This is a genomic window from Acidovorax sp. 93 (genome assembly GCF_003633835.1).
GTDB classification, from domain to species: Bacteria; Pseudomonadota; Gammaproteobacteria; order Burkholderiales; family Burkholderiaceae_C; genus Acidovorax; species Acidovorax facilis.
Genome location: NZ_RBIT01000001.1, coordinates 1,225,554 through 1,283,224, shown reverse-complemented (window position 1 = coordinate 1,283,224; position 57,671 = coordinate 1,225,554). Strand labels below are relative to the sequence as shown.

The 57,671-nt window shown below is 64.0% G+C and carries 46 protein-coding genes, 1 tRNA gene and 1 pseudogene (2 of these 48 cut by a window edge); 17 read left to right on the top strand and 31 right to left on the bottom strand.

Translation table 11 applies throughout. The features are described 5' to 3' along the window. The 8 genes from upp to C8C93_RS05750 all read left to right on the top strand — a co-directional run. Nucleotides 1-530, top strand: the 3' portion of a protein-coding gene (upp, locus tag C8C93_RS05785) for a uracil phosphoribosyltransferase (protein ID WP_121420316.1). The gene continues 118 nt to the left of window position 1, outside the view; 530 of the gene's 648 nt are visible here — the last part of the coding sequence; its start codon lies beyond the left edge, outside the window; the stop codon is at nucleotides 528-530. A gap of 299 nt (nucleotides 531-829) precedes the next feature. Next, nucleotides 830-1,840, top strand: a complete 1,011-nt coding sequence (locus C8C93_RS05780) for a BMP family protein (RefSeq protein ID WP_121506209.1) — start codon at nucleotides 830-832, stop codon at nucleotides 1,838-1,840. 139 nt (nucleotides 1,841-1,979) lie between these two features. Beyond that, nucleotides 1,980-2,945 carry a 5'-methylthioadenosine/S-adenosylhomocysteine nucleosidase gene (locus C8C93_RS05775; RefSeq protein WP_121506208.1) on the top strand — a complete coding sequence of 322 codons (966 nt, stop codon included), beginning with the start codon at nucleotides 1,980-1,982 and terminating at the stop codon, nucleotides 2,943-2,945. Continuing rightward, a complete protein-coding gene (locus tag C8C93_RS05770) occupies nucleotides 2,946-4,502 on the top strand; it encodes an ABC transporter ATP-binding protein (RefSeq protein WP_121506207.1) in 1,557 nt (518 codons plus the stop codon). Between the two features lie 19 nt (nucleotides 4,503-4,521). After that, nucleotides 4,522-5,583 carry an ABC transporter permease gene (locus C8C93_RS05765; RefSeq protein ID WP_121506206.1) on the top strand — a complete coding sequence of 354 codons (1,062 nt, stop codon included), beginning with the start codon at nucleotides 4,522-4,524 and terminating at the stop codon, nucleotides 5,581-5,583. A 114-nt stretch (nucleotides 5,584-5,697) separates the two neighbouring features. After that, nucleotides 5,698-6,621 (top strand): ABC transporter permease, encoded by a 924-nt coding sequence (locus C8C93_RS05760; RefSeq protein ID WP_121506205.1) that lies wholly within the window; start codon nucleotides 5,698-5,700, stop codon nucleotides 6,619-6,621. Next, the gene (locus C8C93_RS05755; protein ID WP_121506204.1) at nucleotides 6,618-7,091 is read left to right on the top strand and encodes a hypothetical protein; all 474 of its coding nucleotides are present in this window, start codon (nucleotides 6,618-6,620) and stop codon (nucleotides 7,089-7,091) included. Before C8C93_RS05760 ends, C8C93_RS05755 begins: the two co-directional genes overlap by 4 nt. An 11-nt stretch (nucleotides 7,092-7,102) precedes the next feature. Then, on the top strand, nucleotides 7,103-7,840 hold the full coding sequence (locus tag C8C93_RS05750) for an AraC family transcriptional regulator (protein ID WP_121506203.1): 738 nt from the start codon (nucleotides 7,103-7,105) through the stop codon (nucleotides 7,838-7,840). A 64-nt stretch (nucleotides 7,841-7,904) separates the two neighbouring features. Here the strand turns inward: C8C93_RS05750 and C8C93_RS05745 are convergent, their stop codons facing one another. After that, the gene (locus C8C93_RS05745; RefSeq protein ID WP_121506202.1) at nucleotides 7,905-8,297 is read right to left on the bottom strand and encodes a VOC family protein; all 393 of its coding nucleotides are present in this window, start codon (nucleotides 8,295-8,297) and stop codon (nucleotides 7,905-7,907) included. A gap of 125 nt (nucleotides 8,298-8,422) precedes the next feature. On the opposite strand from C8C93_RS05745, the gene C8C93_RS05740 reads away from it, so the two are divergent. After that, on the top strand, nucleotides 8,423-9,697 hold the full coding sequence (locus tag C8C93_RS05740; RefSeq protein WP_121506201.1) for an amidohydrolase family protein: 1,275 nt from the start codon (nucleotides 8,423-8,425) through the stop codon (nucleotides 9,695-9,697). A 58-nt stretch (nucleotides 9,698-9,755) separates the two neighbouring features. On the opposite strand, the gene C8C93_RS05735 is transcribed toward C8C93_RS05740, so the two are convergent. Genes C8C93_RS05735 through C8C93_RS05725 form a run of 3 tightly spaced genes read right to left on the bottom strand, consistent with a single transcriptional unit; the run spans nucleotide 9,756 to nucleotide 14,726 of the window. Beyond that, nucleotides 9,756-10,889 carry an ABC transporter permease gene (locus C8C93_RS05735; RefSeq protein ID WP_121506200.1) on the bottom strand — a complete coding sequence of 378 codons (1,134 nt, stop codon included), beginning with the start codon at nucleotides 10,887-10,889 and terminating at the stop codon, nucleotides 9,756-9,758. Nucleotide 10,890: 1 nt separating this feature from the next. After that, nucleotides 10,891-13,662 (bottom strand): ribosome-associated ATPase/putative transporter RbbA, encoded by a 2,772-nt coding sequence (rbbA, locus tag C8C93_RS05730; RefSeq protein WP_121506199.1) that lies wholly within the window; start codon nucleotides 13,660-13,662, stop codon nucleotides 10,891-10,893. Next, on the bottom strand, nucleotides 13,659-14,726 hold the full coding sequence (locus tag C8C93_RS05725; protein WP_121506198.1) for an HlyD family secretion protein: 1,068 nt from the start codon (nucleotides 14,724-14,726) through the stop codon (nucleotides 13,659-13,661). Before C8C93_RS05725 ends, rbbA begins: the two co-directional genes overlap by 4 nt. A gap of 154 nt (nucleotides 14,727-14,880) precedes the next feature. Between C8C93_RS05725 and C8C93_RS05720 the strand changes: the two genes are divergently transcribed. After that, nucleotides 14,881-15,537, top strand: coding sequence for a hypothetical protein (locus C8C93_RS05720; RefSeq protein WP_121506197.1), 657 nt, complete (start codon nucleotides 14,881-14,883; stop codon nucleotides 15,535-15,537). 140 nt (nucleotides 15,538-15,677) lie between these two features. On the opposite strand, the gene C8C93_RS05715 is transcribed toward C8C93_RS05720, so the two are convergent. The 7 genes from C8C93_RS05715 to C8C93_RS05685 all read right to left on the bottom strand — a co-directional run bounded on the left by C8C93_RS05715 (nucleotide 15,678) and on the right by C8C93_RS05685 (nucleotide 21,806). Next, nucleotides 15,678-16,307, bottom strand: a complete 630-nt coding sequence (locus tag C8C93_RS05715; protein ID WP_121506196.1) for a DUF1569 domain-containing protein — start codon at nucleotides 16,305-16,307, stop codon at nucleotides 15,678-15,680. Nucleotides 16,308-16,422: 115 nt separating this feature from the next. Next, complete coding sequence (locus C8C93_RS05710; protein WP_121508663.1) at nucleotides 16,423-17,622, bottom strand: GGDEF domain-containing protein; 1,200 nt, start codon at nucleotides 17,620-17,622, stop codon at nucleotides 16,423-16,425. A 324-nt stretch (nucleotides 17,623-17,946) separates the two neighbouring features. Then, entirely contained in the window at nucleotides 17,947-19,230 is a 1,284-nt protein-coding gene (locus C8C93_RS05705) for a hypothetical protein (RefSeq protein WP_121506195.1), read from the bottom strand. Nucleotides 19,231-19,386: 156 nt separating this feature from the next. Continuing rightward, a complete protein-coding gene (locus C8C93_RS05700) occupies nucleotides 19,387-20,151 on the bottom strand; it encodes a hypothetical protein (RefSeq protein ID WP_121420331.1) in 765 nt (254 codons plus the stop codon). A gap of 5 nt (nucleotides 20,152-20,156) precedes the next feature. Continuing rightward, nucleotides 20,157-20,735, bottom strand: coding sequence for a hypothetical protein (locus tag C8C93_RS05695; protein WP_121420332.1), 579 nt, complete (start codon nucleotides 20,733-20,735; stop codon nucleotides 20,157-20,159). Beyond that, nucleotides 20,732-21,025 carry a J domain-containing protein gene (locus C8C93_RS05690; RefSeq protein WP_121506194.1) on the bottom strand — a complete coding sequence of 98 codons (294 nt, stop codon included), beginning with the start codon at nucleotides 21,023-21,025 and terminating at the stop codon, nucleotides 20,732-20,734. The genes C8C93_RS05695 and C8C93_RS05690 overlap by 4 nt, the downstream gene beginning before the upstream one ends. A 67-nt stretch (nucleotides 21,026-21,092) precedes the next feature. Then, the gene (locus tag C8C93_RS05685) at nucleotides 21,093-21,806 is read right to left on the bottom strand and encodes a YebC/PmpR family DNA-binding transcriptional regulator (RefSeq protein WP_055396756.1); all 714 of its coding nucleotides are present in this window, start codon (nucleotides 21,804-21,806) and stop codon (nucleotides 21,093-21,095) included. Nucleotides 21,807-22,038: 232 nt separating this feature from the next. On the opposite strand from C8C93_RS05685, the gene C8C93_RS05680 reads away from it, so the two are divergent. Together C8C93_RS05680 and C8C93_RS05675 are read left to right on the top strand one after the other, a co-directional pair. Then, nucleotides 22,039-23,268, top strand: a complete 1,230-nt coding sequence (locus tag C8C93_RS05680; RefSeq protein ID WP_121506193.1) for a nucleoside recognition domain-containing protein — start codon at nucleotides 22,039-22,041, stop codon at nucleotides 23,266-23,268. 325 nt (nucleotides 23,269-23,593) lie between these two features. Further along, entirely contained in the window at nucleotides 23,594-25,873 is a 2,280-nt protein-coding gene (locus C8C93_RS05675) for an EAL domain-containing protein (RefSeq protein WP_121506192.1), read from the top strand. 42 nt (nucleotides 25,874-25,915) lie between these two features. Here the strand turns inward: C8C93_RS05675 and C8C93_RS25550 are convergent, their stop codons facing one another. The 4 genes and pseudogenes from C8C93_RS25550 to sbcB form a co-directional block, all read right to left on the bottom strand. Beyond that, entirely contained in the window at nucleotides 25,916-26,989 is a 1,074-nt protein-coding gene (locus C8C93_RS25550) for a protein kinase (RefSeq protein WP_255424278.1), read from the bottom strand. A gap of 80 nt (nucleotides 26,990-27,069) precedes the next feature. Beyond that, nucleotides 27,070-27,270, bottom strand: a pseudogene (locus C8C93_RS25545) (cyclic nucleotide-binding protein); the annotation flags it as partial. A gap of 29 nt (nucleotides 27,271-27,299) precedes the next feature. Next, nucleotides 27,300-28,547 carry a cystathionine gamma-synthase family protein gene (locus C8C93_RS05665; protein WP_121506191.1) on the bottom strand — a complete coding sequence of 416 codons (1,248 nt, stop codon included), beginning with the start codon at nucleotides 28,545-28,547 and terminating at the stop codon, nucleotides 27,300-27,302. A 154-nt stretch (nucleotides 28,548-28,701) separates the two neighbouring features. Next, nucleotides 28,702-30,150, bottom strand: coding sequence for an exodeoxyribonuclease I (gene sbcB / locus C8C93_RS05660; RefSeq protein ID WP_121506190.1), 1,449 nt, complete (start codon nucleotides 30,148-30,150; stop codon nucleotides 28,702-28,704). Nucleotides 30,151-30,363: 213 nt separating this feature from the next. On the opposite strand from sbcB, the gene C8C93_RS05655 reads away from it, so the two are divergent. Next, nucleotides 30,364-31,737 (top strand): lytic murein transglycosylase, encoded by a 1,374-nt coding sequence (locus C8C93_RS05655; protein ID WP_233559242.1) that lies wholly within the window; start codon nucleotides 30,364-30,366, stop codon nucleotides 31,735-31,737. Between the two features lie 40 nt (nucleotides 31,738-31,777). Here the strand turns inward: C8C93_RS05655 and C8C93_RS05650 are convergent, their stop codons facing one another. The 4 genes from C8C93_RS05650 to dnaE form a co-directional block, all read right to left on the bottom strand. Then, nucleotides 31,778-32,911 (bottom strand): hypothetical protein, encoded by a 1,134-nt coding sequence (locus C8C93_RS05650; protein WP_121506189.1) that lies wholly within the window; start codon nucleotides 32,909-32,911, stop codon nucleotides 31,778-31,780. A 263-nt stretch (nucleotides 32,912-33,174) separates the two neighbouring features. Then, nucleotides 33,175-35,523 (bottom strand): ATP-dependent Clp protease ATP-binding subunit ClpA, encoded by a 2,349-nt coding sequence (clpA, locus tag C8C93_RS05645; RefSeq protein WP_055396695.1) that lies wholly within the window; start codon nucleotides 35,521-35,523, stop codon nucleotides 33,175-33,177. Between the two features lie 57 nt (nucleotides 35,524-35,580). Beyond that, nucleotides 35,581-35,949, bottom strand: a complete 369-nt coding sequence (gene clpS / locus C8C93_RS05640) for an ATP-dependent Clp protease adapter ClpS (RefSeq protein WP_055396693.1) — start codon at nucleotides 35,947-35,949, stop codon at nucleotides 35,581-35,583. A 107-nt stretch (nucleotides 35,950-36,056) separates the two neighbouring features. Beyond that, the gene (gene dnaE, locus C8C93_RS05635) at nucleotides 36,057-39,590 is read right to left on the bottom strand and encodes a DNA polymerase III subunit alpha (protein WP_121508661.1); all 3,534 of its coding nucleotides are present in this window, start codon (nucleotides 39,588-39,590) and stop codon (nucleotides 36,057-36,059) included. Nucleotides 39,591-39,772: 182 nt separating this feature from the next. Between dnaE and C8C93_RS05630 the strand changes: the two genes are divergently transcribed. Then, a complete protein-coding gene (locus C8C93_RS05630; protein WP_055396690.1) occupies nucleotides 39,773-40,570 on the top strand; it encodes an outer membrane protein assembly factor BamD in 798 nt (265 codons plus the stop codon). Here the strand turns inward: C8C93_RS05630 and C8C93_RS05625 are convergent. Beyond that, entirely contained in the window at nucleotides 40,533-42,581 is a 2,049-nt protein-coding gene (locus C8C93_RS05625) for an ATP-dependent DNA helicase (protein WP_121506188.1), read from the bottom strand. The two genes, C8C93_RS05630 and C8C93_RS05625, sit on opposite strands and share 38 nt — an antisense overlap. Beyond that, on the bottom strand, nucleotides 42,581-42,784 hold the full coding sequence (locus C8C93_RS05620; protein WP_055396751.1) for a YdcH family protein: 204 nt from the start codon (nucleotides 42,782-42,784) through the stop codon (nucleotides 42,581-42,583). Before C8C93_RS05620 ends, C8C93_RS05625 begins: the two co-directional genes overlap by 1 nt. A gap of 106 nt (nucleotides 42,785-42,890) precedes the next feature. Between C8C93_RS05620 and C8C93_RS05615 the strand changes: the two genes are divergently transcribed. Next, nucleotides 42,891-43,697, top strand: coding sequence for a PP2C family serine/threonine-protein phosphatase (locus tag C8C93_RS05615; RefSeq protein WP_121506187.1), 807 nt, complete (start codon nucleotides 42,891-42,893; stop codon nucleotides 43,695-43,697). A gap of 180 nt (nucleotides 43,698-43,877) precedes the next feature. On the opposite strand, the gene C8C93_RS05610 is transcribed toward C8C93_RS05615, so the two are convergent. From C8C93_RS05610 to C8C93_RS05590, 5 genes are all read right to left on the bottom strand, one after another. Next, the gene (locus C8C93_RS05610) at nucleotides 43,878-44,576 is read right to left on the bottom strand and encodes a hypothetical protein (RefSeq protein ID WP_121506186.1); all 699 of its coding nucleotides are present in this window, start codon (nucleotides 44,574-44,576) and stop codon (nucleotides 43,878-43,880) included. Then, nucleotides 44,573-45,670 (bottom strand): cell division protein ZapE, encoded by a 1,098-nt coding sequence (zapE, locus tag C8C93_RS05605; RefSeq protein ID WP_055396683.1) that lies wholly within the window; start codon nucleotides 45,668-45,670, stop codon nucleotides 44,573-44,575. Before zapE ends, C8C93_RS05610 begins: the two co-directional genes overlap by 4 nt. Before the next feature lie 81 nt (nucleotides 45,671-45,751). Beyond that, nucleotides 45,752-47,179, bottom strand: coding sequence for a dihydrolipoyl dehydrogenase (lpdA, locus tag C8C93_RS05600; protein WP_121506185.1), 1,428 nt, complete (start codon nucleotides 47,177-47,179; stop codon nucleotides 45,752-45,754). An 89-nt stretch (nucleotides 47,180-47,268) separates the two neighbouring features. Further along, nucleotides 47,269-48,543: a 2-oxoglutarate dehydrogenase complex dihydrolipoyllysine-residue succinyltransferase gene (gene odhB, locus C8C93_RS05595; protein ID WP_121506184.1), complete on the bottom strand. Its 1,275-nt coding sequence runs from the start codon at nucleotides 48,541-48,543 to the stop codon at nucleotides 47,269-47,271. A gap of 51 nt (nucleotides 48,544-48,594) precedes the next feature. Further along, nucleotides 48,595-51,474 carry a 2-oxoglutarate dehydrogenase E1 component gene (locus C8C93_RS05590; protein WP_055396677.1) on the bottom strand — a complete coding sequence of 960 codons (2,880 nt, stop codon included), beginning with the start codon at nucleotides 51,472-51,474 and terminating at the stop codon, nucleotides 48,595-48,597. A gap of 243 nt (nucleotides 51,475-51,717) precedes the next feature. On the opposite strand from C8C93_RS05590, the gene C8C93_RS05585 reads away from it, so the two are divergent. Further along, nucleotides 51,718-52,776 (top strand): AI-2E family transporter, encoded by a 1,059-nt coding sequence (locus tag C8C93_RS05585; RefSeq protein ID WP_121506183.1) that lies wholly within the window; start codon nucleotides 51,718-51,720, stop codon nucleotides 52,774-52,776. A gap of 131 nt (nucleotides 52,777-52,907) precedes the next feature. Here C8C93_RS05585 and C8C93_RS05580 read toward each other — a convergent pair. The 5 genes from C8C93_RS05580 to tolB form a co-directional block, all read right to left on the bottom strand. Continuing rightward, nucleotides 52,908-52,983, bottom strand: a tRNA-Lys gene (locus tag C8C93_RS05580). A gap of 44 nt (nucleotides 52,984-53,027) precedes the next feature. After that, nucleotides 53,028-53,849 carry a ThiF family adenylyltransferase gene (locus C8C93_RS05575; RefSeq protein WP_121506182.1) on the bottom strand — a complete coding sequence of 274 codons (822 nt, stop codon included), beginning with the start codon at nucleotides 53,847-53,849 and terminating at the stop codon, nucleotides 53,028-53,030. After that, on the bottom strand, nucleotides 53,849-54,640 hold the full coding sequence (ybgF, locus tag C8C93_RS05570; protein WP_121506181.1) for a tol-pal system protein YbgF: 792 nt from the start codon (nucleotides 54,638-54,640) through the stop codon (nucleotides 53,849-53,851). Before ybgF ends, C8C93_RS05575 begins: the two co-directional genes overlap by 1 nt. Then, a complete protein-coding gene (gene pal / locus C8C93_RS05565; RefSeq protein WP_055393955.1) occupies nucleotides 54,640-55,179 on the bottom strand; it encodes a peptidoglycan-associated lipoprotein Pal in 540 nt (179 codons plus the stop codon). The genes ybgF and pal overlap by 1 nt, the downstream gene beginning before the upstream one ends. Nucleotides 55,180-55,223: 44 nt before the next feature. Beyond that, nucleotides 55,224-56,543 (bottom strand): Tol-Pal system beta propeller repeat protein TolB, encoded by a 1,320-nt coding sequence (gene tolB / locus C8C93_RS05560; RefSeq protein ID WP_121506180.1) that lies wholly within the window; start codon nucleotides 56,541-56,543, stop codon nucleotides 55,224-55,226. 187 nt (nucleotides 56,544-56,730) lie between these two features. Between tolB and msbA the strand changes: the two genes are divergently transcribed. Continuing rightward, nucleotides 56,731-57,671, top strand: the 5' portion of a protein-coding gene (gene msbA, locus C8C93_RS05555) for a lipid A export permease/ATP-binding protein MsbA (RefSeq protein WP_121506179.1). It continues 865 nt past the right edge of the window; the window shows 941 of its 1,806 coding nt (coding positions 1-941); its start codon is at nucleotides 56,731-56,733; its stop codon lies off the right edge, out of view.

The window sequence follows — 57,671 nt, the reverse complement described above, 5'->3', positions numbered from 1 at the left end:
GGGAGCTAAGCACGCTGATGGCGTATGAAGTCACGCGCGACATGCCGCTGCAGGACATCGAGATTGAAACCCCGCTGGAGACCATGACCGGCAAGGTCATCGACGGCAAGAAGCTGGTGCTGGTCTCCATCCTGCGCGCGGGCAACGGGTTCCTGGATGGCATGCTCAACGTGGTGCCCGGCGCCCGCGTGGGCCACATCGGCCTGTACCGCGACCCGGCCACGCTGCAGCCCGTGGAGTACTACTTCAAGATGCCGTCCGAAATGGACGAGCGCGACATCATCGTGGTGGACCCCATGCTGGCCACCGGCAACTCGGCCTCCGCCTGCGTAGACCGCCTGAAAAAACTCAACCCCCGCTCCATCAAGTTCGTCTGCCTGCTGGCCGCCCCCGAAGGCATCGCCACCATGCAAAAGGCACACCCCGACGTACCGATTTTCACCGCAGCGATTGACCGCGAACTGAGCGACCACGGCTACATCCTGCCGGGGCTGGGGGATGCGGGGGATCGGATTTTTGGCACCAAATAAGCGCACGACGGCAGCGCCCGTGCACCAGCCACCGCAGGGCCTTGCCGCCCATCGGTGGCTTTTTTCATCTCCGGGCCTCTCTGCGTTGCGTCACGGTCAATTTGGAACCCTACCCTGGTGGGGTGCCCCAGCCCGGTTTACGGATGCGCTGCACGCATGCACCATTTTTTTACCAACTGGTGGCTTTCCTCTGGCAGACTTGCCGCTGGTTTGCAGTTACACAGCCACCGACTGGCGCGCTCCTTGCTTGGTAGCAGCACATCCAACCTCCTTGTTTGCTTGTCTGAAGGAACCTCACCATGACCACTCGCCGCATCTTTACCGGACGCCTGCTCTGCACCTCCATTGCCCTCTCGGCCGCCATGGCGATGGCGCCCTCACTGGCCACAGCGCAGTCCAAGCTAAAGGTCGCGGCGATCTACACGGTGCCCTTCGAGCAGCAATGGGTCAGCCGCATCCACAAGGCCCTGAAAGCCGCCGAAGCACGTGGCGAGATCGAATACAAAGCCAGTGAGAACGTCAGCAACGCCGACTACGAGCGCGTGATGCGCGAATACGCCACCGGCGGCAACCAGCTCATCCTGGGCGAGGCCTTTGCGGTGGAAGCCGCCGCCCGCAAGGTGGCCAAGGATTTCCCCAAGACGTCCTTTCTGCTCGGTTCCTCCGGCAAGCCGCAGGCGCCTAACTTCAGCGTGTTCGACAACTACATCCAGGAGCCCGCGTACCTCAGCGGCATGGTGGCTGGCGGCATGACCAAGACGAACAAGATCGGCATGGTGGGTGGCTTCCCCATCCCCGAGGTCAACCGCCTGATGCACGCCTTCATGGCGGGCGCCAAAGAGACCAATCCCAAGGTCGAGTTCACCATCACCTTCATCAACAGCTGGTTTGACCCGCCCAAGGCCAAGGAAGCCACCTTTGCAATGATCGACAAAGGCGCCGACGTGCTCTACGCCGAGCGCTTTGGCGTGAGTGACGCGGCCAAGGAAAAGGGCAAGCTCGCCATCGGCAACGTGATCGACACCCAGCCGCAGTACCCCGACACGGTGGTGGCATCGGCCATCTGGCACATGGAGCCCAGCATCGACCGTGCGCTCAAGCTGGTCAAGGAAGGCAAGTTCACCGCCGAAGACTACGGCCCGTACTCGATGATGAAGCACAAGGGCTCTGAACTCGCGCCGCTGGGCACGTTCGAGAAGAAGGTGCCCGCCGACATCGTGGCCAAGGTCAAGGCGAAAGAGGCCGACATCCTGGCGGGCAAGTTCACCGTAAAGGTAGACGACAGCCAGCCAAAATCGACGGCCAAGTAGGCACTGAATGTAGCGGGCACCCACACTGCCCGCCCCTGTTCCAGTCTGTGCACAGGCCACCCCAGCAAAGCGGTGGCCTGTTTGTTTTTTCGCGTTGACTGCGCGCACCGCAGTTTTTCTTTGACGAGGCACCACACCCATGCAATCCCTCCCCGCCGCCAAGCCCTCCCTGATCTCCCGGTGCACACGCCTGCTGGGCGCCCTCACCCTCGCCGCCGTGGTGGCAGGCTGTGCCGCCACCGCGCCCGGCAAGACGGTGGTGCGGCTGGACGACACGCCCCGCATCGCCGTCATCTCTGCCTTCGCCCCCGAGCTGACCGTGCTGCTGCCCCAGGTGCAGCAGGCCGCCAAACACAGCATCAACGGCGTGGAGTTCACCACCGGCACGCTCGAAGGCAAACCCGTGGTGGTCTTCCTCTCGGGCATCAGCATGACCAACGCGGCCATGAACACCCAGCTGGTGCTGGACCGCTTCAATGTGAGCCATGTGGTCTTCAGCGGCATCGCGGGCGGCGTCAACCCCAGCCTGCACATTGGCGATGTCACGGTGCCCGCACAGTGGGGCCAGTACATGGAATGGCTGATGGCGCGTGAAGACAAACCCGGCCAGTACAGCGCCCCCGCCTGGATGAAAAGCGAGCTGACGATGCCCGCCTTCGGCATGATGCACCCGCGCCCGGTCGAAGTGCGCTCGGCAGCCCAACCCAAGCTCTCCAAAAAGTTCTGGTTTGAAGCTGACCCGAAGATGCTGGCCACCGCCCGCAGCCTGCAGAACGTGGGCCTGGAACACTGCCTGGCCGCCACCTGCCTGAAGCAGCGCCCACAACTGGTGGTGGGCGGCAACGGCGTATCGGGCCAGGCCTTTGTGGACAACAAGGCCTTCCGCGAATACGCCTTCAAGACCTTCGAGGCCAATGTGCTCGACATGGAAACCGCCGCCACCGCCATGGTGGCGCACAGCAACGGCGTGCCCTACATCGCGTTCCGCTCGCTGAGCGATCTGGCGGGAGGTGGCGAGGGTGAGAACGAAATGGGCACCTTCATGGGCCTGGCGGCGGCGAATTCGGCGAAGGTGCTGCGCGCGTTTCTGGCGGCCTGGAAATAGATGGGCTCCACCACAGCGCCCGTCCTGCGCCTGTCGGGCATCACCAAACGCTTCGGCAAGCTCGTCGCCAACGACAGCATCAGCCTGACGCTGGCGCGCGGCGAAGTGCTGGCCCTGCTGGGCGAAAACGGCGCGGGCAAGTCCACGCTGATGTCCATCCTCTTCGGGCACTACGTGGCCGACCAAGGCAGCATCGAAGTCTTCGGCCAGCCCCTGCCCCCGGGCCAGCCGCGCGCGGCGCTGGCTGCGGGTATTGGCATGGTGCACCAGCACTTCACGCTGGCCGACAACCTCACCGTGCTGGACAACGTGCTGCTGGGTAGCGAGCCGCTGTGGCAGCCTTTCTCGCGCCGCAGCGAGGCGCGCGCCAAGCTGCTGGCCGTGTCGCAGCAGTTTGGCCTGCCCGTCAGCCCCGATGCACGCGTCGGAAACCTGTCAGTGGGCGAGCGCCAGCGGGTCGAAATCTTGAAAGCGCTCTACCGGGGCGCGCGCATCCTGATCCTGGATGAACCTACTGCCGTGCTCACCCCGCAGGAGAGCGAGGCACTGTTCGACACCCTCGCTCAGATGGTGGCGCAGGGCCTGTCCATCATCTTCATCAGCCACAAGCTGGGCGAGGTGCTGCGCGTATCGCACCGCGTGGCCGTGCTGCGCCAGGGCAAGCTGGTGGCCGAGGCGCCTGCACAGGGCACCACGCAGGGGCAGCTAGCACAATGGATGGTGGGCCATGCGATTGAGGTGGCCGAGCGCCGCCCAACACAGCATATCGGCGAGCCTGTCTGCACCCTGAGCAACGTCAGCACTGCCCCCATGGGGCGCGATCGATTGAACAACGTGTCTCTCACCCTGCGCGCGGGCGAGATCGTGGCAATTGCAGGCGTCAGCGGCAACGGCCAGGTGGCGCTGGCCGATGTGTTGTGTGGCGTACGTGCGGCCTCCTCCGGCGCGGTCACGCTGCGTGGCGCACCGCTCCAAGCCCGGCCCGCGTGGCTGGTGAGCCAGGGCGTGGCCCGCATCCCCGAAGACCGGCACGCCGTGGGCGTGGTGGGCGATTTGCCGGTGTGGGAGAACGCGGTTTCCGAACGCCTGCGCAGCCACTGGTTTGCGCACCCGTGGTTCCGCGCCTTCTGGATCAAGCGCGGCGCTGCACGACAGCATGCCGAGCGGGTGGCCAAGACTTTTGACGTACGCGGCGGCGGGCCGGATGCGCCTGCGCGGTCGCTGTCGGGCGGCAACATGCAAAAGCTCATCCTGGGCCGGGCGCTGATGCCGCCACAGAATGGCGCGGGCAACACCGCGCCCGCCCCCCAGCTCATCGTGGCCCACCAGCCCACCTGGGGGCTGGACATTGGCGCGGTGATGTTTGTACAGCAGCAGCTCATCAACGCTCGCGACAGTGGTGCTGCGGTATTGCTGATCTCCGACGACCTGGACGAAGTGCTGGCGCTGGGCGACCGCGTGGCAGTGATGCACGACGGGCACTTGAGCGAGGCCCGGCCCGCAGAAGACTGGACGCGCGGAGCCATCGGCCTTGCCATGGCCGGTGCGACCCACTGAGCGACAACAAGAAAAATCCATGAGACTCGAAAAACGCAACCACACCTCCCCCGCCGCCTACGTGCTGGCACCGGTGGGCGCCGTGGTGTTCACATTGATCGTCAGCGCCCTGCTGGTGCTGTGGGCCGGTGCGCCGGTGGGCCAGACTTATGCATTGCTGCTGCAAGGCGCGTTCGGCTCAGTGTTCGCACTGACCGAAACCCTCACCCGCGCCACGCCGCTGATCCTGACGGGGCTGGCGGCCGCAGTGGCCTTCCGCGCCCGGCTGTTCAACATTGGGGCTGAAGGCCAGCTCTATGCAGGCGCGCTGGCCGCCGTGGCCGTGGGCGGCATGCACGGCGGAACGGGACTGGAGTGGTCGCCCTACCTGCTCTTCCCACTCATGATGCTGGCGGCTGCGCTGGCCGGTGCCGCGCTGCTGCTGGGCCCGGCGCTGATGAAGGCGCGGCTGGGGGTGGACGAGGTCGTCACCACCCTGCTGCTCAACTTCATCATGTTGCTGCTGGTGTCGGCCCTGCTCGATGGCCCGATGAAAGACCCGCTCTCGATGGGCTGGCCGCAAAGCGTGACTCTGCAAGGCGACTTGGAGTTGTCCAAGCTGGTGCCACAGACGCGGCTGCACACGGGGCTGCTGTGGGCCGTGTCGCTGGCGGTCATTCTGTGGGCGCTGCTGGCGCGCACGGTCCCGGGTTTTGACATTCGCGCTGCGGGCGCCAATGCGCGGGCTGCCGCGTTTGCCGGTGTGCCCATCACGCGCACCGTCGTGCTGGTCGCCCTGCTGTCGGGCGGGCTGGCGGGGCTGGCCGGTGCCATCGAGGTGGCGGGCCGCACCAGTTATGTGACGCTGGACATGTCGCCGGGCTACGGCTACAGCGGCATCGTGATCGCCATGCTGGCGGGGCTGCACCCGCTGGGTGTGATGGCAGCGGGCACCTTTGTGGCGGGTGTGCTGGTGGGGGCGGACAGCATGAGCCGCGCAGTGGGCGTGCCCACCTACATTGCGGATGTGATCGTGGCGACCTCGCTGATTGCGGTGCTGGTTGCCGGCTTGCTGACGCAGTACCGTGTGCGGTGGAAATGAGGGCGCCATGAACAAGCACGCGTACCAGAATTTCAAGCCAAATTGGCCTCTAGCGCTTATCCATAAAGCGCCAATAGCTATCAAAATTGAAATAACCTGCGCCGAGGCGGGCACATGACCGAACTGCTCGATATCCTTGCCAACCCCGCGTTCTGGATCGCCACACTGCGCTTGGCCACCCCGCTCATCCTGGGCACGCTGGGGGTGCTCATGTGCGAACGCGCAGGCGTGCTCAACCTGGGCATTGAAGGGATCATGGTCGCAGGCGCCTTCACCGGCTGGCTGACGGTATTCGCGGGCTACGGGCTGTGGACGGGCGTGCTGGTGGCGGCGCTGACCGGGGCGGTGTTCGGGCTGCTGCACGCGTGGCTCACGGTGGGGCTGGCGCTGTCGCAGCATGTCTCAGGCCTGGGCATCACGCTGCTGGCCACGGCGCTCAGTTACTACGGATATCGCGTGAGCTTCCCCAAAGTGAACACACCACCCACCATCGAGCCGTTTGCGCCGATGGAGTGGCTGGGCATTCCCATCCTGTCTGCGCAGACGCCGCTCACGCTGCTGGCCCTACTGCTGGTGCCGCTGCTGGCCTGGGTGCTGCTGCGCACACCGCTGGGATTGGCCGTGCGCATGGTGGGCGAGAACCCGCAGGCGGCCGAAGGCCAGGGCATCTCGGTGGCGGCCACACGCACGGGCGCCATCGTGGCGGGCTCGGCGTTGATGGGCGTGGCGGGGTCGTTCCTCACGCTGTCGGCGTTCAACGCGTTCTTCTTCAACATGATCAACGGCCGGGGCTGGATCTGCGTGGCGCTGGTGGTGTTTGCGTCGTGGCGGCCCGGCAAGGCGTTGCTGGGTGCGCTGCTGTTTGCGTTTTTTGATGCACTGCAGTTGCGGCTGCAGCAGGCGGGGGATGCATGGCTGCCGTACCAGGTCTATCTGATGCTGCCCTACCTGCTGTCGATCCTGGCGCTGGTGCTGGTGGCGCGCAAGGCGGCGTATCCGCAGGCGCTGATGAAGCCGTATCGCAAGGGAGAGCGATGAAGCTTGTTCCACATACTTTTGTCCGTTGGCTGGCCCCGGCTGTGCTGGCCTGCGCGGGCCAGGCCCACGCACTGGGGATGGAGATGCCGTATGAGTCCTTTGCCACTGCACCCGATGTGGACTGGATCAAGGTCTGTGGCCAGTGGCCCGCGCCCGAGCAGCCCGGAGAAAGCCGCGGCATGTATCGCATCGTGCACGCCACACGCTACGCGCAGTCGTTCTTGTACTTGCAGTGGATCGTGCGCGACAGCACCGACAGTGCCACCGAGGTCCACTCCGAGAGCTTTGCGCAGATCAACAACGACCACGCCTCCCTCACGCTGAGCCAAATGAACTGCCAGGCCACGCGCCGAGGCATTCGTTTTACGGCCCGGGCGGAGTCGGGCCATGGAGACCGTGCTTTCCGCATCACCATCGATGCAGGGCACAAGCCAGGCGATGTGCGTTTTCGCACTACTCAGAAGCGCTGAGCCCCTCGACCATGCCCGCCACACCGGTTCATCCCATCGCACCTGCTGCGCTGCCACCCACGGTACTGGCGCGTTGGCAGTTCGACACCACCGACGCCAACCCCACCACGGTGTTGCCCGACGGCTGCAGCGACCTCATCCTGCATACCAATGCGCGCGGCCAGTCTGCCTGGCATATCTCTGCATTGGCCGATGCTGCAATGGTCGTGCCGGGGCCTGCGGGCGAACAATGGCTGGGCTTTCGCCTTGTACCGGGCACCCGCATTGACACACCAGCCTTGTTGAGGTCTGCACAAGCTATCTGGCAGCAAGCCCAGCACCGCGCAGGGCGGCCCTCCTTCAGCTTGGCCGGTGGTGGCACAACGGCGCCGGAAGCCTTGTTGCTGGAAGCCATCGACCAGCACACCCGCGCGGACCCGCGTGCGCAAGAAGCGCTCCGCTCGCTGGCGCATTGCCGCACCGTAGGCGCGGCGGCGCACAGCCTGGGAGTCTCAGAGCGCAGCCTGGAGCGCCTGACCCAACGTACCACCGGCCAAACGCCCCGCTTCTGGCGCGCCCTGGCCCGCGTGCGCAGAGCAGCACAGGCCTTGGGCACTGTGCAACCGCTGGCCGAAATTGCGGCGGATCACGGCTTTGCCGACCAGGCGCACTTCAGCCGCGATTGCCTGCGCTGGCTAGGGCAAACACCTGCGTCATTGCGCGGCGCACCGCAACTGCTGGCCACGGTGGCACAGGCGGGCTATGCCTGATTGCTGTGTGCACTTGGCGCTGATGACAGGGCGACGCTGCCAGCGCAGAAGTGATCCCCACAGTTCAAGCGGCCGGCGGCCCCACAGGCGTGCACAGCTCCACCAGCGCCCCGTTGATATCCGCCACATAGGCCACGGTCTGGCCCCAGGGCATCTGCTCCGGCGCCTGCACCAGGCGCGCACCGGCATCCACCGCGCGCTGCACAGCGGCGGCCACGTCGGCCGTGGTGAACGCGATCTCGAAACTGGGCGCATCGGCCGACGCGCGCTGCGGGTTCTTGCCCAGCTCGGCCATCAGCCGCAGCGACGAGAAGGCCAGTGCGGTGGCGCCGGTGTCCAGCTCGCCAAAGTCGCCTGCCTCGTGCACAAAGCGGCGAGCAAAGCCGAAGGCAGCTTCGTAAAAAGCGATGGTTTTTGGAACGTCTTCGACGTAGAGAATCGTGTAGCCAAATTGCATGAGAGCTGCCTTTGTAAGAATGGATGCGCTAAAACGTTGATGCGCAAAGCGAGACCCAGAGCTTAGGCACAGAGCCCGCTCACGTCTTGAAAAAACCCGACACTACTACCTGAACCGCCCACGCCATGCTCGACCTGCTCATCACCCACGTCACCCTGCCCGATGGCCGCCAGAACATGTCCATCGCCGTGCAGGACGGCCGCATTGCCGAAGTGACCGAGGGCCTGCAAGCGCCCGCGCATGAGACGGTAGATGCCGGTGGCATGCTGGTGAGCCCGCCGTTTGTGGATGCGCATTTCCATATGGATTCGACCCTGAGCTATGGCCAGCCGCGCGTGAACGAGAGTGGCACGCTGCTCGAAGGCATTGCACTGTGGGGCGAGCTCAAGCCGACGCTGACGCACGAGGCCATCGTAGAGCGCGCCCTGCGCTATTGCGACATGGCCGTGGCGCGCGGACTGCTGGCCATTCGCAGCCACGTGGACACGAGCCACCCCAGCCTGCTGCCCGTGCAGGCCCTGCTGGATGTGAAACAGCGCGTGGCGCCCTACCTGGATTTGCAGCTCGTGGCCTTCCCGCAAGACGGCGTGCTGCGCGCGCCGGGCGGGCTCGACAACCTGAAACGGGCTCTGGATATGGGCGTGGACGTGGTGGGCGGCATTCCTCACTTCGAACGCACGATGGCCCAGGGGGCCGAGAGCGTGAAGATCCTCTGCGAGCTGGCCGCCGAACGCGGCAAGCGCGTGGACATGCACTGCGACGAATCCGACGACCCGCACTCGCGCCATGTCGAAACCCTGGCTTTTGAAACCCAGCGCCTGGGCCTGCACGGCCGGGTGACGGGCTCGCACCTCACCTCCATGCACAGCATGGACAACTACTACGTGAGCAAGCTCATCCCCCTGATGGCCGAGGCCGATCTGGGCGTGGTGGCCAACCCTCTCATCAACATCACCTTGCAGGGCCGCCACGACACCTACCCCAAGCGCCGGGGCATGACCCGCGTGCCCGAGCTGATGGCTGCGGGTCTCACCGTCGCTTTCGGCCACGACTGCGTGCTGGACCCCTGGTACAGCGGCGGCAGCGCCGACATGCTGGAGGCCGCGCACATGGGCCTGCATGTGGGCCAGATGACCAGCCAGGCCGCAATGCGGCAGTGTTTTGATGCGGTGACGGTAAACCCCGCGCGCCTGCTGGGTCTGGAGGGCTATGGCATTGCGCCCGGCTGCCATGCAGACTTCGTGCTGCTGCACGCACGCACCCCTGTCGAGGCGATTGCGTTGCGGGCCACCCGCCTGGGCGTATGGCGGCGGGGCCAGCGGCTCGCCAGCAGCCCGGCACCCGTGGCGCAACTGCACCTGCCGGGGCGGCCCTGCAGCGTGGATTTCACGTCCAATTAGCCCCTGGCGCTTATCCAACAAGCGCAACATGCTACAAATTCAATAGTATCCCAAGCATCTACGCCATGCGCGCAATCGTCTTGCGAAACCGCGCCAGCGCCAGGCTGAACAGCACCGCCCCAATGCCCAGCAGCCACACCAGCGACGGCCACACCACCGCCCAGCCCGCGCCCCGGTAGAGGATGGCCTGGGCCAGTTCGGTGAAGTGCGTGGTGGGCGCCAGCGCCATCACGTACTGCACCCACAAGGGCATGCTCTCGCGGGGCGTCATGCCGCCCGACAGCATCTCCAGCGGCATCATTACCAGCACCATCAGCAGCCCGAACTGCGGCATGCTGCGCGCCACCGTGGCCATGAAGATGCCCATGGACGTGGTGGCGAACAGATGCAACGTGGCCCCCAGCAGAAACAGCGGCACCGAGCCCTCGATGGGCACGCCAATCGCCCAGCGGATCACCGCCGTGAGCGACACCCAGGTAGCGACCAGCACCACCAGCGCCATGGCCCAGACCTTGGCCAGCATGATCTCGCCCGGGGTGACAGGCATGACCAGCAGGTGCTCCACTGTGCCATGCTCGCGTTCGCGGATCAGCGCGGCGCCGGTGAGGATGATGGAGAGCATGGTCACAATGTTGATCAACTCCATCAGCGACCCAAACCACGCAGGGTTGAGCGCCGGGTTGAAGCGCGAGCGCACCGTCAGCTCGATGGGTTGCTCGGCCACGGTGCGGTCGCGCTGCACGAACTCCGCCACCTCCAGCTGCACGATCTGCTGCACCGCCCCGTTGGCCGCAAACGCCTGCCCCATGCGCGTGGCGTCGATGTTGAGCTGCACCTGCGGCACCCGGCCCGCCAGCACGTCGCGCTGGAAATGGGCGGGAATATGCAGCACCAGCGTGAAGCGGCCAGCATCCAGCAACGGGTCTACCTCGCGCATGCTGATCATGGCGGGGCGTGTGAACTGGGGCGCATAAAACGCCGTGGCGATGCGCCGGGACAGCGCCGAGTCGTCCTCGTCCACGACGGCAATGGGCACGTGGTGCAGCGTCTCAGGCTGCGCCATGCCCGCCGAGTACACCGCCAGCGTGGTGGTGTAGACGATGAGGAACAGCATGGCCGGGTCGCGCCACAGGCTCCATAGTTCCTTGATGCCTAACCTGAAAACGTTCGACCAACGACCTCTCAGCGCCATGTCAGGTCTCCTGCTTACGTAGCAACAGGATGGCGGTGCCGACGATGACCGGCACCGCTACCAGCATGGGCCAGAACTCGGCCTGCAAATCCTGCAGGCCCAGCGCCTTGTTGAACACGCCCCGGCTGATGGTGAACATGTGGCTGGCCGGATAGGCCTCTCCGAACCAGCGCGCAAAGCCCGTCATGGACGACACGGGGTTGATGAGCCCCGCAAACTGCACGGCCGGAATGATCGTGCCCACCATGGCAAAGAACATCGCCGCAATCTGGCTGCGCGTGACGGTGGAGGCCAGGAGGCCCATGCCCGTGGAGCACAGGCTGAATACCACGGCGGCCAATGTCAACGTGGCAAAACTTCCCGTCATCGGCACGCCAAACACCGTCACGGCCGCCAGGCACATCAGGCCAAAGTTGAACAGCGCCAGCAGCACATAGGGCAGCTGCTTGCCCAGCATGAATTCGGTGCGTGTGGTCGGCGTGACATACAGGTTGATGATGGAGCCCAGCTCCTTCTCGCGCACCACAGCCAGGGCCGTGAGCATGGCGGGCAGCATGAGCAACAGCAGCGGGATCACGGCAGGCACCATGGACGGCAAGCTGCGCACGTCGGGGTTGTAGCGGTAGCGCGGCTCCACCTCCAGCAGGCCCCGGGGCACAACGCCCGTGCGGCTGCGGCTTTGCTCCACCAGCCATTGCTGGTGCAGGCCCTGGGCGTAGCCGATGACGGTTTCGGCACGCTGGGGCATGGCGCCGTCCACCCAGGCGCCGATCTGCACCGGCTGGCCGCGTGCCACGTCGCGGGCAAAGCCGGGCGGGATCTCCAGCGCCAGCGATATCTCGGCGGAGCGCATGCGCGCATCCAGCTCGGCATAGGTGGCAATCGGTGGCTGCTCGGTGAAGTAGCGCGAGCCTGCCAGGTTCAGCGTGTAGGCGCGACTCAGCGCGGTCTGGTCGCGGTCCAGCACGGCAAAGCGCAGGTTCTCCACGTCCATGCTGATGCCGTAGCCCATCACGAACATCAGGATCAGCGAGCCCAACAGCGCCATGGCGCCCCGCACCGGGTCGCGGCGCAGCTCCAGCGCTTCGCGCCACTGGGTGCTGTGGATGCGGGCCAGGCTCTGGCGCAGTCGAGTGGGCCAGGTGGGGGCGTTGGGTGCGTGCCCAGGTGATGGGGTGGGCGGTGCCGTAGCCGCAGCAGGTTCCTGGGCCGGCGCGGTGCCAGCAGCGTCTTCCAGGTAGCCAATGAAGGCCTCTTCCAAGGTGGCCGCACCCCGCTTGGCCACGATCTCCTGCGGCGCAGCGCTCTCCAGCACGCGCCCTGCGTGCATCAGCGAGATGCGGTCGCAGCGCTCGGCCTCGTTCATGAAGTGGGTGGAGATGAAGATGGTGACCTTGTCGCGCCGCGCCAGCTCCACCATCAGGCGCCAGAAGTTGTCGCGCGCCATGGGGTCCACACCCGATGTGGGCTCGTCCAGAATCAGCAGCTCGGGCTGGTGCACCATGGCCACGGCCAGCGACAGGCGTTGGCGCATGCCCAGCGGCAGTTTCATGGGCAGTGCGCTGCGGGCGGCCTGCAGGTCAAAGCGCTCCAGCATGGCCGACACGCGCCCTGGCACCTCGGCCTCGGGCACGTGGAACAGCCGGGCATGCAGCACCAGGTTCTGCTCCACCGACAGCTCGCTGTACAGAGAAAACGCCTGCGACATGTAGCCCACGCGCCGCCGTGTGGCCATGTCCTTGGGGTCCACCGGCTGGCCAAACAGCCAGGCCTGCCCGTCGCTGGCGGGCAGCAGGCCGGTAAGCATCTTCATGGTGGTGGACTTGCCGCAGCCATTGCTTCCCAGAAAGCCAAAGATCTCGCCGCGCTGGATGCGAAAGCTCACATGGTCCACCGCCACAAAGTCGCCAAACCGCATGGTGAGGTCGCGCGCCTCGATGGCCACATTGGCGGCGTCATCCGCCTGCGACCGGTCCAGCGGCGGAATCTGCACCGCCTGGTGGCCCCGGCGCTTGGCCTCGGGCAGCAGGGCCACAAAGGCCTGCTCCAGGGAGTCGTGCCCGGTGCGGGCCATCAGCTCACCGGGGGTGCCTGTGGCCAGAATGCGACCCTCGTCCATCGCCACCAGCCATTCAAAACGCTGCGCCTCTTCCATGTAGGCGGTGGCCACGATCACGCTCATGCCGGGTCGCGCGGTGCGGATGCGGCCGATTAAATCCCAGAACTGCGCGCGCGCCAACGGGTCCACGCCGGTGGTGGGCTCGTCCAGGATGAGCAGGTCGGGGTCGTGGATGAGCGCGCAGCACAGGGCCAGCTTTTGCTTCATGCCGCCCGAGAGCTTGCCCGCAGGCCGCGCCAGAAACGGGTGCAGGCCGGTGCTGCGCGTGAGTTCGTCAATGCGGCGACGCCTCTCGGCCGCGTCGTGCCCGAACAGGCGGCCAAAAAACTGCAGGTTCTCTTCCACCGACAGCGTGGGGTACAGGTTCTTGCCCAGGCCCTGGGGCATGTAGGCGATGCGGGGGCACACCCGGCTGCGGTGGCGGCCTTTGGCCATGTCGCCGCCCAGCACCTCCACCGTGCCCTGCTGCACCGCGCGTGCGCCCGCCACCAGCGCCAGCAGGCTGGACTTGCCCACGCCATCCGGCCCGATCAGGCCCACCATGCGGCCCGCGGCCACTTCCAAATCGATGTCTGCGAGCGCCACCGTGCGCCCGTAGCGCTGGCCCACGCCACGCAGGCGGGCCACGGGTGCCGCGCTGCCGGGGAGGTTCACTGGCCGGCCTTGACAGCGAGATTAGCGGGCCATTCCACTGCGGGGTCTACCCGCAGCCAGGCCACGCCGGGCAGGCCGGTCTTGACCTGGTCCTGGTGGCGCAGCAGCAGCGCCTTGTCGATCTGGGCCCGCACGCGGAACATGAGCTTCTGGCGCTCGCTGGCGGTCTCCACCGTCTTGGGGGTGAACTGCGCGGTGCTGGCGACAAACGAGACTTCTGCAGGAATCACAAAGCCCGGCGCAGCATCGAGCACGATGCGCACCTCGCTGCCCAGCGCCACGCGGCCCGCCACGGTCTCGGGCAAGAAGAAGGTCATGTACACGTCGCTCAGGTCCACCAGCTGCAGCACCCGGGCGCCCGCGCCCACCACCTCGCCGGGCTGCACCACGCGGAACTGCACACGGCCGTCGCGCGGGGCCTTGAGCTCGCTGTCGGCCAGCTCCACATCAATGCGGGCCAGCGTGGCCTCCAGCGCGCGCACGTTGGCTTCAGCACTCGTCACCTGCGTGCGCGACGCGCCAATGCCCGCCTGTGCGGCCTTGGCCTGTGCTTTGGCAGCGGTCACAGCGGCCTGCTGGCTGCGCACCTTGGCGCGGTCGTCGTCGAGCAACTGGCTGGAGAAAAAGCCTTCGCGCGCCAGCTGCTCAGAGCGCGGCAGACGGCGGCGGGCAGTGTCGAGGTCGCCCTCGCGCTGGGCTACCACGGCCAGCGCGGCCTGGTAGTCGCTTTCGCGCTGGGCCACCTGCACCTGGGCGCTGCTGATGGCCAGCTGCGCCTGCTGCAGCCGGGCCACGGCCTCTTCGCGCTGGGCCTGCAGGCCGTCGATCTGCATCCGGGCCAGGGGTTGACCGGCTTTTACAAAGTCGCCCTCGGCCACCAGCACCTCCAGCACCCGACCCGCCAGCTTGGTGGCCACGGCGATCTCGGTGGCCTCAATGCGGCCGTTGCCGCTCACAAAACCGGGGCCTGGCCCCTGGGCCTGCCAGGGCGCCCAGCGCAGCAGCAGCCATCCCCCCAGCAGCACCACGGCCAGGGCCGCGGCGATCTTCCATTGCTTGCTCATGGTCCATCCTTGTGGGCACATGGGCCCATCGAGGGATGGTAGCTTTGCACTCCACGTTGCCCCAAGCTGCAGCACACCCTCTCTTGACCTGCATCAATCGCCCCCCCAACATCCGGCTTGCACCGGCCGCGCGTGGCTCTCACAACCGAAACCCATGACCGCCTTCACCCCCCCGCCCCTTTCCGATACTCTCGCCTGGCTGCTGGGCCGTCTTGTCAGCGCCGAAGACGGGCTGCCGGAAGATGAACTGGCTGCCGCAAGCCATCGCCTGGGGTGCCAGGTGCCCCCTGCCCTGCACGCTTACTACGCCGCCGTGGGCAGGCGTGCCGATTTGATGGCCGGTTTTCAGCGGTTTGCGCCGCTGCAGGATTTGGAGTGCCTGGGCGACAAGCTGCTGTTTCTGGAAGAAAACCAGGCCGTGTGCTGGTGGGCCACCGATGCGCAGCAGCGGGTATGGCAAACCACCGACCTGGACGCCCCCGACTGGCACGAGGAAGACGTGGGCCTGGATGCGTTTTTGCACACCATCGCCTACTACCAGATGGCCCAGGGTGGCTACCCGTTCTGCGGCATGCGCGCATGCCATGGGTTCTCAGCGCAGGGGGACCTGGCAGCGCTGCTTCACGCCATGCAGGCGCAGGCCGTGGTGGATGTAGCGGGGCTGCGCATCTTCACCGTGGGGCCGCAGGCGCTGGTGTGGTATCTGCATGCCGAGGGGGCGCTTGCAGAGCCGGGCTTGTTCCTGAGCGCCCTGGACGCCGATCGCTTTGAGGCGCTGTGCGCTCAGTGGGACTTTGACGATCTGGGCTGATCTGGACAATCAGAAAATGTTAAGAAAAATGGCTCCAGCGCTTATTGGACAAGCGCTGATAGCTATACTATTTGCAGCAAAAATCCCAGTCGGGGTTGAATTTCGCGGCCCACACCGCACGCGTTGCACCAGCCCTCCACTCAGCCCCGCACATCAAACGCCGACAGGTGATTGGCCAGGTGCATGGCGTGCGCCTGCTCGTACTGCGCGCGGCTCAACGCCCCATAGGCAAAGTGCGGCTGCAGCGGCCCGGCATGGGCGGCAAAGTCCTGCACGGCCTTGCGCAGCCGGGCCAGGGCCGCTGACGCGTCGGGCGTGGACGCATCCAGCGCGGGCGCGCCGGGAATGGGTTCTGCCAGGTTGTGGCTCATGCGGCCGCGCAGGGCAAACACGTTGAAAGCTGCTGCACCCAGCGTGTTCTGGAACAGCGCCGACTTGGGGGCCGGAAAACCCTGCAGCGAGAACTCGATGCTCTGCGCGCAGTGCTCCAGCGTCTGCGACCAGTTCCAAGCCGTGGCGGGTGCCAGCGGCTGGACCGCCGCGCCTGCAAGGCGTTCTACCTCTTGCATGGCGCCCGCCAGGGTGCCAAAGACGAGTTGCCGATCGTTTCCGGGCCGGTAAAGCAGATAGCCAGCACCAGAGACCGCCACCACACCCAGGGTGGCCAACCCCGTACCCGAACGGAGGAACGCCCTGCGCGGTGCAGCGGGTGGTGTGGGCAACACATCGAACGGGGCGCCCGGATTGCTGCCGTGGGGATTGATTGCCATGGGATGGTGGTCAGGTTGTTGTGGGCCGAAGGGGTGCCCACCATTTTGCCGCCAGCAAATGCTGCAGCGGCGCAGCGAAGGTCGGGCAGCCGACACAGGCGGTGCGTACGGCGGCTCAAGCAGCAGTCGCTGCTGGCGCCACCGGAGTGCCCACGATTTTTTCAGACACTTCCACGCGGTTGCGGCCGCGCTCCTTGGCCAGGTACATGGCCTCGTCGGCGCGCTGCAGCGCAGCGCCCGCCGCGTCGCCGTGGGCACACAGGGTGACGCCCACACTCACGGTCAGCGGAATGGACTGCGGGCCCGTGGCCACTGGCTGGGCTTCGACCAGCGCGCGCAGGCGTTCAGCCACGGCCAGGGCACCAGCGGCGCTCGCGTTGGGCAGGAAGATGGCGAACTCTTCGCCCCCCAGGCGCCCCATCACGTCTTCCTTGCGCAGGCAACGGTGGGCCAGCATCACAAAATGGCGCAGCACATCGTCACCCGCCCGGTGACCCCAGGTGTCGTTGATGTTCTTGAAGTGATCCAGGTCCATCACCAGCACGGGCACAGCCGTCCCGGTGCGCTGGGCGGCACTGATGGCCTTGTCCAGCAGCGTGAGAAACGCGCGACGGTTGAACACGTTGGTCAGCGGGTCCATCTCGGCCAGGTGCCGCAGCTCGCTGGTGATGAACTCGTTGGCCAGCATCAGCGCACCAAACCCCAGCAACACCACGGCCACAATGGCCTCCAGCAGAACAAACTGCGATACCAGAGCCACCAGTCCGGCGTCTGGCAAGCCGCCGGGCGCAACGGGAGCGAGCTTGAACAGTGCCGGACGCAGCAACAAAAACAGGCCATGCAGACCCGCCACCAACGCAAACAGGTAGCGCGCGGGCACGCGGCGCACACCACCATCGGCCATCGTGCGCGCCGTGAGCAAAAAGCAGATGCCCGCACCCAGCCCCACAAAAACAAACCGCATTCCCAGATGGGACTGCACCACGGTGAAATACACCGACGCGACCATCAGGGCCCCGATACCCACGACCGCATACCAATGAGAAAACGGGCGTCGCCCCATGTACATGCGGCTGGCCATCAGGCACAGGTAGGCTGCCAGCGACACCGAACCTTGCGAGATCACCACCGCCACCACCTCGGGAAACCAGTCCCGTACCAGCAGACTCACGCTGAACACCGATCCCAGCAGGAACGACACCATCCACAGGCGCAGGCCGGGGATGTTCCGGTTGAACGACCACACGGCATACAACACCGTGGTGACGAGCGCAGTCAGAAGCGCTGCAATGATGAGGAGTGTGGGGCTGTGCACTTTGAGGGCGGGCTGGCGGGCGGCTGGAATGTTAACCGGACCGCCGCCAGGCACCGTGTCGCGCGGCACCTTTCCTTGACCTGTGTAAAGGTGCCGCCTGGTGCAAATGGGATAAATTGGGCGGATGACGGCGCCAAGCCCGCAGCGTGCCGTTCGCGGCTAGGAGGCTGCGCGGCAGAAGGCATCGAAGCGAAACGCGCGAAAACTGAGGATCGCGTGGTGCTACCGACAAGCCCAGGGTGGGCCCCTGGGCGCAGGAGGTGGTACCGCGCGAGACCGGTTTATCGCGCATTGCAGCCGATGTTCCTTCTGCCGCGCAGCCTCCTAGCCCACCACATTGCATTCCCGGCGCAGCAGGGCCAGGGCATCGTGCATCTGGTAGTCCATATCGCTGAGCAAGGTTTTTTCTGCGTCCTGCACAAAGCTGGTCCACAGCGCGATGTAGTCCTGCTGGTGCACACCGGGCGCGTGGGTGCGGATGAACTCGGTGGCCAACGCGGGCTGCAGGCCGGATTTGCGCAGTTTGCGCACCAGGCTGGCGGCGGTCTTTTCGGTCAGCAGGGTTTTCTTGGGCACACCCGCAGCCAGGCACAGGAACAGCGTGAGCAGCGAATGTTCGTCATCGTTGCCCTGGGTGGTTTTTGTCCAGGTCTTGCTGGCGGGCAGCGGGGGTTCCTCGCCCTCCTCCAGCGCATCCAGGCTGCGGTGGAAGTTGTCCACCTCGGCCAGCGGGTCGTCCAGCAGAAAGTAGCGCGCACGGAAAGCGCCGGTGGGCCGCAGCAGCGTACGCACCAGTGTGGCGGAATCCAGCAGCCTCGGCAGGTCGGCCAGCACACTGGCGCAGTGCGCCAACATCACCTCGCGCAGTTCAGCAGGCAAACCGGGGGGCAGGCGCAGCTGTGAAGGCGGCGCCAGCTTCTTCTTGCGCTGTGCCATCAGCATTTTTTCGAACGCGACGGTGTTCGGCCATTCGCCCAGATCCATGGACCTGGGCGCCAGGGCCAGCATGAGCAGGCCGGTGCGGATGACGGCTTCAGCATCGGCACCCGCAGCTTCGAGCTCGTCCGGGTCCAGGTCGAACTGCTCGGCCAGCCACTGGGCGGCATGGATGGCCTGCGCAATCTGCGTGCGGCGCGCCAGCTCGGCCCGATAGTCTGCATGGCTGCGCAGTGACCACACGGCCAGCAGCGGGGTCTCGGCATCGGCATAGCCTGCCATGCCAAAGTTGCTGCTCTCGGGCATGCCAATCAGGCGCTTGAGCATGTCTGAGCCGCCCTTGGAGCGCGACAGCAATGAATGGTCGCGCAGCGAGATGGCGGCCTGGTGCAGGTCGCCCCCGGTGGTATCGAGCAGGTACAGGCTGATGAGGTTGACCATGCGGTCACGCGCCTTCTCCAGCTCGGGCCGCAAAAACTCGCTGCCAAAGTAGCGGGCAATCTGCACCATGCCCTTGGGCGCATCGGCATTGATGGCGGCCAGCTTGTTGGCACCAATCACGCCATGCTGGACGCCATAGGCCAGCGCCTTTTCAAAGAAAGGACGGGCGTCGTGGAGCTGCAGCGTGTTGGCCCCCGCAGCCTGGGTAGAGGACTGTTCGTCGATGGTCATTTAGTGGGCCATTCCCGCAGCCGTTGAAACTGGCGCTGCGAAGGCCAGCGCCCCCGCGCAAGGGCCGCCCCGCAGCGCTGGGGGCGTCCCCCTCCCGCGTTGCGCAGCAATGCGAGAGAGGGTGAAGGCGCGAAGCGACTCAGGGGGTGCTTCATCTCAAATCGCCGATTCCTCATCCGACGTACGTGCGGCGGGCGTGGCCTTGCCGCGATCCGTCTCGCTGGTCTCGAATTTGCCGTCGTCTTCCTCGGCGGGCGATTCGTCGCCCTCTTCCAGGCCCAGGTCAAAGGCACGTGCCTTGGCGCGCAGCACCAGCAAGGTTTCGATGAACAGGTCGCGGCACTCGTAGCGCAGCAGCCAGGCCATCTGCATCCAGTCGCGGTCGGCCACCTCGTCCAGATCGATGCGCGGCTGCACGTAGCCCGAGGCGAGCAGCTCGTCGTCGGTCAGCGTGGGGCCATAGTCTTCCACCGCGTCAAACGTGCCGGTGCGGGCAAAGGCTTCGATGCGGCTCCACTTTTCGGCAAAGTAGTTGGCCAAGGCCTCGGCGCCACCGTCCAGGTCGCCAATGGCAGTAAGAAACTCCACCGGGTCGGCATCGTCGCGGAAGATGACCGCGTTGACCATGCTGCGCAGGTGCGTGTGGGTGAGGTCCTTGTACTGCTTTTCAAGCACCATAGCGCGCGCGAACTGCTCAGGCGTCACCAGCATGTTGACCACAGAGGCCTTGGACTCGTCGTACTCGCGCATCACGGCCAGAATGTCCTTGGGGGCCAGCTGGTCCAGCACCACCATCAAGGCGTTGTCGCCCTCGGCATCCGCCAGCTCCGACAAGGCCGATTCGGCGCCCACGATGTCGCCAGCCGCGATCAGGCTAGTGGTCTTGGTGATAAGGGCGAGGTGTTGGTTGTTGCTGCTCATGGTCGTCACTCCTTGCGGTCAAAACCCGCGTCGGCCAGCCAGTTGGAGCTGGCCTCTTCGCGGCTGCGGCTGTTTTGTGGGTCCGCAGCGTCATCGGCGCTCAGTGCGTTGTAGTCGTCATCATGCTCTGCGGCGTCTTCACCGTCATCGGCGTCGCTGTCACCCTCGGCCGACGAGGCCGCATGGTGCGCCAGGCGGGCGTGCTGCTGCAGGTATTCCAGCCCTGCAGCCACAGCCATGAAGCGGGCGCCCTGCGGTTCGCGCAGCACGGTTTGCGCCAGGCTGCTGGCCCAGGGCTCCAGCGCGATGGCAGGCGAGAGGCTGTGCCAGTCGGGCAGTTCGTCCACCGGCAGGCTCAGCAGGTGTTCCACCACAGCCGGCTTGGTGAAGCGAAAACCCTGGTGGAACACCACGGCCACCATTTCGGGGGCCAACTCCATCATCTGGACCAGAAAGGCAATCTCGTTGCGCTTTTCGGCCAGCCGCTTGCGCAGCACGTCCTTGCCTTCGGAGTCGGAAACCAGGTCGTCCAGCTCGGCCTGGTAGGCAGAGCGCAGGTCATAAAAATAAGGGGAAAGTTTCACGGAGTGGTCGTTGTCAAAATGCGCGAGGAATAGGCTTGCCAGATCTCTTGGGCGGTGTGCAGCGGGTTGTCCAGCAGGTTGCGGCGGCGGTTGTCGTCGTAGGCCTGGCGGGCGGTGTCGTCCGACAGCACTTCATAGGCTTTTTGCACAGCCTGAAAGCGCTGGGCAGCGTCGGGGGCGTCGTTGCGGTCCGGGTGGTAGAACGACGCCTTCTGGCGAAAGGCTTTCTTGATGTCGGCCAGCGATGCGTTGGCCGCAAGCCCGAGGGCGGCGTAGTGGTCTGCGGTCATGGATGATTCAATGGAGCGGGGGCGGGATGAAACTGGCACCGGCCACCAGGCCAGCGGGCCACCACCATCAGCCGCCCAGGCTCACAAACACGTTCTGCACGTCGTCGTTGGAATCGATGGCGGCCAGGAAGTTCTCCACCTCTTCGAGCTGTTCGGCGGTCAGGTTGGCGGGGTTTACCGGGTTTTTGGGCTTGTAGCCCAGCTTGACCGACAGCACATTGAAGCCGTGGGCGGGCAGCGCACGGCTCACCAGATCGAGGTCGGTGGGGTCGGTCCAGAAGGTGGTGGTGCCTTCTTCGTCGCCTGCTTCAAAATCTTGTGCACCGGCTTCGATGGCGGCCAATTCGGGGTCGGCGTCGGGGTTGGCGGGCTCGGCCTCGATCATGCCGACATGGTTGAAGTCCCAGGCCACCGAGCCCGAGGTGCCCAGCTGGCCCTTGCGGAACAGCACGCGCATTTCGGGCGCGGTGCGGTTGACGTTGTCGGTCAGGCATTCGACCATCACGGCGACCTGGTGGGGCGCAAAGCCTTCGTAGATCACGCGCTCGTAGTTCACGGCATCAGCACCGGTGCCCGAGCCCTTTTTGATGGCACGCTCCAGCGTGTCCTTGGGCATCGAGGCCTTGCGGGCCTGCTCTACCACCAGGCGCAGGCGCGCATTGCTGGCCGGGTCGGCACCGCCGCGCGCGGCCACGGTGATTTCCTTGACCAGCTTGCCAAACAGCTTGCCCTTGGCGTCGGCCACCTGTGCCTTGCCTTTTGCTTTCCACTGCGCGCCCATGGTGATGTCTTTCTTGGAGTTGTGGCGCGCCAGGGCGCCTGTCGATGTGATGGAGGCCCATTCGAGCACCAAAAGCCCGAAATAAGCCCCTGTGCAGGTTGGAACCGAACCCTATAGGGTACCACCGAGCCACCCGTTGCCTTGCCGCCACGCCCAAGCCAGCGCCCAGCCTGGGGGCAGGTAACCTCACCACCATGCAGGCCCTTCGCTTCCCCGTCATTCAGGACCACTGATGCTCAACACCTTGTGGCTGGGCTTTTTTCTGACCGCTGCCGTGGCCGCACTGGCCCAGTGGCTGGTGGGCGGCAATGCCGAGATCTTTTCGTCGATGGTGCAGGCCCTGTTCCAGATGGCCAAGCTGTCGGTCGAGGTGATGGTGCTGCTGTTTGGCACGCTCACGCTGTGGCTGGGTTTCTTGCGCATTGCCGAAAAGGCGGGCATTGTGGACGCCCTGGCGCGCTGGCTGGCACCGCTGTTTGCCAAGCTCATGCCCGAGGTGCCGCGCGGCCACCCCTCGCTGGGGCTGATCACGATGAACTTTGCCGCCAACGCCCTGGGGCTGGACAACGCGGCCACCCCCATGGGTCTGAAGGCGATGAAAGCCCTGCAGGAGCTGAACCCCGAGCCCGACACCGCCACCAACGCGCAGATCCTGTTCCTGGTGCTCAACGCCTCTTCGCTCACGCTGCTGCCGGTGACGATCTTCATGTACCGCATGCAGCAGGGAGCGCCCGACCCGACGCTGGTTTTTTTGCCCATTCTGCTGGCTACATCAGCGTCCACGCTGGTGGGCCTGCTTAGCGTGGCGGTGGTGCAGCGCCTGCCGCTGTGGAGCCCCGTGGTGCTGGCCTATCTGCTGCCCGTCGCACTGGTTCTGAGCGGCTTCATGGCGCTGCTGGCCACCTTGAGCGCCGCCGCGCTAGCCCAGTTGTCGTCCTTGCTGGGCAACCTCACGCTGTTTGCGCTGATCGTCCTGTTCGTGGGCATCGGCGCGTGGCGCAAGGTGCCCGTGTACGAAGCTTTCATCGAGGGCGCGCGCGAAGGTTTTGACGTGGCCAAGGGCCTGCTGCCCTATCTGGTGGCGATGCTGTGTGCCGTGGGGGTGTTCCGTGCATCGGGTGCGCTGGGCTATGTGCTCGATGGCATCCGCTGGTGCGTGCAGGTGCTGGGTGCAGACACCCGGTTTGTGGACGCCCTGCCCACTGCGCTGGTCAAGCCGTTTTCCGGCAGTGCCGCGCGCGCCATGCTGATCGAGACCATGCAGACGCAAGGGGTGGACAGCTTTGCGGCGCTGGCTGCAGCCACCATTCAGGGCAGTACCGAGACCACCTTTTATGTACTGGCCGTGTACTTTGGGGCGGTGGGCATTCAGCGTGCGCGGCACGCGGTGGGCTGCGCGCTGTTGGCAGAACTGGCGGGGGTGGTGGCGGCCGTTGTGGTGTGCTATCGGTTTTTTGGTTAAAGTTATTGAAGAAAAATGGCCCTATCGCTTATCTATCAATCGCTAGTAGCTATAAATTGAATAGCAACTTGCTCCTACCCAATTCCTTCTTACTGGGGCCATTCCGACGCTCCCACCGGGGGTTGTCCCTGAGCGCACCACGGACCCCAAAGACTTCGGGGTGGCTTGCACGGACCATCCAAAGCCAATTGGTGGTTTCCACCATGCGGGCGACTGAGGCGGTACCTATGCTCTGCTTCATGGGCGCGCAAGCGGCGCCACGGCAGCGATCGAGCACGTCGTCCCTTGCTCCAGGGCTCCCGGAAAACGCCCTTCACCACGTTCCATGACATTGCCCCCCAACCCCACAGCGCCCCACGACGCCGAAGAGCGCAGGCACTCCGAGGCCCTGCTCCAGCTGTGCAAACGCCTGGAACGCGCCTGGACCTTGTCCGACGTGCTCGATGCCGTCAAACCCATGGGAGAGAGTGTTTTTGACTACCGCCACGTCTGGCTGGCCCTGATTGACGAATCCTCGGGGATGCTGGACTTCCTCACACACACCACCAGTGGTGAGGAGGGTGCCCTGAGCCGCCAGCTGCAGACCATGAAAATCCCCGTGAAGGGGGATGCGCTGCTCGAAGAAATCATGCAGGCCACCCACGTCGTGGTGGTGGAAGATGCCCGCACCGACCCACGCACCAACAAGGCCGTGGTCGCTGTGCTGCACAACCGCACCATCGTCAATGTGCCGCTGATCATGGCGGACCAGCGCATGGGCGCACTGGGCATGGGCACTTATGGCGACGAGGAAGGCGTGCGGCCCCCCAAGCCCTGGCAGATCGCACTGATGCAGGCCACCGCTGGGCATCTGGCCGTGGCACTGGACCGGGTGCGGTTCATGACCGCGCGGCACGAGGCCGAAGAAGCGCTGCTGCAGCAAAAGGAGCGCCTGCAGGTCACCCTGCACTCGATCAGCGACGCCGTGGTCACCACCGACGCCACGGGGCTGGTGCAGTACCTGAACCCTGCAGCCCAGACGCTGACAGGCTGGTCGCTGTCCGCCGCCTGCGGACGCAGGCACCAGGACGTGCTGGGCCTGGCCGCCGAACCTGGCACCCAGGCTGCCCCCGACCTGGTGGGCCGCGCACTGGCGCAAGGCAGCACCCAGTTGCATTCCAAGCTGCGGTCCACACCACTGGCAGGAGCCCCCCTGCTGATGGACCTGTCCGCCTCACCACTGCTGCGCCCCGGCGGGGATGCTGACGGTGTGGTGCTGGTGTTTCGCGACGTGACCGAGGCCAGCCGGCTGAGTCGCGAAATGGAGTTTCAGGCCCTGCACGACACGCTCACGAGCCTGGGCAACCGCCGCGCGTTCGAGCACCTGCTGGCCCAGGCCTTTGCCGCCACGCGGGAGGCCTCCGACCGCCACTGCGTGTGCTACCTCGATCTGGACAATTTCAAGGTGATCAACGACACCTGCGGCCATGCGGCAGGGGACGAACTGCTGCGGCAGGTGGCGCGCCTGTTCCTGGCCCACCTGCAGCCTCAGGATCTGCTGTGCCGCCTGGGAGGCGACGAGTTCGGCATCCTGCTGTGGCAGCAGGACCTGCAACAGACTTTGAAGGTCGCAGAGCGCATGCAGCAGGAACTGGCCGCATTCCGTTTTGGTTGGCGCGACCATGTGTTCAGTGTCAGTGTCAGCATTGGAGCCGTGGTGCTGGATGCCGCCACCGAAAGCGTGGGCGCCTTGCTGCAGGCGGCAGACAGCGCCTGCTACGTGGCCAAGGACAGGGGGCGCAATCGCATCCACGTCTATGCCGAGAACGACCCTGCCCTCGCGCAGCGCTATGGCGTCATGGAATGGGTCAGCCGCATCGAGCATGCGCTACAGCATGACCGGTTTGAGCTGTTTGGCCAGCCCATCGCCCGCCTGGGCACACTGCAGGGCAGCCCGCCGCACGGCCTGCATTGCGAGATCCTGCTGCGCATGCGCACGGCCGACGGCCAACGTGTCTCACCGGGCGAATTCATGCCCGCCGTGGAGCGCTACCACCTGGCCGCGCGGGTGGACCGCTGGGTCATCAAAAAAGCCCTGGCCTGGATGGCCGAACACCAGGAGCGTGTGGAGCTGTGCTGCATCAACCTGTCGGGCCAGTCCGTGGGCGATGCCGCTTTTTTGGGCCAGGTGCTGCAGGCCATGGACCAGACCCCGGTGCGCTGCGACCGCCTGTGTTTCGAGATCACCGAAACCGCCGCCATGGGCGACCTGGCAGCGGCCAACCGTTTCATCCACGCCTTGCGCGCGCGGGGCTGCCAGTTTGCGCTGGACGACTTTGGCAGCGGGTTATCGTCGTATGCCTACCTGCGCGAGCTGGCGGTGGACATGCTCAAGATCGACGGGCAGTTTGTGAAGAACATGGCCGACGACCCGGTGAGCTTCGCCATGGTGAAGTCCATCCACGAAATTGGCTGCCTGATGGGCAAGAAGACCGTGGCGGAGTTTGCCGAAAGCCAGGCCGTCGTGGACCTGCTGACCGGGCTGGGCGTGCACTTTGCCCAGGGATACGCCCTGGGCCGCCCTGCCCCGCTTGACGAGCTGCTACTGCAAACCGTGGTGCACTGACTCCCTGGTAGCCGAGCCAGCGGCGGACGCAACGGAAGCGCTTCAGCCGCGCGGCGCGGAAGGCGATGCCGGTGTTACCGGGGCGGGAGGGGCAGCCACCAGCTCCCACTCGGCCAGTTGCTCGTTGGTCGCAATCAACCGCCCCACCAGCAGCTTGATGAAGGCCTTGTCAAAACACGACTGCAGGTCTTCGGACGCCCCGCGCAGCGCGGGGTTGCGCACCTTGAGCACCAGCACTTCGGACTCGGCCACGGCGGTGGCGGTGCGCAGCCTGTTGTCGGGGCGCAGGTAGGTCATTTCACCCAGGGTGACGCCCGCACTCAGTGTGCTGAGATTCCAGCCCTGGCGACTCACGGCCACCTGGCCCTCGATCAGGATGCAGAACGAATCGCCGGGCGTGTTTTCGCGCATCAGCACCGTGCCCCGCTCCAGCCGCCGCCAGTTGCCCAGGCGCATCAGCTCCCAAAGAGCCACGTCGTGAAAGTCGGCAAAAAACGGCAGCGCGCGCAGGCGCGCAAAACGCTCGGCCTCGGTGTCTTGGGATTTTTGGCGGGGCAGACTCTGGTGGGCGGCCAGCAGCGCCCGTGCAAAATCGTCCCAGGTCGCAAAACGGTCGGAGGGCTGCTTGGCCAGGGCGCGCAGCAACACGTTGTCCACATGGGCTGGCAGCGACGCGCGCAGCAGGCTCGGTGGCGTGGGCGCCTCGTTGCTGATCTTGTAGAGCGTGGCGAAGTCGGTGTCGCCGTCAAACGGGCGGCGGCCCGTGAGCAGCTCGTACACAACAACAGCCAGCGAGAACATGTCGCTGTGGTGCGTGAGGTCGTGTTCACGCACCTGTTCGGGCGACATGTAGGACGGCGAGCCCACCAGGCCCGACAGTTGCGTGGCATCGCTGCGCAGTGACAGCGCCGCACCAAAATCGGTCAGCTTGATGTCCCCGTCTTTGGCCAGCATGAGGTTGGCGGGCTTGATGTCGCGGTGCACCAGGCCTTCGCGGCACGCGTACTCGAGCGCGTTGCAGCACTTGAAGGCAATGTCCAGCACCTGGGGCACGGGCAGCAGTGCATCCGGCGTGGCATAGGCTGACAGGGGCTGGCCATCCACATATTCCAGCACCAGGTAGGGGGTAGCGCCTCCTCGTCCGCATCGAGCAGGCGCACGATGTTGGGGTGGCGCAGGCGGCCCGACAGCGCAGCCTCGTTGCGCAGCAGCTTGCGGTAGCGCTCGGCCTGCTCGGGTACTTTCAGCAGATGGGCATGCGTCTGCTTGATGGCCACCTTGCGCCCCCTAAAGCCGTCGAGCCCCAGAAACACGATGCCGCTCGCACCCCGGCCCAGTTCACGCTCGATGCGGTACTTGCCGATGCTGGCGGGGGGCGCCGAGGTTGCTGTGGCCATGAGGGACTCCTGGGCGGGTATTTGACAGGTCAGGCGCCTGCAAGGGCCTGCTCAAAGTCAGCGAGCAGGTCTTGTGGGTCTTCCAGGCCCACTGACAGGCGGATCATGCTGTCACCAATGTCCATGGCGGCACGCACGGCGGGGCCGGCCTCCCAGAAGATGGTGTGCGCTACCGGGATGATCAGCGTGCGCGTGTCGGCCAGCCCCGTGGCCTTGATGGGCAACTGCAGGCGGTTGCACACGGCCAGGCACTGGTCGGGGTTGCGCAGCTCGAACGACAGCAGCCAGGAACCCGCCTGGAGGAGCTTTTTGGCAAAGGCATGCTGGGGGTGCGAAGGCAGCATGGGGTACAGCACGCGCGAGACGGCCGGGTGTGCCTCCAGCCACTGCGCCAAGGCCAGGGCCGTGGCACTGGTGCGGTCCATGCGCAGCGACAGCGTTTCAGCGCCCAGCGCCAGCTGGTGCGCAGCATGGGACGACAGCGTGCCACCCATGTCGCGCAGGCCCTTTTTGCGCAGCTGCTGAAGGCCCCAGCCCTTGGGGTCGCCCTTGCGGTAGGGCGCAAAGATGTTGGGGTAGCCCGACCAGTCGTACAGCCCCGTGTCGGTGACAGCGCCACCCAGCGCAGCGCCCTGCCCGCCGATGCTCTTGGTGAGCGAATTGACCACCAGGCCCGCGCCCACCGTGGCAGCGCGGAACAAGTAGGGCGATGCCACGGTGTTGTCCACCACGTAAAGCACGCCACGTTGCTGGCACAGCGCGCCAATGCCTTCCAGGTCGGGGATCTGCGTGCCGGGATTGGCAATGGTTTCGACAAACACCATGCGGGTGTTGGGGCGCAGGGCAGTAGCCACTTTGGCCGCGTCGGTCACGTCCACCGTGGTCACTTCAATGCCCAGGTCGGCCAACGTGCCGAACACGCTGTTGGTGTTGCCAAACACGAACTGGCTGGCCACCAGATGGTCACCCGCCTTGAGCAGGGTGAGGAACACCGCGCAAATGCCCGCCATGCCGGTGGAGAAAACGATGGAGCCGTGCCCGCGTTCCATCTGCGTGATCTTGGCCTCCAGCGCCGCCGTGGTGGGCGTGCCCTGGCGCGCATAGTTAAAGCCGCCCTTGCTCGTGCCCTGGAACACGGCGATCAGCTCTTCCATCTTCTCGTACCCGTACTGAACGGACGTATGGATCGGCTTGTGGATGGCCCCATGCTCGGCGCCGCCCAGGCGGTCGGCGTGCACGATCTGGGTGGTGAAACTGTGGTTCTGCGGTGTCGTCATAAAAATCTGCGGCTGCTTTGTTTCTACTGGTCTACGTACGAGGCGGGGCGATCACCACTGGCGCGCCCTGATGCCAGTGCACCCGTGGAACTGGCTCCGCCAGGCCACCGGGTGCGTCCCCCTCGGGGGGAAGGCGCGCAGCGCCTCAGGGGGGCTACCTCTCCGGCGCGATGTGCTCCGCGTAATCGTACAAGGCGCCCAGAATGTCCTGGGTCCGCTCATCGTCGGCGGTCTCCGAGAGTTCGTCGATCTCGGTGAACAGCTGCTCCACCGTGCGCGCCCCGCCCTGCCCGTCGAACAGGCAGGCAGCGCGGTGAGCCTCCCAGCGTTCCTGCTCATCGGGCGATAGCGTTTGCGGAAAGTTGCGCGCCCGGTAGCGCCACAGCAGCTCGGCCAGGCGCGGGTCATCAAAGTTCGCACGCGCCTTGGCCAGCTTGTCGCCGCTCAGGGTGCGCAGGTCGGTCAGCAGGCGCCGGTCGTTGTTGCCTACAAAACCGCCGTACAGGTCCTGGTCCACATCCTGCGCCGGCTCTTGCGGGCGGGCAAACACGGCGGGCCAGATGCCGCTCATGTCGGGCAGCGCGCGCGCCACCTCGGCGTGCTGCGCGGCCTGGGCCAGGTCGATGCCCCAGCGCTGGGCCAGCGCGGGCGTGAGCGTGTTCACATTGCCCACCACCATGGGTGACTTGTTCAGGTGGATGGTCTTGATGGGCAGGCGCGTCACGCCCTCGGGCAACGCGTCGGCCTTGCTGAACATGCGCAGGCGGATGTCATCCACATTCAGCGTGGCCAGCTCGCGCGGGTCGTGGGCCAGGTCCCAGGCGATCAGCTCGTTTTTGTTAGTAGGGTGGCTGGCCAGCGGCCACATCACGGCTAGGCAACCGCGCTCGGTGGGGAACATGCCGGACACATGCAGAAACGGCCGCGCCGTGCTGGTGGTGGCGGGCAGGCGCAGCTCGGCGGCCACGCGGTCTTTCTTGTGCAGGCTCAGTGCAAAGTCAAACAGCTTGGTGTTGTGCTGGCGGATCAGCCGCGCCAGCGCAATGGTGGCGCGCACGTCTGACAGCGCATCGTGCGCCGCGTCGTGCTGCAGGCCATTGGCCTTGGAGAGGTGTTCCAGCTTGAAGCTGGGGGTCACGCCGTCTTCTTTCTTTGGCCAGGTGATGCCATCCGGCCGCAGCGCATAGGTCATGCGCACCACGTCCAGCAGGTCCCAGCGGCCGCACTGGTTTTGCCACTCGCGCGCATACGGGTCGATGAGGTTGCGCCAGAACATGAAGCGCGTGATCTCGTCGTCAAACCGGATGGTGTTGTAGCCCACGCCTATCGTGCCGGGCTGCGCAAATTCGGACTCAATGCGCGCAGCGAACGTGTGCTCGGGCACGCCCTTTTCCAGGCACAGCTGCGGCGTGATGCCGGTGATGAGGCACGACACCGGGTCGGGCAAGTAGTCGTTGGCAGGCTGGCAATAGAACATCAGCGGCTCGCCGATTTCGTTCAGCTCCGCGTCCGTGCGGATGGCGGCGAACTGCGCAGGCCGATCGCGGCGCGTGTTGGCACCAAAGGTTTCGTAGTCGTGCCAGAGGAAGGTGTGGGGGGCCATGGTCGATGGGCAAACAGGGGGCGACAGAAGAACAGGGCGAGGGATACCGTGAACTGTAACCTGATTTACAAGCTTTTTAGGCCCCTAGCGCATACTGATAAAGCGCTAGCAGCTATAAAATATATAGCAAATACAAATACCCCCTCGGATGCCGCTTCACGCCGTGATACACCTGCAGCGCAGCACCGCCGCTGCAGCGCGGGACAATGGCGCATGCAAAGCACCCACCCAGCCAATCCCTCCGTTTCGCGGCTCCGCCCTTCCCTTTTTTCCTCTTGGTCCCCACGTTCCCTCGCAGCATGTTGGGCAGCCCTGGCTCTGGCGGGCTGCGCCGCAGCGCCTCCCCATCGCCCGGACGCGGTGAAAACACCGCCGCCAGCCAGCGCCCCCCCTGCCACCACCAGCACACCGGCCCAAGATGCCGCAGCATCTACCGGCAGCCCCACCGCTGGCGTGGACCATGCGGCAGGCTTTGCCGCATGGCGCGACGCGTTTTCGGCGCAGGCCTTGCAGGCGGGCATCCAGCCCCGCACGGTTCGCGAAGTGCTGGGCCAGGCGCAATGGCAGCCGCGTGTGGTGGAGCTTGACCGGGCACAGCCTGAATTTACGCGCACACCCTGGGTCTACCTTGACAGTGCGGTGTCGCCGCAGCGCATTGCCCAAGGCCAGGCCAAGCTGGCCGAACACAGTGCCACGCTGGAAGCCGCTGCCGCCCGCTATGGCGTGCCTGCCACCGTGATCACCGCCATCTGGGGCATGGAGAGCAACTACGGCAGCAATTTCGGGACGTTCCGCACCGTGGACGCGCTGTCCACGCTGGCCTATGAAGGCCGCCGCCGCGCCTGGGCCCAGGCCGAACTGTTGTCCGCGCTGCGCATCGTGGACCAGGGCGACATCGCAGCAGACCACATGCTCGGCTCCTGGGCCGGCGCCATGGGGCACACGCAGTTCCTGCCCTCGGTGTTTCTGGCCTACGCCGTGGATGCCGATGGCGATGGCCACCGCGACATCTGGGGCAGCATCCCGGACGTGACGGCGTCTACCGCGCATTTCCTGGCGCGTTCGGGCTGGCAGGCGGGCGAACCCTGGGGGGTGGAGGTGCAGTTGCCCGCGTCTTTCGACCACGCCCGCGCAGACCCTTCCGTACGGCAGACCACAGCCCAGTGGGACGCTGAAGGTGTGCGCGGCATCGACGGGCAGGCATTGCCCACCCTGGCCTCCGCGTCCATCGTCACGCCCGCAGGTGCCCGAGGCCCGGCCTTTCTGGTAGGGGGCAATTTCCGGGTCATCCTGCGCTACAACAACTCGGTCAACTACGCGCTGGGGGTGGCGCTGTTGGCGCGCCAGATTGGCGGTGGCGGGCCCGTGGTTGCCGCCTGGCCGCGCGACCTCGCGCCCCTTTCACGCCAGCAATTGCAGGAGCTACAAGAGGCGCTCAACCGCAAGGGATTTGCCGCGGGCACCCCGGACGGCGTGATGGGCCCCGCCACCCGCGCGGGGCTGCGAGGCTACCAGCGCAGCATCGGCGCTGTGGCGGACGGCTATCCCACCGTGGAACTGCTGGAGCGGCTTACGGCGCGCCATTAGACAGAGCCCCAGGGCCTGCCCAACTGGCCGCCCCACGGAGTCATGGCGTCACCAGCCCGTCCATGCGCACGACCTCGAAGTCGCGGCCCAGCACCTGGCGCAGTTCGGACTTCAGGCGATCGTTGTTCCAGCGTTCGTCCGGCGCCCCGCTCAGGAACCAGTTGGAGCCGTTGTCGGCCACCATCATCCCGTGGGTCTTGAGGGCGGTGAGGATAGCCTGCGCTTCGGCAGAGAAGCCCGGCGGGATCGCATAGCCCGCCTTCAGGCGCACGCGCATGCCCATGGGGGGAAGGTTGGGGCTGGTATTGCTCGATGCCCAGTGAGTCGCGGGCGGCACGTAAGCGCGGCGGGTCTGGCTGACGGTAAAGCGCAGCGCGTGGCGGATGCCACCGGCGCCCAGCGACGCCTCGTCGTACCGCACCAGGCCCGGAAAAATCGGCAGGCCCGCTGCGTCTGCGCTGGTCCATCGTGGCCTGGCGGTGGGACGCACGTTGTTGCTGTCCAGGTGAAAGACAGCACCACCCGACGCACGCCAGCTGCCGTCGGACTGCGGGTAGCTGTTGCCGGTTTCATACAAGCGGTTGTTGTCGCGGTCGATCACGATCACGTGGCGGTCTCCCGCGCTGGAAGGACCGCCTTCAATAGGCGCGTTGGGCGGAATCGGGTACGGGCCTGCATCACTCTCGTCGCCGTAGTCGGTGAACTGCACCGCCACACGCGGCTGGTTACCTGCCACCACCACATAGGGAATGCCGATAGGCGCGCCTTCCCACAGGCCCGCGCCGAAATCCGGGAACAAACCCCGGGTGAGGCCAATGCTGGCGATGAGGTTGTCAGAGTTGGGATCGATGGGGAGCCCACTGATATCCGCGTTCCAGTCATTGTTGGCAGGGAACGGCACTGCGCCATTGAGCGGCGCGCCCACACCCAGGGTTGCGCCGCGCACATCGCCATACACATGGCCCCCGGGGGGCGGAGCTGGCGCTGGCGCGCCTGGCACCGGGGAGCCCGGAGGCGGCGAAACCGGCGCCGCATCACCCCCGCCGCCGCCACAAGCTGCCACCAGTGCACCAATACTGGCAATGGCGAGGCACCGGCTGATCGCTCCCAGACGCCACTTGCGAGAGGAGGCACCGGGAAACATCGGGGCGGAAGGTGTGGGGGTCATGGTCATAGGGGCGTCTCCTCAATCAGCGCGCAGTATGCCGCCCCAAAGGTGCTGGCTTGCCACGGAACTGTGCGAAAACGTTTCAATGATTTTGGGGCACCGGACGGCGTTCGCGCACACCAGATCGCTGATCCAGCTCGTCAAAGACTGCCTGTGCAGACTTCGCCACCTCCACGCTGTAGACACAAAAAAGCCAGCCATCGCAATGATGGCTGGCTTCGGGAGGGTGCCGGTACGTGTCGGCAAAGCGCCAGTGGCGCCAGTGCCCATCAGTCCGCCGTGGCTTCCTCGGGCTCGGCGGGCTCGGACTTGGCCGAGCGTTCCTTCTTGGCCAGCGGCTGGATGTCCAGCAGCACCTCGGAGGTTTCCACGCCCTTGTCGTCGGTCTTCACCTCGATATCGACCGTCAGACGCCCACCGTCCGTCAGGCGACCGAAGAGTAATTCATCGGCCAGCGCGCGGCGGATGGTGTCCTGGATCAGACGCTGCATCGGGCGGGCGCCCATGAGCGGATCGAAACCCTTCTTGGCCAAGTGCTTGCGCAGCGTATCGGTAAAGGTAACCTCCACCTTCTTCTCGGCCAGTTGCGTCTCCAGCTGCAGCAGGAACTTGTCCACCACGCGCAGGATGATCTGCTCATCCAGCGCCTTGAAGTTGACGATGGCATCCAGCCGGTTGCGGAACTCGGGCGTGAAGAGGCGCTTGATGTCGCCCATTTCGTCGCCCGCCTGGCGCGGGTTGGTGAAGCCAATCGTCGCCTTGTTCATGGTCTCGGCGCCCGCATTCGTCGTCATGATGATCAGGACGTTGCGGAAGTCGGCCTTGCGCCCGTTGTTGTCGGTCAGCGTGCCATGGTCCATCACCTGCAGCAGCACGTTGAAGATGTCCGGGTGCGCCTTCTCGATTTCGTCGAGCAGCAGCACAGCGTGCGGCTTCTTGGTGATGGCTTCGGTCAACAGGCCACCCTGGTCGAACCCGACATAGCCCGGAGGCGCACCAATCAGGCGGCTGACCGCATGGCGCTCCATGTACTCCGACATGTCAAAGCGCAAGAGCTCGATGCCCATGATGTAGGCCAGCTGCTTGGCCGCCTCGGTCTTGCCCACGCCTGTGGGGCCGCTGAACAGGAACGAGCCGATGGGCTTGTCGCCCTTGCCCAGACCGGACCGCGCCATCTTGACCGCGCTGGCCAGCACTTCCAGGGCCTTGTCCTGGCCGAACACCACACTCTTCAGGTCGCGTTCCAGCGTCTGGAGCTTGCCACGGTCGTCATTGGACACATTCGCAGGCGGAATACGCGCAATCTTGGCCACGATCTCTTCGATCTCGGCCTTGCCGATGGTCTTCTTGCGCTTGCTCGGCACCATGATGCGCTGTGCAGCACCGGCTTCGTCAATGACGTCAATCGCCTTGTCAGGCAGATGGCGGTCATTGATGTACTTGGCGCTCAGCTCGGCTGCAGCCTGCAAGGCGGCCGCCGCGTACTTCACGCTGTGGTGCTCTTCAAAGCGCGACTTCAGGCCCTTGAGGATGTCGATGGTTTCGGCCACGCTGGGCTCCACCACGTCCACCTTCTGGAAACGGCGCGACAGCGCTGCATCTTTTTCGAAGATGCCACGGTATTCCGTGAAGGTCGTTGCGCCAATGCACTTGAGCTGGCCGCTGGAAAGCGCGGGCTTGAGCAGGTTGGAGGCATCCAGCGTGCCGCCCGACGCGGCACCCGCACCGATCAGCGTATGGATCTCGTCGATGAACAAAATCGCATTGGGCTTGTCCTTCAGCGACTTGAGAACACCCTTGAGGCGCTGCTCAAAATCACCCCGGTACTTGGTGCCTGCCAGCAATGCGCCCATGTCGAGCGAGTACACCGTGGCCTCGGCCAGGATTTCAGGCACATCGTTCTGGGTAATCCGCCAGGCCAGACCCTCGGCAATCGCCGTCTTGCCCACGCCAGCTTCACCCACCAGCAGTGGGTTGTTCTTGCGGCGGCGGCACAGGATCTGGATCGTGCGCTCCACCTCGTAGTGGCGCCCGATCAGCGGATCGATCTTGCCGTCTTTGGCGGCCTGGTTCAGGTTCTGGGTGAACTGTTCCAGCGGCGAGGCTTTTTCGTTGCGCTCAGAAGAACCACCCTCTTCGCCTTCCGCCTGGTTGTCCGGCTTGGCAGGCTCTGGGGGTTCGCCCTTCTTGATACCGTGGGCAATGAAATTGACCACGTCCAGGCGCGTCACGCCCTGCTGGTGCAGGTAGTACACGGCATGCGAATCCTTCTCGCCAAAGATGGCCACGAGCACGTTGGCACCCGTGACTTCCTTCTTGCCATTGCCCGTGGATTGCACGTGCATGATGGCGCGCTGGATCACACGCTGGAATCCCAGCGTGGGCTGCGTGTCCACCTCATCGGTGCCAGCCACCTGGGGCGTGTTGTCTTTGATGAAGTTCGCCAGCGATGAGCGCAGATCATCGATATTGGCCGAACATGCGCGCAGCACCTCCGCTGCGCTGGGGTTATCGAGCAGTGCAAGCAACAGATGCTCCACGGTGATGAACTCGTGGCGCTGCTGACGGGCCTCAACAAAGGCCATGTGCAAGCTGACTTCCAGTTCCTGGGCAATCATGTGAACTCCTTTGTGCTTGCGTGGAAGGGATAACTGTAGATCGGGATCAAAAACCTGTTATTCAACAGGTTCACTGACACATTGGAGTGGGTGGCCCGCCTTGAGGGCGGCGTCAAGCACTTGTTCCACCTTGGTTGCAGCCACATCGCGGGAATAAACACCGCAGACGCCTTTGCCATCGAGATGGATCTTCAACATGATCTGGGTGGCTTGTTCACGGTCCTTGCTGAAAAACTCCTGCAAAACCACGATGACGAACTCCATGGGGGTGTAGTCGTCATTGAGCATGACCACCTGGTACATCTGCGGCGGCTGGGTCTTCTGGGTGCGTCTTTCGAGCACGACCGAACCGCCATCATCCCGCGCGGGCCGGGTCACGGGCAGCGCGGTGGGGGGTGAAGGTGGTTTTGTTGCCATGAAAATCATTCTAGCGATCCGCGCGGCATGCTGCCGTGAGGGAAATCTGACGTTGATCCGGTTTTTTTCAAGCTGTCGCCTTCACGATATTCACCGAATGGTTTCCAACACCCGATTTATTCGTAAACCACGGTGGCCGAACCACTGCCCGCCTGGGCGGTCCAGGCGGCCAGCGCAGCATCGGTGGGATAAAAACGGGCACTCTCCCCCAGTTGCAGCTCCGCCACAGCGGCCGCGTCCTGCGCCACACAGCGCACCCCCATGCGCACACGCAGGCCGTGGAGCAATTCACCCTCGGCAAGCTCCTCTCTGCGCGGCGGAAACTCCTTGACCAGGCGGTGCACATCCGGGCCCTTGTCGCCGACGGTGACATGCAGGTATTTGCCAAAACGGCAACGCGCCCCTGCCAAGTCCCACACCTGTTGCACCTTCACGCGCAGGCCACCGCTGAAATGGTCCATTTGCAAGCGGCCCATCATCACCACAAACTCATCTTCCTTGAGCTGGTTGCGGTACGTGTTGAGCAAGGCCTCATCGGCAGACGCCTCAATGACGGCAGACTTGTCGTCCAGTTTGAACAGGCCCAATTTGCCCCGCTGTCCATTGATGACCCGGAAATCACTGATGATCCCGGCCAAGACCTGGGGTTCGCGACTGTCCAGCAGCTCATCGATCTGGGTGCGCACAAAGCGGCGCACCTCCGTGGCGACTTCATCGAACAGATGGCCGGACAGATAGAAACCGACCGCCGTTTTCTCCAGGGTGAGTCGCTCCTTGATCCCCCAGGGAACCGCGTCCACCAGTTCAGGCTCCTGCGTGCTGGAACCATGGGCATCATCACCCATCATGTCGAACAAGCCACCCTGGTTCACGTTGGCCAGCGTGGCAGCCGCAAAGTCAAAAGCCCGGTCGATCGACGCCACCATCGATGCCCGGTTCATGTTGATGGAATCAAATGCACCCGCCTTGATCAGAGCCTCCACCGTGCGCTTGTTCATGCGCGCCTTGTCCACGCGCAGGCAGAAGTCGAAAAGGCTCTTGAAAGGCCCGGTGGTGGCGCCGTGGGGCCCTTCGCCACGCCCCTCGCGCGCCGCCACCATGGCCTCGATGGCCTGCTGGCCCGTGCCCTTAACGGCGCCCAGGCCGTAGCGGATGATTTTGTCGGTCACGGGCTCGAACCGGTAGAAGCCACGGTTGACGTCTGGCGGCTCGAAAGAGAGCCCCATTTTTTGCGCGTCTTCGAACAGCACCTTGAGCTTGTCGGTGTCATCCATTTCCACGGTCATGTTGGCGCAGAAGAACTCTGCGGTGAAATGCACCTTGAGCCAACCCGTGTGGTAAGCCAACAGGGAGTAAGCAGCCGCATGTGACTTGTTAAAGCCGTAGCCTGCAAACTTCTCCATCAAATCGAACACTTCGTCAGCCTTCTCCTGGCTGATGTTCTTTTCGGCCGCACCCTTTCGGAAGATCTCCCGGTGCTCGGCCATCTCCTCGGCCTTCTTCTTGCCCATCGCGCGGCGCAGCATGTCGGCGCCGCCCAGGCTGTAGCCCCCCAGAACCTGGGCGGTCTGCATCACCTGCTCCTGGTACACCATGATCCCGTAGGTCTCGGCCAGCACGGGCTCCACCAGCGGATGGGGGTACTCCACCACTTCCTTGCCGTGTTTGCGGTTCACGAAACTCGGGATCAGATCCATGGGACCCGGACGGTACAGCGCGTTCAGTGCAATCAGGTCTTCAAGCCGACTCGGCTTCGCTTCCTTGAGCATGCCCTGCATGCCACGGCTTTCAAACTGGAACACGGCCTCGGTCTTGCCGTCGGAAAACAGCCGGTAGGTGGGGCCATCGTCCAGCGGAATGTTCTCGAAGGCGAAGTTCTCCTGGCCTTTGTGGCGCTTGATGATGAACTCACGCGCGATTTCCAGAATGGTGAGAGTGGCGAGACCCAAGAAGTCGAACTTCACAAGGCCAATAGCTTCCACGTCGTCCTTGTCGTACTGGCTCACAGCCGATTCGCTGCCCGGCTGCTGGTAGAGCGGGCAGAAATCCGTGAGCTTGCCAGGCGCAATCAAAACCCCACCCGCGTGCATACCGATGTTGCGGGTCATGCCTTCGAGTTTTTGCGCCATCTCGATGATGGTCTTGACGTCTTCTTCCTTCTGCACGCGTTCGTACAGCAGCGGCTCCAGCTCCAGTGCGTAGTTGTTCTTGTCGCCTTCCTTTTTCACCTCGGGCGGATAGGCCAGCGTGTACGACATGCCGGGCTTGCCCGGTACCAGCTTGGAGATGCCGTCGCAGAACATGTAGCTCATGTCCATCACCCGGCCCACGTCGCGGATGGCGGCTTTGGCAGCCATGGTCCCGAAGGTGGCAATCTGGCTCACGGCATTCTTGCCGTACTTGTCCTTCACATAGTCGATCACCCGGTCACGATTGGACTGGCAAAAGTCAATGTCGAAGTCAGGCATGGACACCCGCTCGGGATTCAGAAACCGCTCGAACAGCAGGTTGTATTGCAGCGGATCCAGGTCGGTGATCTTGAGGGCATATGCCACCAGCGAACCGGCACCCGATCCTCGCCCCGGCCCCACGGGGCACCCGTTGGCCTTGGCCCACTGAATGAAGTCCCCCACGATGAGGAAGTAGCCCGGAAAACCCATCTTGAGAATGGTTCCGATCTCGAACTCCAGGCGTTCCACATAGCGGGGACGCTGCTGATCGCGGTCGGACTCCTTGGGGAAGAGAAGCTTCAGGCGCTCCTCCAGCCCCTCGAACGAGGCAAAACGAAAGAACTCATCGATCGGCATGCCATTGGGGGTGGGAAAGTCCGGCAACTGCGGCTTGCCAAGCACCAGCGTGAGGTTGCAACGCTGGGCAATTTCCACCGTGTTCGCGATGGCCGACGGAACATCAGCGAACAAGGCCTGCATTTCTGCAGACGACTTGAAATACTGGTCGCGCGTGAACTTGCGCACGCGGCGCGGGTTGGCCAGGATCTCCCCCTCTGCAATACAGACGCGCGCCTCGTGGGCCTCATAGTCGTCTGGAGTGGCGAACTGCACAGGATGCGTGGCCACCACGGGCAAGTTCAGGCGCGCCGCCAACTGTGCAGCAGCCACCACGTGGCTTTCATCGTCGACACGGCCCGCGCGCTGCAACTCGATGTAAAACCGGTGTGGAAACAGCCCTGCCAGGCGCAAGGCAAGCTCTGCGGCGCCCGACTCGTCCCCCTTCAGGAGAGCCTGGCCCACGGGCCCAGCCTGTGCCCCGGCCAGGGCAATCAGCCCTTCCGACAACTCTTCCAGCCAGGCCCAGGTGCACAGGGCCAGGTTCTTGACGACATTGCGCGTCCACGCGCGCGCGAGCAGTTCGGACAGATTGAGGTAGCCCTGGCGGTTCTGCACCAGGACGATCAGGCGTGAGGGGGCTGCGCCCGCTTCGCCTTCCAGAAAAATCTCGGCCCCCAGGATGGGCTTGACACCCTTGCCCCGCGCCTCCTTGTAGAACTTGATCGCGCCAAAAAGGTTGTTGAGATCGGTGATGGCCAGTGCAGGCTGGCCGTCTTTGGCAGCCGCCTTGGCCACCTCATCGATTCGATTGGTACCGTCTACGACGGAGAACTCGGTGTGCAGGCGCAAGTGAACAAACATGGGGGCCATTGTAGAAAGCCCAGCACCTCCACCGAGAGAAAGCTGGCAGCGCAACGCCTCTTGACAGGTGCCACCCCCAGTACAATGCTTTTTCGTGCCCTGGATGCCAGCGGCGCCTGGCCCTCTGGACCGGCCCAGCTATCCTGCACCCCTGTTTCCTTTTTTGCTGAAAGCTGCCTGCGATGCTGCGTGCCCCACTGCCCCTCGTTTCTGCCCTGCTGCTTGCTGGTCTGCTGGCGGGTTGCTCCAGCACAACCGAAGACAAAACGGCCAACTGGAGCCCCAATCGCATCCATTCGGAAGCGCAGGACGAAATGAACAGCGGCGCCTACGACAAGGCGGTTCCTCTGCTCGAAAAGCTGGAGGGGCGTGCAGCTGGCACCCCGCTGGCGCAGCAGGCCCAGATCGACAAGGCCTACGCGCACTACAAGGCTGGCGAAAAAGCCCAGGCCATTGCAACGCTGGACCGCTTCATGAAGCTCCATCCCGCCAGCCCTGCGCTTGACTATGCGCTGTACCTCAAGGGCCTGGTGAACTTCAACGACAACCTTGGCCTGTTCTCGTTCATCTCGCGCCAGGACCTTTCCGAGCGCGACCAGAAAGCAGCCAAGGACTCCTTCGAGGCTTTCAGTGAGCTGGCCACCCGCTTCCCGGAATCCCGCTACGCACAGGATGCACGCCAGCGCATGACGTACATCGTGAATTCGCTCGCGCAGTACGAAGTGCATGTGGCGCGCTACTACTTCCAGCGCGGCGCGTATGTGGCAGCCATCAGCCGTGCCCAGGTAGCCCTGGCGGACTATCAGGGCGTGCCCGCGCTCGAAGAAGCTCTGTACATCCTGATCCAGTCGTACGACGCACTGGGCATGACGCAGCTGCGCGACGATGCACGCCGCGTGATGGACACTTCGTACCCCCAAAGCGCCTATCTGCGCGGGGGCCTCAAGGAAAAGGCGGAGCCGTGGTGGAAGCTTTGGTAAGCGCCTGAAGAGCTGCTTCAAACTCGGGCTCTGACTCCAGGCGCCGCATCGGGGGCAAAGCCGCCAGCAGGCGCTTGCCATAGCCCATGGTGACAAGGCGGGTGTCACCCACCACCAGAATGCCCTGGTCGGACTCACGACGTATCAACCGCCCCGCCCCCTGCTTGAGCGCAACGGCTGCCTCGGGCAGCGCGTAAGACTTGAACGCTTTCCCGCCAGATTTCTCAATACGCTGCGTACGCGCCTCCACCAAAGGGTCGCCCGGGGGAGGAAAAGGAAGCTTGTCAATCACAACAAGCTGCAATGCATCCCCTGGCACATCAAACCCTTCCCAGAACGTCGCGGAAGCCACCAGCACACAGCCTTGCTGCCCGTGCTCGCTGCCTTCGCGAAAACGCTCCATCAGCCGCCGTTTGGGCCACTCGCCCTGCACCAGCACTTCCAGGGCAGCAGAGCCCGCAAACTGCGCTTTCAACGCATCGCCAATGGCGCGCAAGGCCTTGAGCGTCGTGGTCAGCACCAGGGTGCGGCCACCCAATTGCGCCGCAGCCTCGCCCACCCAGCGCGCAAGCGCCGTGCTGTGCGAAGAATCGGCAGGAGACGGCAGGTGGCGTGGCACATACAGTGCTGCCTGCGCCCCATAGTCAAACGGGCTCGCAACCCGCAGGATCTGCGCGTCTTGCAAACCCGCCCGCTCCGTGAACCAGCTCAGTTGCTCGTCATCGCCCAAGGTGGCCGAGGTGAAGACCCAGGCCCTGCCGGGTCCGGCAGCAGGCTCCCCGGGCCACCCATCGTCACCCACGGGTTCCGCAGGGGTGGCCAGCAGGCGTGTGCGCATGGCCTCGGCAATGTCCAGGGGGGATTCCGTCAAGCGCAGCTGCGGCCCCACATCGACCCAGCGCACCGCATCCGGATTGCCGGGGCCAGAAAAATGGGCCAGGCGCGCCAGCAGTTCAGTCCCGCGCTCATACAGGCGCACAAAGTCGGGCGCTATTTCGCTGACAGTGTCGAGAGCCTCCTGCGCCTGGGCGCAGGCGAGCGCAACGCGGCGCAGGGCAGCCTGCCATTCATCCGGCCTGACGCTCTCCGGCGTTTCATCGGTCCAGCGCAGCTTTGCGCTGCCCCGCATATCTCCCGCCGCCAGGCGCAAATCTCGGGCAGACAGATCCACCTGGCTCGCAAGCCCCGTCCAGTCCGCAAGGCCCCGCGCATGCTGCAGCCCTGCTGCCAGCAGGTCCCTGCCAAAATCCATCAGCTGGCCCGTGGACAGCGTAAGCCCCAGAAACTGCACGCCCGTCTCGTTGATCTGGTGCGCCTCATCAAACACCACCACACGCACGGACGGTAAGAGCTCGGCCATGCCCGACTCGCGCACAGCCACATCGGCGAAGAAAAGGTGGTGGTTGATGACCACAATGTCCGCCGCCAAGGCCTCGCGCCGCGCCAAATGCACGTGGCATTCGCGAAAGCGGGGGCACTGCGAGCCCAGGCAGTTCTCACGGGTGGAAGTGACCAGCGGTATCACGGGCGAGCGTTCGTCCAACCCCGTCAGCTCCGCCAAGTCGCCCGAGCGCGTGCCATGCGACCAACTCTCGACCTTGGCCAAAACCCGTGCCACGCCAGGCTCACGGGCAGACACGTCCTGGCGGGCCAGTTCCATGCGGTACAGGCACAGATAGCTCGCCCTGCCCTTCAGAAGCGCCATGCGCACCGGCAAGCCCAGGGTCTGCGCCAGGCGCGGAAGATCGCGCGCAAACAGCTGGTCCTGCAAGGCCTTGGTGGCGGTGGACAACAGCACCCGCTCGCCGCTCAGGAGTGCCGGGACCAGATAGGAAAAAGTCTTGCCCACCCCCGTGCCTGCCTCCACGACCAGCGCCCCGCCCGTTTCGATGGTGTGCGCCACGGCCATGGCCATTTGCGTCTGGCCTTCGCGCGGCTGGAAATGCGTGTCGGCCCGCGCCAGCACGCCGCCGGGGGCAAACACCTCCTGCACCATCTCCACCAGCGCCATCAAGCGGGCTCTTGGGGTTGAAGGTCCCGTTCCAGGCGATCCAGGGCATCACGCAGAGCGAGGCGGCGCTTTTTGAGGCGGCGCAGCGTGAATTCGTCGGCCACGCCGTCGGGGGCACACCGGTCGATCAGAGCGTCCAGATCGGCATGCTCGATGCGCAGCTCAATGAGTTGGCGTTGGGGGGAATGGAGGCTGGGGTTCAAGGCAAGGGGCCGCGGGATGGCAAAAATGCCACAGGCGGGCGGATAATACGCGCTTGCCCCCGTTTGCGCGATGGCCCTTTGCGTACGCGCCCCCACAATCACCAGCATGACCAAAGCGTTTCGCCTCATCGCGTCCACCGGCATCCACAAGGGTGACCGGGAGTACCAGCAAGACCAGGTGATCCTGATCTCCCACGAGCGGCACAATGGCTGCGTACTGGGTGTCCTTGCCGATGGCATGGGCGGGCGCAGCGGCGGGCGCAAGGCGTCCGACCAGGTCATGATGACTGCGCGCCAGCTCTTCGAGCGCTATTCGCCCGACACCGACGACCCGGTGGCCATGCTCAAGAGCATGGTGGAAGAAGCTCACATCGTGATCCGGCTCACAGCCATTTCTGCCGAGCAGGAACCGCACAGCACCATTGCAGCGTTTCTCATCAACCCGCGTGGCGACTGCCACTGGGTGCATGCAGGCGATTCGCGCATCTACCATTTCCAAGGTGCGCGCATGGTGTTCCGCACCAGCGACCACTCCTACGTCCAGGCTCTCGTGGACCGGGGCGAGCTGACCGAAGCCGAGGCCAACAACCATCCGCACTCGAACATTCTGGTGGGCTGCCTCGGCACTGAAAGCGACCCGCCCATCACCACCCATGTGATCCCCCAGCTGCAGCCTGGCGATGTGCTCATGGCCTGCAGTGATGGGGTGTGGCACTACTTTTCGCCCACCGAACTCGGCTCCGTGGTTGATTCCCTCTCGCCACGGGAAGCCACGGAGTTTCTGATTGAAAAAGCCCGCTCCCGTGCGCGGGGCGGTGGCGACAACCTCTCGCTGGTCATCGTGAAGATGGAGGCGCTGGTGGAAGAAAAGAAGGTCGCTCGCCTGGTACCCGCTGACGCAGGGCGTCCCTGAAGCAGCGTCCCACCCGCTGGTATGTGCATGGGTGGGCAACCGAAAGGGCGAATGGCTGCGCGGCACTTGAGGAAAGCGGCGCTGACGCGAACCGAGCCTCGGTATCCACCGGCCCATTGCGACTTTTGGGCGCCACGCGCACTTTCAACACCTGGAGCAGCCACCCCAAGTAAACCTGTTTCAGCGTGCTGCCGAACCCGCTGGCAACGGAGCCGCAGGGACCCGCCCCTGGGCTGCGGCCTCTGCCCGTGACTTTTCGACTCGGTCGCGGCGCTCCTGCGCAGCCTGAAGCGTTTGCGCGTGGCGTGCGCGCGCCTCTGCGGCACGCTCGGCATTGCCACTGGTGCGCGCTGCCTGCTCCTGGGCCTGCTTTTGCACCTTAATGCGCTGCTGCTGTGCTCTCAGCTCAGCCTCGTGGTCACGCTGCGATTTCAGGCCCTGGGGGTCTTGCGACGGCTTGCGCACCACAGCGCTTGCAGCACCGCTGCCCGCTGAGGGGCTATCCGGCACGCCGCGCTGCTTTTCTTCAATGGATTTGAGACGCTCCGCCGCTTTTTCCTTGCGCTCGGCATCATTGAGCTCGATCTCCTGTGCACGCAAACGGGCTTCCGCATCGCGCACGCCCGCCCGCACACTGCGCAGACAGTCTTCTACGGAGAATCGCTGGTAACAGGCCGATTCGTCCTGTTGTCGCCTGGCCTTGATGGCCTCGCGTTCGGAGCGGATGCGGTCGTGTTCCGCTTTACGTTCGGCCGCCTTGGCGGCTGCCTGCTGGCCGTTGGCCTCCGCACCCGCAGCTACCGGCTGCGCCATGGCCGAGGCCGACAACCCCCAGGCAAGCAAGAAAATCGCCGCAGACACGAAGCGTCTGGAGATCATGTCAGCCCCGTATCGACAGTGCGGCGCTCCAGCGCCAGGAACTCCTTGGACTGCATCTCGTTGAGCCGCGAAATCGTTCGCGGAAACTCGTGCGCCAAGGGGCCTTCGGTGTAAAGCTGCTCGGGGGGTACTGCTGCAGACAGGATGAGCTTGACGCGCCTGTCGTACAACACGTCCACGAGCCAGGTAAAACGCCGCGCAGGCGACGCCATGCTCACCGGCATGTAGGGCACATCGGACAGCAGCACAGTGTGGAACTGCGTCGCGATTTCCAGATAGTCGTTCTGCGACCGGGGGCCACCACACAGGGTCTTGAAGTCAAACCACACCACACCACCGGCCTTGCGGCGTGCCCGGATCTCGCGGGCCTCGATGTGCAGCACCGGGTCTTCGTCGTGCACTTCGGCCAGTTGGTCAAACGCCTGGCCCATTTCAGCATCTGCCTCGGGGCCCAGCGGCGTGTGGTACAGCTTCACGTGCTCCAGAGTGCGCCGACGGTAATCGGTACCGTTGTCCACGTTGACCACTTCAAGCTTTTCATTGAGCAGGGCAATCGCCGGGAGAATGCGGTCGCGGTGCAGGCCGTCGGGGTACAGGTCGTCGGGCTTGAAATTCGAAGTGGTCACAAAGCCCACGCCGTTATCGAACAGTGCCGCCAGCAGGCGGTGCAGGATCATGGCGTCGGTAATGTCCGCCACGTGAAACTCGTCAAAACAGATGAGCTTGTAGCGCTTGGCAATGCGCGCGCCCAGCACGTCCAGCGGGTTGACCGTGCCCTGCAGGCCCGCCAGTTCGCGGTGCACTTCGCGCATGAACTCGTGAAAGTGCAGGCGCACCTTGCGCTTCAAGGGAACGGCGTCGAAAAAGCATTCCATCAGAAAGCTCTTGCCCCGCCCCACCCCGCCATACATGTACACGCCGCGCGGCACATCAGGCCGGTTGATCAGCTTCTTGAGTGCGTTGGAACGCTGGGCCTTGTATGCGGCCCAGTCATCAGCGCAACGCTGAAGGGCATCCACTGCGCGCAATTGGGCAGGGTCACTTTGGTAGCCTTTTGCGGCCAACTCGGCCAGGTAAGCCTGTTTAACAGTCACGTGGTGGATGCTCAGAAACTATGATTTTTATAGCTGCTAGCGCTTATCAGATAAGCGCTAGAGCCCGATTTGACCCAAAAATCAGAAGTTCAGAGTGCGTTTATCCACAGCCAAGGCCGCTTCCTTGGTGGCTTCGCTCAGGCTGGGGTGTGCGTGGCAAATGCGAGCGATGTCTTCGCTGCTGGCCTTGAATTCCATGGCCACAACAGCTTCGGCAATCAGCTCGCTGGCCTGCGGGCCTACGATGTGCACGCCCAGAATCTCGTCAGTCTCGGCATCAGCCAGCATCTTCACCATGCCGGTGGTGTCGCCCAGCGCACGCGCGCGGCCGTTGGCCAGGAAGGGGAAGCTGCCCGCCTTGTACTTGACGCCGTCGGCCTTGAGCTGCTGCTCGGTGCGGCCCACCCATGCGATCTCGGGGCTGGTGTAGATGACCCAGGGAACGGTGTTGAAATTAACGTGGCCATGCTGGCCCGCAATGCGCTCAGCCACCGCAACGCCCTCTTCCTCGGCCTTGTGCGCCAGCATCGGGCCGCGCACCACGTCACCCACCGCCCACACGCCGGGCAGGTTGGTCTTGCAGTCGGCATCGACCACGATGGCACCGCGCTCGTCGAGCTGCAGGCCCACGGCTTCGACGTTCAGGCCAATGGTGTTGGGCACGCGGCCGATGGAGACGATGAGCTTGTCCACGTCCAGCGACTGGGCTTCGCCCTTGGCGTTGGTGTAGGCAATACTCACGCCCTTCTTGCCGGTTTTGATCTCGCCGACCTTCACGCCCAGCTCGATCTTCAGACCTTGCTTGTCGAAGGCCTTCTTGGCTTCCTTGGCGATCTGCTCGTCCACCGCGCCCAGGAAGGTCGGCAGGCCTTCAAGGATGGTGACTTCAGCCCCCAGGCGGCGCCACACCGAGCCCATTTCCAGGCCGATCACGCCCGAGCCGATCAGGCCGAGCTTCTTGGGCACAGTGCCCACGCGCAGCGCGCCGTCGTTGGACAGCACCAGTTCTTCGTCGAACGGCGTGCCGGGCAGCGCACGGGCATTGGAGCCGGTGGCAATGATGATCTGCTTGCCCGTCAGCGACTCTTCGGCGGCGCCAGCCACCTTGATCTCGTAGCCGCCTTCAGCAGCCTTCACGAACGAGCCGCGGCCATGGAAGAAGCTGACCTTGTTCTTCTTGAACAGGTACAGGATGCCGTCGTTGTTCTGCTTCACGACGGTGTCCTTGCGGGCAATCATCTTGGCCACGTCCATCTTGACGCCCGTGGCGGTGATGCCGTGCTCGGCGAAGTGCTTGTTGGCGTGTTCGAAATGCTCGGACGATTGCAGCAGCGCCTTGGACGGAATGCAGCCCACGTTGGTACAGGTGCCGCCCGGTGCGGGGCCACCCTTGTCGTTCTTCCACTCGTCGATACAGGCGACGTTGAAGCCCAGCTGGGCTGCGCGGATGGCGGCAATGTAGCCACCGGGGCCACCGCCGATGACGATCACATCAAATTGTTTGCTCATGGGAAATCTCGTTCAGTCTGTTGGAGAAAGACCCACCGGCGGGCACAACCAGAGGTCGGCCACGCGGGTGGGTCCATGCGGTCAGGAGGTTAGATGTCGAACAGCAGGCGCGATGGGTCTTCCAGCGCATCCTTCATCGCCACCAGGCCCAGCACGGCTTCGCGGCCGTCGATGATGCGGTGGTCGTAGGACATGGCCAGGTAGTTCATCGGGCGCACAACGATCTGGCCGTTCTCCACCACAGCGCGGTCCTTGGTGGCGTGCACGCCCAGGATGGCGGACTGGGGCGGGTTGATGATGGGCGTGGACATCATCGAGCCGAAGGTGCCACCGTTGGAAATCGAGAACGTGCCGCCGGTCATTTCTTCAATGCCCAGCTTGCCTTCAGCGGCCTTCTTGCCGAATTCGGCGATCTTCTTCTCGATGTCGGCAAAGCTCATCTGGTCGGCATTGCGCAGGATAGGCACCACCAGGCCACGGGGCGAGCCCACGGCGATGCCGATGTCGAAGTAGCCGTGGTAAACAATGTCGTTGCCATCGACCGAGGCGTTCAGCACGGGGTACTTCTTCAAGGCGTGCACGGCAGCCTTCACGAAGAAGCTCATGAAGCCGATCTTCACGCCATGCTCCTTGGTGAACGTGTCCTGGAACTTCTTGCGCATGTCCATCACCGGCGCCATGTTCACTTCGTTGAACGTGGTCAGGATGGCGTTGGTCGATTGCGACTGCAGCAGGCGCTCGGCCACGCGGGCGCGCAGGCGGCTCATGGGCACGCGCTGCTCGGGGCGGTCGCCCAGGTCTTCCTTGGCGGACGGGGCCGACACCTGGGGCAGCGCCTTGGTGGGCACGCCCGTGGGAATGGCGCTCGGGGCAGCCACAGCAGCCTTGGCAGCACCACCAGCCACAGCGCTGAGCACGTCACCCTTGGTCACGCGGCCGTCCTTGCCGCTGCCGGCCACAGCCGATGCGGACAGGTTGTTCTCGGCCAGCAGCTTTGCGGCAGCGGGCATCGCCACGTCGCCCTTGGAGCCGCCAACAGCCGCTGGTGCGGGGGCAGGAGCCGATGCCGTGGCGGCAGCGGGTGCTGCAGCAGCGGCGGCAGGAGCGGCCGCGCCGGCCTTGCCTTCGGTATCGATCTTGGCAATGAGCTGCTCGGCCACCACGGTGGCGCCGTCGCCCTGGATGATTTCAGCCAGCACACCAGCCGAGGGGGCAGGCACTTCAAGCACCACCTTGTCGGTTTCGATCTCGATCAGGATCTCATCCACTGCCACAGCCTCACCGGCCTTTTTCTTCCACGTCAGCATGGTGGCTTCGGCCACGGATTCGGACAGCTGGGGGACTTTGACTTCTACGATAGCCATATCAATTCTTTCGGAATGGGGTTTTGTTCTGTTATCGGGTCGCAGCTGGCCTTACTTGGTCAGGACAAAACCCTTGAGCTTGGCAAACGCGCCGTCCACCAGCGCCTTTTGTTGTTCCTGGTGCAGGTGCGAGTAGCCCACGGCAGGTGACGCGGAAGCCGCGCGGCCGGAATAGCCCAGCTTCTGGCCTTCGAGCATGTTCTCGTGGATGTAGTGCTGCACGAAGAACCAAGCGCCCTGGTTCTGCGGCTCGTCCTGGCACCACACCACGTCGGTGGCGTTGGGGTAGCGCTTGATTTCAGCGGCAAATGCCTTGTGCGGGAAGGGGTAGAGCTGCTCCACGCGGATGATGGCCACATCGTCGTCTTCACGCTCGGTGCGCTTCTTCACGAGGTCGTAGTACACCTTGCCGGAGCAGGCGATCACACGCTTAACCTTGGCGGCCTTCTTGACGATGGCTTCGTCCTGCTCGGGAATCACCGTCTGGAAGCTGCCCTTGGTGAACTCGGACAGCGGCGAAGTCGCATCCTTGTTACGCAACAGCGACTTGGGCGTCATGATGATCAGCGGCTTGCGCAGATCACGCACCATCTGGCGCCGCAGCACATGGAAGATCTGGCTGGCGGTGGTGGGCTGCACCACCTGCATGTTGGCGTCGGCCGACAGCTGCATGAAGCGTTCCAGGCGGGCGGAGCTGTGCTCAGGGCCCTGGCCTTCGTAGCCGTGTGGCAGCATCAGCGTGATGCCGTTGACGCGGCCCCACTTCACTTCACCCGAAGCGATGAACTGGTCGATCACGACTTGCGCACCGTTGGCAAAGTCGCCGAATTGCGCTTCCCAGATCACCAGGGTGTTGGGGTCGTTGGAAGCGTAGCCGTATTCAAAGCCCAGCACCGCTTCTTCCGACAGGATCGAGTCGATCACAACGAACGGAGCCTGATTCTCGGCCACATTCTGCAGTGGCACATAGGTGCCGATGTCCCACTTCTCGCGCTTCTGGTCATGAATAACCGAGTGGCGGTGCGTGAACGTGCCACGGCCACAGTCTTCGCCCGACAGGCGCACGGGGTAGCCGCTGGCCACCAACGATGCGAATGCCATGTGCTCGCCCATGCCCCAGTCCACGGGGATCTCGCCACGGCCCATGGCAGCGCGGTCGTCATAGACCTTCTTGACCAACTGGTGCGGCGTCACGCTCTCAGGAATGGTCGTGATCTTCTCGGCCAGGCGCTTCCACTCAGCCAGAGGAATGGCCGTGTCGCCAGCGTCCGTCCACTTCTTGCCCAGGAACGGGCTCCAGTCCACGGCGTACTTGCTCTTGAAGTTGGTCAGGACGGGATCGACCGTGTGCTTGCCAGCATCCATGGCGGCACGATAGGCCTTGACCATATCGTCGCCCAGCGACTCGCCCAAGCCCTGTGCCGCCAGCTTGTCGGCATAGAGCTTGCGCGTGCCAGGGTGCTGGCCGATCTTCTTGTACATCAGCGGCTGGGTCAGAGCCGGGGTGTCCTGCTCGTTGTGGCCCAGTTTGCGGAAGCAGATGATGTCCACCACCACATCCTTCTTGAATTCCATGCGGAACTCCAGGGCGAGTTGGGTGGCCAGCACCACGGCTTCGGGGTCATCACCGTTCACGTGCAGCACGGGCGACTCGATCATCTTGACGATGTCGGTGCAATACAGCGTGGAACGCGTATCACGCGGATCGGAGGTGGTGAAACCGATCTGGTTGTTGATGATGATGTGCACCGTGCCACCCGTGTAGTAGCCACGGGTCTGGGCCAGCGCCAGGGTTTCCTGGTTCACACCCTGGCCGGCAAAGGCTGCATCACCATGCACCAGCACCGGCAGCACCTGCTTGCCGTGCGGGTCGGCGCGGCGGTCCATGCGGGCACGCACGGACCCTTCGACCACGGGGTTCACGATTTCCAGGTGGGAAGGATTAAATGCCAGCGACAGGTGGACCGGGCCGCCAGGGGTGGTCACATCCGAGCTGAAGCCCTGGTGATACTTCACGTCACCGGCAGGCAGGTCTTCGGGAGCGGTGTGGTCGAACTCGGCGAACAAGTCCTTGGGCATCTTGCCCAACGAATTGACCAGCACATTGAGACGACCCCGGTGGGCCATGCCGATCACGATTTCCTGAACGCCCTTTGCACCGGCGGACTGAATCAGCTCGTCCATGGCAGCGATGAAGCTTTCACCCCCTTCAAGAGAGAAACGCTTCTGACCGACGTACTTGGTGTGCAGGAAACGCTCCAGACCTTCGGCGGCCGTCAGGCGGTCCAGGATCTGCTTTTTCTTGTCCACACCAAAGCTGGGCTTGCTGCGGATCTTTTCCAGCTTTTCCTGCCACCAGCGCTTCTGGTTCTGGTCAGTGGCATACATGTACTCGGCGCCGATGGAGCCGCAGTATGTTTCGCGCAGCGCGTTGATCAACTCGCGCAGGGGCATCGACTCTTTGCCGAAGAACGTGTTGCTCGTGTTGAACACCGTTTCCTGGTCAGCGTCGCTGAAACCATAGAAAGAGGGTTCGAGTTCAGGAATGGCGGGGCGCTCGGTGCGCTTGAGGGGATCCAGATCAGCCCAGCGTTGGCCCACGTTGCGGTAGGCAGCGATCAGCTGCTGAACGGCAGTGCGCTTGCGGCCCAACTCAGAGTCCGCACCCGTTGCCACAACAACCTTGGTGCCGCCCTGTTTGGCGCGTTCGGCGAAAGCGTTGATGACGGGGAGGTGGGGGACGTCTTTGGCATTGCTGCCATCCACCGCAGGCACATGTTGAAGTGCATCAAAGTACTCGCGCCAATTGTCTGGCACGCTACCTGGGTTGGCGAGGTAGTTCTCGTACATCTCTTCGACATAGGGCGCGTTGCCGCCGAAGAGGTAAGTGTTGCCTTGGTAGGCTTGATAGACGGACGTCGTATCGCTCATATTCCGCTGACCTCCGCTTTCCTTGGGAAAGCATTAGCTGGTTGAGAAACCTTCCGCGACACGGCTGAACCGATTGGCGGATGCGACTGTGGCTGGGGAAGGGCCTTGGTACGGGCGCCATTGTGCCACCGAATGGCCGACCGCCCTACGGAAATGGCCGGGCCGGTGCTGACACACTGGCGCAACAAGCGTCTACAAACCTGGCTCGCGTACATTCCGGGTATCTCATTGCCACCTATCCTCATGACGCCACCCACCCTCCAGAACAAAGTCTTTTTGCTGCTGCTGGCCCTTGTCACCATCGCCTTTGGAGCCATCCTTTGGCAGTTCCACGGCGCGGTCTTCTGGGGCGTCATCCTGGCCATCTTGTTTGCCCCCCTGCACCGCAAACTGTTGCGGCGCATGCCCCGGCGGCGCAATCTTGCAGCGCTGTGTACCCTGGGACTGTGCCTTATTGTGGTCATCCTTCCCATGACAGCGATCACGGTATCCCTGGCCCAGGAAGCCACGATAATCTATGAACGGATGCGGTCGGGCCAGCTAAATTTTGGACTCTACCTACAGCAGGTGATCGCCGCCCTGCCCACCTGGGCCGCCAATTTGTTGGACCGGTTGAATCTCACGACCGTTGGCGAGCTGCAACAAAAGTTCTCTTCCGTCGCTGTCCAGGCCAGTCAGTTTGTTGCCACACAGGCATTAAGCATTGGACAGAACACGCTGCAGTTCATCGTGAGCTTCGGCATCATGCTCTATCTGCTGTTCTTCCTGTTGCGTGACGGATCGAGTCTGGCCTTGCGCATTGGCCAGGCCACCCCGCTGGACGAAACACACAAGCGGCAACTGGTCAGCAAGTTCACCACCGTCATTCGCGCCACGGTCAAAGGCAACATTGTCGTGGCGGCCTCCCAAGGAGCGCTGGGCGGTTTGATTTTCTGGATCCTGGGCATCCAGGGCCCCGTGCTGTGGGGAGTTTCCATGGCCTTCCTGTCGCTGCTTCCCGCCGTGGGAGCGGGGCTGATCTGGGTGCCGGTGGCAATTTACTTCCTGGCCACGGGTGCGGTCTGGCAAGGCGTGGTGCTGACTGCGTTTGGCGTTGGCGTTATAGGACTCGTTGACAACGTCCTTCGTCCGATTTTGGTGGGCAAGGACACCAAGATGCCAGACTACGTTGTGCTGATATCCACCCTGGGAGGCATGGCGCTCTTTGGGTTGACGGGCTTCGTGATAGGACCAGTTATTGCGGCGCTTTTCATTGCGAGCTGGGACCTGTTTTCACCCAGCGCCAGCACTGAATCCGCGTAGCAAGATGGAGTGATACAACAATCGGGGCCATGAATAACATGGCACTGCATCGAACGTGCGGATCACAAAAAAACAAAGGCCTCCGCAAGGAGGCCTTTGTTTACGCCAAAAGACTGGCGCCTGGATTCGGGTGGTAGGACGTACAAGATTCGAACTTGTGACCAACGGATTAAAAGTCCGCTGCTCTACCAACTGAGCTAACGTCCCAACCGGTTGCAATCAATCATGACTGACTGCTGCAAAGCCTTGGATTATAGCGTCGTTTTTTCAGTGTTTTTGGAAGTTGCGGCAAGTTTGTCCAACACCCACCCTGCAGCGCACTGACCAAAGGTCGCCGTCACTGCAACGACCGAACCGTATCCATGGCAGTTCAGAGAACCATCGCCATCCACATTGCAGGACGCATCGGGAGGCGCCACGGCTTCTTTGCTGAAGACGCAGGTCACTCCGATTTTTTTGCCATCACGGGCCGCCCGATGGTGCTTGCGCAAGCGATAGCGCAGTTGCGCCAGCAGAGGATCGTGGGTCGTCAAAGCAAGATCATCCACATCCACTTTGTGCGCATGGCGCTTACCGCCAGCCGCCCCGACCGTGATATGCAGAGCCTTCTGGGCTTGAGCCCAGGCCGCGATGGTCGTTTTGGCCTGCACCTGATCACACGCATCAATCACTGCATCAACGGACTCCGGAAGCAAACCAGGCCAATTGTCTGCATCCACGAATTCCTCCACGCAGTGGACGCTGCATTGAGGGTGTATTTGCGCAATCCGATCGCGCATTGCAAGAACCTTGGCCTGGCCGACGGTATCGGTAAGCGCATGGATTTGGCGATTGATGTTCGACTCAGACACGTGGTCGAGGTCAATCAACGTGATCTGCCCTACCCCACTGCGCGCCAAGGCTTCAGCGGCCCACGAGCCCACACCCCCGACCCCCACCACCACCACATGCGCCCGGCGGATACGCCGAGCGCCTTGTACTCCGTACAGCCGTTCCAGTCCGCCAAAGCGACGCTCCAGCGATGCATCTTCAACATTCCCTGCCGGGGCTTGCAAAGGCGCTTCGCCGACCATTACTTCAATCGGGAAAGGCGCTCTTTGGCCGCCACAGCCGCCTCGGACTGCGGGTAGGCGCGCACAAGGTCTTCCAGGGTCTTGCGGGCAGTTCGCGTGTCTTTGAGTTCAATCTGGCAGTTGGCAATGGACAAAGCCGCCTCTGGCGCCCGCGCATGAGCCGGGGCATCAGACAGCATCAGCTTGAAATTACCAATGGCTTCCTTGTAGTCTCGGGTAGCGTATTGGGCATTCCCAAGCCAGAAGCGCGCAGACGGTACAAAACCGCTGCGCGGATACTGCCGTACAAAGGCTGCAAATGCTGCCCCAGCTTCTGGAAACTTGCCTGAACGAAACACGGCCAGTGCGGCTTCAAAGTCCTTTTTCTCAGCAGGATCTGCCTGAAACTCCTGGCCGTCCAAGGTCACCTTCACAGGTTCAAACTGACGCAGGCGCTCGTCTACCCCCTGGGCGATGTCTTTCTGGCGCCGCTGCAGGTCGGCAGCATCGCGCAACAGCTGTTCGTTCTGGCCGCGAAGTGTGGACTGCTCCGTGCGCAGCGTGTCAATCTGACCTTGCAGATCCAGCAGACTGCGCCGCAGCTGGGCGTTCTCTTCACTGAGCCTGCGCACTTCCTCTGCGGACCGTTGCTGAGACAGTTGCATGCCATCCACGCGCTGCCGCATTTCGAGAATGGCGCGGCGGGCTTCGCCATCCTCAAAAATTGCGGCATGGCCCGTGGGCAGCAAGGCCACGGACAGCATCACTGCCGCCAGCGCCTTGAGCGGGTAGGACAAAGAAATCGTGCGCATCAACGATAGGACAGTTCAGCCCGGCGATTTTGGGCGTGCGCGTCTTCAGAATTGCCTTGGGCTGCTGGTTTTTCCTTGCCAAAGCTCACAGCTTCCATCTGGCTGTCCTGCACGCCGAGCAGAGCCAGCGAACGGCGCACTGCCTCGGCGCGCTTCTGGCCGAGCGCCAGGTTGTACTCACGACCACCTCGGTCGTCCGTGTGGCCTTCAATCATCAGCTTGCGATTGGTGCCGGCCTTGATGAAACGAGAGTGCGCCTCGATCAGCGACTGAAATTCGGGCTTGATCACGTAGCTGTCGTAATCAAAATAAACGATACGGCTCACGCCCACTGGGCCTGCAGCATCGCGGCCCGACTGGCCGAGGTCCACACCAGCAACACCGCTCTGCGCGGTATTGCCAGAGTTGGCGCCAGTATTACCACCCATGGTAGACGTGGCGTTCTTGTCTTCGACCGGCACATCGTCCAGCTTCACGCCAGAGCTGCATCCGGCAACGAGGGCGACAACGGTAAGGGCAAGGGTAAAACGTTTGATCATCCAAAATTCTCCTGAAAACTTGATACTTGAAAGTGCTGATAAGTTCATTGCTTTTGAAACGGGCCCCAATCGGGCTCACGGATATCGCCCGCCTGCCCCGCGAGCCGGGCCTTGATCTTGCCGTCCAGCGTGGTGGTCATGAGCGCTTCACGCCCTTGCTGCTGGGTGGCATAAACGATAAGGCGGCTATTGGGGGCAAAGCTGGGGTTCTCATCTGCCGTTGTGTCGGTGACCGCATTCACAGTGCCCGAGGACAGGTCCATCACGTGCAGTTTGAAAGCCCCACCGACACGGGAGATGTAGGCCAGCCAGCGGCCATCGGGGCTGACGCTGGGGGAGATGTTGTAGCTGCCGGTAAACGTCACACGTTCCGCGTTGCCGCCAGATGTGGAGACCTTGTAGATCTGCGGCGCACCACCACGGTCGCTGACAAAGTAGATGCTGCGGCCGTCACCGGAGAACATGGGCTCCGTGTCGATGCCAGCGCTTTGCATGAGGCGGCGCGGCTCGCCACCGTTGGCGTCGATGGTGTAGAGCTGAGAACCCCCGTCACGGCTGAGCGTCACGGCGAGGGATCGACCATCCGGAGCCCAGGCAGGGGCACTGTTGGACCCCCGGAAATTGGCAATCAGACGCCTGCGGCCGGAGGCCACATCATGCACATAGACCACCGGCTTGCGCGATTCAAACGACACATAGGCCAGTTGCCCCCCGTTGGGCGACCATGCAGGGGAAATGATGGGCTCCGGGCTCGACAGTGCCGATTGGGCATTCTCTCCGTCAGCGTCTGCCACCCACAGGCTGTACCGGGAGCCTGTCTTGGTGACATAGGCGATACGCGTCGAGAAAATGCCGCGCTCGCCCGTCAGCTTTTCATAGATGAAATCCGCAATGCGGTGCGACACCAGGCGCAGATCGCCTTGGGTGACCACAAAGCTTTGGCCACCAAGGTCCTGCCCCTTCACCACATCCCAAAGGCGAAAGCGCACATCGAAACGCCCATCTGCCAGGCGCGTCACACTGCCAGTAGCCAGGGAGTCCGCACTCTTCTGGCGCCACAGTGCGACATCCGGGCGCGCGGTTTCGTCCAGCACCGCGCCGGAGGCGTCTACCGCGCGGAACTGTCCGCTGCGCTCCAGGTCGGCCTGAACGATGGCCGATATTTTCTGGGGAGACTGCGCCTCGCCCCGGAACGGCGCAATTGCGATGGGCAACTGGGTCAAACCAACACCCGTGACCTCAACGCGAAATTGCGCGAGGGCGGGCAGTGCGGGGGTCGAGATCAGCGCAGCCAGCATGTGGCGGCGCAAGGGATGCGGCAAGGCCGCAGGGGATGGGTGTGTTGGGATTCGATCTGTGGTCATTGGCATCCAGCGGTGGCCGAACAAATGCCGAAAGGCAAACCCGAATGTTACACACAGCGGGGAAACCCCTGTGACAAAACGTGCGACCTCCAAACCTATTCGCACCGATTTCTTGCAGTCCACAACCTGCTGCGCAGAAATATCTCACCGGCACCTTGACCGCCCACAACCGTAGAATCCGGGCCACATGCAAGCCACAGATACGGGCGCCGCGCCTCCCCACACTCCCTCCCCGCCCGCTGCAAGCCTGGCCACACGCCTGCGCCGACTGTCTGTCTACTTTGGCAACCAGCGAATGACCTGGAGCCTTGCCGTTGTTGCCACCCTCGTCGGCGCGATCACCGAGCCGCTGATTCCCGCATTGCTGCAGCCCCTGCTGGACCGGGGCTTCACGCAAGGCACCCTCCAGCTGTGGATGGTGCCACTGGCCATCCTGGGCGTGTTTTTTGTGCGGGGCGTTGCCCAGTTCGTCGGCCAGTACGCACTGGCACGCATTGCCAACGAAGGCATGCTGACGCTGCGCCAGTCGCTGTTTGACAGGGTGCTGGCTGCCGAGATGGGCCTGTTCTCGCGTCAGTCGGCCAGCACGCTGTCCAACACCGTGGTGTACGAGGTGCAAACCGGCGCAACCCTGCTCGTACAGGCACTGCTAGGGGTGTCGCGCGACGGATTCACACTGGTGGCGCTGCTGGTGTACCTGCTGTACCTCAACTGGCAGCTCACGCTGATCGTCGCCGTGGTCGTGCCGGGCGTGGCGTGGATCATGAAGACCTTGTCCCGGCGCCTTTACCACCTGACCAAAAGCAGCCAGCAGGCCACCGATGAACTCGCCTATGTGGTGGAAGAAAACGTGCTGGCCCACCGCATGGTCCGGCTGCATGGCGCGCAGCCTGGCCAAGCCGGGCGCTTCGCCGCCTTGAGTCAGAGCCTGCGACGCCTGGCGATCAAGTCCACCATCGCCTCCGCAGCCATGACGCCGCTGACGCAGCTACTCGCCGCTGCTGCGCTCTCCGTAGTGATCTGCATTGCCCTGTGGCAGAGCCGTGGCACCGTGGACGCCAAGGATGTCACCGTCGGCGGCTTCGTGTCATTCATCACGGCCATGCTGATGCTTATTGCGCCCATACG

Coding starts and splice junctions, on each gene's coding strand:
- C8C93_RS05725 (WP_121506198.1), bottom strand. CDS start 14,726: ATGAGCAAGCAATGGAAGATCGCCGCGGCCCTGGCCGTGGTGCTGCTG.
- C8C93_RS05715 (WP_121506196.1), bottom strand. CDS start 16,307: ATGGCAATCAATCCCCACGGCAGCAATCCGGGCGCCCCGTTCGATGTG.
- C8C93_RS05610 (WP_121506186.1), bottom strand. CDS start 44,576: ATGATCTCCAGACGCTTCGTGTCTGCGGCGATTTTCTTGCTTGCCTGG.
- clpA (WP_055396695.1), bottom strand. CDS start 35,523: ATGATTGCCCAGGAACTGGAAGTCAGCTTGCACATGGCCTTTGTTGAG.
- dnaE (WP_121508661.1), bottom strand. CDS start 39,590: ATGTTTGTTCACTTGCGCCTGCACACCGAGTTCTCCGTCGTAGACGGT.
- ybgF (WP_121506181.1), bottom strand. CDS start 54,640: ATGCGCACGATTTCTTTGTCCTACCCGCTCAAGGCGCTGGCGGCAGTG.
- C8C93_RS05760 (WP_121506205.1), top strand. CDS start 5,698: ATGACCGAACTGCTCGATATCCTTGCCAACCCCGCGTTCTGGATCGCC.
- C8C93_RS05680 (WP_121506193.1), top strand. CDS start 22,039: ATGCTCAACACCTTGTGGCTGGGCTTTTTTCTGACCGCTGCCGTGGCC.
- lpdA (WP_121506185.1), bottom strand. CDS start 47,179: ATGAGCAAACAATTTGATGTGATCGTCATCGGCGGTGGCCCCGGTGGC.
- C8C93_RS05675 (WP_121506192.1), top strand. CDS start 23,594: ATGACATTGCCCCCCAACCCCACAGCGCCCCACGACGCCGAAGAGCGC.
- pal (WP_055393955.1), bottom strand. CDS start 55,179: ATGATCAAACGTTTTACCCTTGCCCTTACCGTTGTCGCCCTCGTTGCC.
- tolB (WP_121506180.1), bottom strand. CDS start 56,543: ATGACCACAGATCGAATCCCAACACACCCATCCCCTGCGGCCTTGCCG.
- C8C93_RS05720 (WP_121506197.1), top strand. CDS start 14,881: ATGACCGCCTTCACCCCCCCGCCCCTTTCCGATACTCTCGCCTGGCTG.
- C8C93_RS05655 (WP_233559242.1), top strand. CDS start 30,364: ATGCAAAGCACCCACCCAGCCAATCCCTCCGTTTCGCGGCTCCGCCCT.
- C8C93_RS05735 (WP_121506200.1), bottom strand. CDS start 10,889: ATGGCGCTGAGAGGTCGTTGGTCGAACGTTTTCAGGTTAGGCATCAAG.
- C8C93_RS05585 (WP_121506183.1), top strand. CDS start 51,718: ATGACGCCACCCACCCTCCAGAACAAAGTCTTTTTGCTGCTGCTGGCC.
- C8C93_RS05575 (WP_121506182.1), bottom strand. CDS start 53,849: ATGGTCGGCGAAGCGCCTTTGCAAGCCCCGGCAGGGAATGTTGAAGAT.
- C8C93_RS05750 (WP_121506203.1), top strand. CDS start 7,103: ATGCCCGCCACACCGGTTCATCCCATCGCACCTGCTGCGCTGCCACCC.
- C8C93_RS05740 (WP_121506201.1), top strand. CDS start 8,423: ATGCTCGACCTGCTCATCACCCACGTCACCCTGCCCGATGGCCGCCAG.
- sbcB (WP_121506190.1), bottom strand. CDS start 30,150: ATGGCCCCCCACACCTTCCTCTGGCACGACTACGAAACCTTTGGTGCC.
- odhB (WP_121506184.1), bottom strand. CDS start 48,543: ATGGCTATCGTAGAAGTCAAAGTCCCCCAGCTGTCCGAATCCGTGGCC.
- C8C93_RS05615 (WP_121506187.1), top strand. CDS start 42,891: ATGACCAAAGCGTTTCGCCTCATCGCGTCCACCGGCATCCACAAGGGT.
- C8C93_RS05745 (WP_121506202.1), bottom strand. CDS start 8,297: ATGCAATTTGGCTACACGATTCTCTACGTCGAAGACGTTCCAAAAACC.
- C8C93_RS05650 (WP_121506189.1), bottom strand. CDS start 32,911: ATGACCATGACCCCCACACCTTCCGCCCCGATGTTTCCCGGTGCCTCC.
- C8C93_RS05765 (WP_121506206.1), top strand. CDS start 4,522: ATGAGACTCGAAAAACGCAACCACACCTCCCCCGCCGCCTACGTGCTG.
- C8C93_RS05665 (WP_121506191.1), bottom strand. CDS start 28,547: ATGACGACACCGCAGAACCACAGTTTCACCACCCAGATCGTGCACGCC.
- C8C93_RS05705 (WP_121506195.1), bottom strand. CDS start 19,230: ATGACCATCGACGAACAGTCCTCTACCCAGGCTGCGGGGGCCAACACG.
- C8C93_RS05625 (WP_121506188.1), bottom strand. CDS start 42,581: ATGGCGCTGGTGGAGATGGTGCAGGAGGTGTTTGCCCCCGGCGGCGTG.
- C8C93_RS05755 (WP_121506204.1), top strand. CDS start 6,618: ATGAAGCTTGTTCCACATACTTTTGTCCGTTGGCTGGCCCCGGCTGTG.
- C8C93_RS05770 (WP_121506207.1), top strand. CDS start 2,946: ATGGGCTCCACCACAGCGCCCGTCCTGCGCCTGTCGGGCATCACCAAA.
- C8C93_RS05700 (WP_121420331.1), bottom strand. CDS start 20,151: ATGAGCAGCAACAACCAACACCTCGCCCTTATCACCAAGACCACTAGC.
- clpS (WP_055396693.1), bottom strand. CDS start 35,949: ATGATTTTCATGGCAACAAAACCACCTTCACCCCCCACCGCGCTGCCC.
- C8C93_RS05775 (WP_121506208.1), top strand. CDS start 1,980: ATGCAATCCCTCCCCGCCGCCAAGCCCTCCCTGATCTCCCGGTGCACA.
- C8C93_RS05630 (WP_055396690.1), top strand. CDS start 39,773: ATGCTGCGTGCCCCACTGCCCCTCGTTTCTGCCCTGCTGCTTGCTGGT.
- C8C93_RS05590 (WP_055396677.1), bottom strand. CDS start 51,474: ATGAGCGATACGACGTCCGTCTATCAAGCCTACCAAGGCAACACTTAC.
- C8C93_RS05685 (WP_055396756.1), bottom strand. CDS start 21,806: ATGGGCGCGCAGTGGAAAGCAAAAGGCAAGGCACAGGTGGCCGACGCC.
- C8C93_RS05780 (WP_121506209.1), top strand. CDS start 830: ATGACCACTCGCCGCATCTTTACCGGACGCCTGCTCTGCACCTCCATT.
- C8C93_RS05690 (WP_121506194.1), bottom strand. CDS start 21,025: ATGACCGCAGACCACTACGCCGCCCTCGGGCTTGCGGCCAACGCATCG.